Source organism: Enterobacter cloacae complex sp. IR5412 (assembly GCF_049237385.1).
GTDB classification, from domain to species: domain Bacteria; phylum Pseudomonadota; class Gammaproteobacteria; order Enterobacterales; family Enterobacteriaceae; genus Enterobacter; species Enterobacter intestinihominis.
Map to the genome: position 1 here is coordinate 162,770 of NZ_JBMKHQ010000002.1, position 45,557 is coordinate 208,326.

Here is a 45,557-nt window from a genome sequence, read left to right on the forward strand (position 1 = left end):
TCCTGTCCGGCAGGCAGCGGAGGAATGTTGAACTTCACCAGCGACAATGTTTCGCTGTTTTTCGTGCGTCCACCGTTCTTCCAGTTATCCTGCACCAGTAAGACCTGGGGATCGGGTTGTGAAAGTGCGGGTTCCATGCTGCTGAGCCAGACGTTGGCCTTCGCTTTTGAATAACCATACGGCACGGTGGTGCCGCAATCCATTCCGCGGTTCATGCACAGGTCGGTCATAAAGCGCGCGGCATCTTCCGTCCAGCCGTTCATGAAGTCAGCATGCGCCGTATACAGGCTCCCCCATCGCTCTTCACGTTCACTGCCATGCATGGTGGGGTCGAGGGAAAGCTGGACTTTACTGGTATCCAGAGAGCTAATTGTCGGAAGCACGTACGCAATATTCATGTTCACCGTCGGGATCTTCACCGGGAAGGCGGACGGACACTGTCCTTTCGTATCGTAGGTGGCGTTAGCCAGGCCGTGGGCGGGCTTCAGGTTGACCCCGTCCCAACAGTTCGGGAACTGAATGCCGATATTAAACTGCACGGCATCCTTCGCCTTGCGTAAGCCGCAGACTTCACCCGTTCTGGTGGTGTAGCCCTTGCCGTTGGCGCATAAAAAGGTGATATGTGGATTTGGCGCGGTGCCGTGATGATCGCCCGCCAGCAGCGACAGTCCCGCCGGGAACGGGTGCAGCGGCCAGGCGTCAACGTTCGATGCCTGATAATAGGTTTTTTGATAGGCGGGTTTGACCACCGTTCCGTCCGGTAATTTTAGCGACGGAGCCCAGTAGGCCGAGCTGTCTGCTTTGTTATCGCAGGTGGTCTTTTCCTGGGTACGCAGCGATTCATGGCTGGAGTAAGCATCCGTTTGCACGTTACCAAAAAAATCGTGCAGCATGGCCTCGTTGGGCATGCCGTACATCATAATGGCATCATCGCCGAGGGTATGGGAATAACTGCATACAACATGCGCCTGTGGACCAGCGTGTGCCGCCTGCATGGCAAGCAATAGCACGGTGGCAGAAAGCGCGGGGGTTAATACTGTCCGTTTCATTATCATCTCCATCTGAGAAAGGAGATAGTGGTAACAAAACGGCTATCGTTTACCGAGGATTAGCCAGGGCATTTTTCCCTTCATTCTCACTTTACACGCATCACGCACAGCTCATTCCAGTACATTTCGCGCGTCCGGCGAAGTTCAGCGTGACGTTTTAACATAGAACCACTCCGGGTCGATGTTGGCTACGTCCACGCCATAGAGGCTGGCGACAGGCAGTATTGACTCAAGAACACGTTGCGCGCTGTTCTCCGCATTCGCTGGTCGGGGCGCAAAAAACCGCCGTAACGTGCTTATCCATTTTTTCATCGTCATTACCCTTCTCGCTTAACCTGGACTCAGTTAAACACGCCTTCATCATGAAGAGGAAATAACAATAATGACTGTTGATATGCGGGATCTGAAAAACTCGCGAGACGCTGTCGTCCTAACCGGCCAGCGCTTTAACCACCGTTTCCATCGCTTTGGTGGTCAACTCACTGCGCTTAACGCGCTGGTTCGCCAGCGCGGTACGCAGTACCCCGGCAATCACGATATGCTTGGGCTCCTGCCCTAAGTCACGCATCTCCAGAACGACCTTGCCAACCACCCGACACATCTCCTGGTACAGCGCTTCGTCTTTGGTCACATTGCCCATTGCCATCACTCCGTTGCCCTAAACCGTCAGCTTAAATCATTCGTCGGCTGGATACAAAAAAGAAGCCCGGCGTGTTGTTCGCCGGGCTTCGTCTGGAAAATCAGGCGATTAGTTGTTTACCGGGATGACCGCGCCTTTGTATTTGGTGCGGATCCAGTCCTGAATCTCTTTGGAGTGCAGCACGTTCACCAGCGCGACGATATCCTTCTTCTTCTCATCACCGCGATGAACGGTAATGATGTTGGCGTACGGGTTATTCTCACCGCTTTCAACCGCAATTGGATCGTGGACCGGATCCAGACCAGCATCAATTGCGTAGTTGGCGTTGATCACCACCGCAGCACCTTCGTCGTTGTTGTACATCTGCGGCAGCAGAGATGCCTCGACGTTAGGGGTGAATTGCAGCTTTTTCGGGTTCTCCACAATATCGCTGATGCGCGCGGTCACTTTATCGATGCCTGGCTTCAGTTTGATCACGCCCTCTTTTTCGAAGATGGAGAGAATACGCCCTTCCTCGGAAACCGCATCACGCATGATGATTTTGCCGCCTTCCGGCAGATCCTTCAGCGATTTGTATTTTTTTGAATAGATACCGATCGGCTCAATGTGGATTGCGCCTGCACTGACAAAATCATAATCCTTATCGCCCGCATGATCTTTAAGCACGCTGTTCAGGTAAGGGATGTGCTGGAAATAGTTGGCATCAATGTCATGCCCTGCCAGCGCCGTGTTTGGCAGAATGTAGTCCTGGAACGGTTTAATCTCCAGATCGATCCCCTGCTTCGCCAGAATCGGCTTAGCCTGCTCCAGAATTTCCGCGTGCGGGGTGTTGGACGCCCCCACGGTGAGCGTGTCCGCCCAGGAGGCAAAGCTCAGGGCGCTCAGGGTGGCTGCGGCGATCAGTGTCAGTGTCTTTTTCATGATGTGGTTCCTGTGTGTATTTATTAGCGTTTATCTAACAGTGAAGTAATGGCATCGCCGCAGAACTGGATAATGAACACGATGATCAGAATGGTCACCGTTGCCACCAGCGTGACGTCACCATGGTTGCGCTGGAATCCTTCCAGATAAGCCAGATTTCCCAAACCGCCGGCACCTATCACCCCCGCCATTGCGCTGTAGCTCACCAGCGCAATCAGCGTCACCGTCATACCTGAAACCAGTGCGGGTGAAGATTCCGGCAGTAAAACCCGAAACACTAACGTGCTCAGCCGTGCGCCCATCGAACGCGTGGCTTCAATTACCCCTTTATCCACTTCCCGCAGGGCAATCTCGACCAGACGGGCGTAGAACGGCGCGGCGCCCACAATCAGGGCGGGCAGCGCAGCGTTAGCGCCGAGAATGGTCCCCACAACGGTCTTGGTGAACGGGATCAGCAGAACAATGAGAATGATGAACGGAATCGAGCGGAACACGTTCACCACAATCGACATCACGCTGTAGACCGTGCGGTTGTGGAATAAACCGCCGCGGGCGGTTAAAAACAACGCCAGACCGAGCGCGATCCCCAGAACAAACGTCGCCACGCCGGAAAGCGCGGTCATGTAGAGCGTCTCCTGGGTTGCAGCCCAAAGTTGATCCCACTTCAGGTGCGGAAAGAGTTCTTCAGCCATGCTTGATTACCTCGCCTTCAATATCGCTTTGCTTCAGGTCGGCGAGGATATTGTTCAGTTGTTCATCCGATGCCACCACGTGCACCCAGAGCTGCCCGAAAACACCGTGAGCGGTTTGCGTCATTTTGCCGTGCAGGATGTTAAACGGTAGGCCGTAGCGCAGGGTCAGTTCTCCGACGATCGGCCTGTGCGTGCTGTGCCCGGTGAAGGTGAGCTTGATGACCGCGCCCTCCAGCTCATTTGCCAGTTCGGTATTGAAGGTCTCTTCCTCCGCGTACTGGCTCACCTGGCGGACAAACTGCCGGGTGATCGGCTGCTGAGGATGCGTAAACACGCTCAGCACCTCCCCCTCTTCCACCACCTTGCCGTTCTCCATTACCGCCACACGGTCGCAGATTTTGCGCACCACATGCATCTCATGCGTAATGAGTACGATGGTCAGGTTAAAACGACGGTTAATGTCCAGGAGCAGATCGAGGATCTGATCGGTGGTCTGCGGATCCAGCGCCGAGGTGGCTTCGTCACACAGCAGTACGTCCGGATGATTGGCCAGCGCGCGGGCAATGCCCACACGCTGTTTTTGCCCGCCGCTCAGCTGGGACGGGTAGGCATTCTCGCGCCCCTTCAGGCCGACCAGCTCCACCAGCTCGGCAACGCGAGCCTGAATTTGCGCTTTTGGCACACCGGCAATTTGCATTGAAAAGGCGATGTTTTCCTTCACCGTGCGCGACCAGAGCAGATTAAAGTGCTGGAACACCATGCTGATTTTCAGGCGTGCCTGACGCAGCGCTTCTCCCTTCGCGGCGGAGATATCCTGGCCGTTAATGGTGACGCTGCCGACGCTGGGCTTTTCCAGACCGTTCAGCAGACGGATCAGCGTACTTTTCCCGGCCCCGCTGTAACCAATGATCCCGTAAATCTGTCCCTGCTCTATCGTCAGGTTGACGTTATCAACGGCTGTCAGCGCCTGTTTCCCGTTGTCAAAAACCTTCGAAATATTGCTGAGTACGATCATTCTTATTTGTTATCCGTTTCGCATATAGCGGTTTAGCAGTATGGATGTCCAAAAGATAGTAAACACCCGTTATCAGCTTTTAAATGACCAAAAAAGAATTTCTTATAATTCTGCGGTATAAGCAGCGAACTGGCGGGTGAAAAGCATTTAGATGAATATCAGCAATAATTATCTGCCATTTGCATATCAGGTCTCACTCACCCGACGAAATCGGCTAATTTTGCAGCACTTTATGCGGATATAGCCATCCTCACATCCGGACAACTTTACGTCTTGCTGTCTTTCCATCTGAAAACACAAGGATTATTCCTTTCTGTTCTAAAACCCAGTGAAACGTTCTTTATTGAGAAAATTTCATGGTTCTATCATCCGGTCATCACCTCTTCACAGGACATGACCATGACGCTTTACCACTCCGTCACCGAACTGATTGGCCGTACGCCGCTCATCCAGCTGCACAAGCTGGACACCGGCCCCTGCTCGCTGTTTCTGAAGCTGGAAAACCAGAATCCCGGCGGCTCGATTAAAGACCGCGTCGCGCTGTCGATGATTAACGAAGCCGAGCGTACGGGCCAGCTACGGCCCGGCGGCACCATTATTGAAGCCACGGCGGGGAACACCGGTCTGGGGCTGGCGTTGATTGCGGCGCAGAAGGGCTACTCGCTGATTCTGGTGGTGCCGGACAAAATGAGCCGCGAGAAGATTTTCCACCTGCGGGCGTTAGGGGCGCAGGTCGTGCTGACCCGCTCGGATGTGAATAAAGGGCATCCGGCCTACTACCAGGATTATGCCCGGCGGCTGGCGAATGAACTGCCAGGCGCGTTTTATATCGACCAGTTCAATAACGCAGCCAATCCGCTGGCGCACCGCACCACTACCGCACCGGAACTGTTTGAACAGCTTGACGGCCAGATCGATGCCATCGTCGTCGGCGTAGGGTCCGGCGGTACGCTGGGGGGCTTACAGGCGTGGTTTGCAGAACATTCGCCGCAGACGGAATTTGTGCTTGCCGATCCGGCCGGGTCGGTGCTGGCGGACCAGGTTGAGACCGGACGCCATCAGGATGCCGGATCGTGGCTGGTTGAAGGGATTGGCGAAGACTTTATCCCTCCGCTGGCGCACATCGAAGGGGTTAACCGCGCCTGGCGCATTACCGATCGCGAGGCGTTCACCACCGCCCGCGATCTGCTAAAAACGGAAGGGATCCTGGCAGGCTCCTCCACCGGCACGCTGCTGGCGGCGGCGCTGAAATATTGCCAGGCGCAGACTACGCCAAAACGTGTGGTCACCTTCGCCTGCGACAGCGGAAATAAATACCTCTCGAAGATGTTCAACGACGACTGGATGCGCCAGCAGGGGTTGATTTCGCGTCCGCAGGCAGGCGATCTCTCGGACTATATTGCCCTGCGCCACGATGAAGGCGCGACGGTGACTGCCGCCCCGGACGACACGCTTTCCACCGTGCTGGCCCGCATGCGCCTGTACGACATCTCCCAGCTGCCGGTGCTCGATAACAACAAGGTCGTCGGCATCATCGACGAGTGGGACCTGCTGCGGCACATCGGGGGAGATGCCGATCGCTTCTCCCTCCCCGTGACGGCGGCCATGACGCGTCAGGTCGAATATCTGGATAAGCAGGCCCCGGAGAGCGCCCTGTACGCCGTCTTTAACCGTGGCCTGGTGGCGATTATTTATGACGAAGACCGCTTTCTGGGTCTGATCACACGCAGTGACGTACTCACCACCTGGCGTAACCGCCTGACGAAATAAAAGGAGCAAAAGATGAAAAACCTGGCCACCCTCAGCGTGCACAGCGGTGAGTATCACGACACGCACGGCGCCGTGATGCCGCCAATTTACGCCACGTCGACGTTTGCGCAACCGGCACCGGGTGAACATACCGGCTACGAATACTCCCGGAGCGGCAACCCAACCCGCCATGCGCTGGAGACCGCCATCGCCGAACTGGAAGGCGGCACGCGCGGGTACGCCTTCGCGTCAGGGCTGGCGGCCATTTCCACCGTGCTCGAACTGCTGGATAAAGACAGCCATATCGTTGCCATTGACGACGTGTATGGCGGTACGTATCGCCTGATCGAAAACGTGCGCAAGCGCAGCACCGGGTTACAGGTGAGCTGGGTTAAGCCGGACGATGTAGCCGGACTTGAGGCCGCCATTCGCCCGAACACCCGCATGATCTGGGTGGAAACGCCGACGAACCCGCTGCTGAAACTGGCCGACCTGGAGGCCATCGCAGACATTGCCCGGCGCCATAATGCGATCAGCGTGGCGGATAATACCTTCGCCTCCCCGGTCATTCACCGGCCGCTGGAGGCGGGGTTCGACATTGTGGTTCACTCCGCCACCAAATATCTCAACGGTCATTCAGACGTGGTTGCCGGGCTGGCTGTTGTCGGGGCAAATAAGGATCTCGCGGAGCGTCTGGGCTATCTGCAAAACGCGGTTGGCGGCGTTCTGGATCCGTTCAGCAGCTTCCTGACGCTACGGGGGATTCGCACCCTCTCCCTGCGCGTTGAGAAGCACAGTGCCAACGCGCTGGCGATTGCGCAATGGCTGGAGCAGCATCCGCAGATAGAGAGCGTGCTCTATCCCGGGCTGGAGTCACACCCCCAGTATGCGCTTGCCCGCAGACAAATGGCGCTGCCGGGCGGCATGATCTCCGTTGTGATTAAAGGCGATGCGCAACGCGCGACAGAGGTGATTCGTCATCTTACGCTCTTTACCCTGGCGGAAAGCCTGGGCGGGGTGGAGAGTCTGGTGAGCCAGCCCTACAGCATGACCCACGCCTCCATTCCACTGGCGCAGCGTCTTGCAAACGGCATTGTGCCGCAGCTGATACGCCTGTCGGTGGGGATTGAGGATGCGAAGGATCTGATCGCCGACCTTCAACAGGCGCTGGAAAAGTGAGCAAAAAACGGCGGGCGTTGCGCCTGCCGTCATAAGATGACATTAGGCCTTAACGCCTTGATAACAAACTTATGTGAATCTGCACAGAATGTTTTTGAAACGCTGTTTCCATTTTCCTTTTTACTGTGAATCAGCGTATAATGCGCGCCAAATCCCTGGTGAATGGTTTCAGCGCTTGGAATACAAAAAACAACGTACAACTTCTCCTCTCCTTCGTTGGGCTGGCACTCAGGCACACTTTCTTCTGCACGCTCATTTGATGTCACCTATTCTTAGTGCGTGTCATATACTCTTTCGCAACACAGGTTTGACTCCGCGGCGGTGCGCCCCCGGAGCGAGATTCCCATATCCTTCCCAACTTAAAGACTAAGACTGTCATGAAAAAGACGAAAATTGTTTGTACTATCGGCCCGAAAACCGAATCCGAAGAGATGCTGAGCAAAATGCTGGATGCCGGCATGAACGTGATGCGTCTGAACTTCTCCCACGGCGACTATGCTGAACACGGTCAGCGTATTCAGAACTTGCGCAACGTGATGAGCAAGACCGGGAAAAAAGCGGCAATCCTGCTCGACACCAAAGGTCCTGAAATCCGCACCATCAAACTGGAAGGCGGTAACGACGTTTCCCTGAAAGCGGGCCAGACCTTCACCTTCACCACCGACAAATCCGTTGTAGGTAATAACGAAATCGTTGCCGTGACCTACGAAGGCTTCACCAGCGATCTGTCCGTTGGCAACACCGTGCTGGTAGATGACGGCCTGATCGGCATGGAAGTGACCGCGATTGAAGGTAACAAGGTTATCTGTAAAGTGCTGAACAACGGCGATCTGGGCGAAAACAAAGGCGTTAACCTGCCGGGTGTGTCCATTGCTCTGCCAGCGCTGGCTGAAAAAGACAAACAAGACCTGATCTTCGGCTGCGAACAAGGTGTGGACTTCGTTGCGGCGTCCTTCATCCGTAAACGTTCTGACGTGGTTGAGATCCGTGAGCACCTGAAAGCGCACGGTGGTGAGAACATTCAGATCATCTCCAAGATCGAAAACCAGGAAGGCCTGAACAACTTCGACGAAATCCTTGAAGCGTCTGACGGTATCATGGTAGCGCGTGGCGACCTGGGCGTAGAAATCCCGGTTGAAGAAGTGATCTTCGCGCAGAAGATGATGATCGAGAAATGCGTTCGCGCGCGTAAAGTGGTTATCACCGCAACGCAGATGCTGGACTCCATGATCAAAAACCCACGCCCTACCCGCGCTGAAGCCGGCGACGTGGCAAACGCCATCCTCGACGGTACCGATGCCGTTATGCTGTCTGGCGAATCTGCAAAAGGGAAATACCCTCTGGAAGCGGTCGGCATCATGGCGACCATCTGTGAGCGTACCGACCGCGTGATGAAAAGCCGTCTGGATTACAACAACGACAGCCGTAAACTGCGCATCACCGAAGCCGTATGCCGTGGTGCGGTAGAAACCGCCGAGAAACTGGAAGCCCCACTGATTGTCGTGGCGACCCAGGGCGGTAAATCTGCGCGTGCCGTGCGTAAATACTTCCCGGATGCGACCATTCTGGCGCTGACCACCAACGAAACCACCGCGCGTCAGCTGGTGCTGAGCAAAGGCGTGATCCCACACCTGGTGAAAGAGATTGCCTCTACCGATGATTTCTATCGTCTGGGTAAAGAAGTGGCCCTGGAACTGGTTGATTGTGGCCTGGCTCAGAAAGGCGACGTCGTGGTTATGGTTTCTGGTGCACTGGTACCAAGCGGTACAACCAACACTGCATCTGTCCACGTACTGTAATATTTCACGAACAAATTATTGTTTTGTTAAAAAGCGTCCTTCGGGGCGCTTTTTTTATTCCCGCCATTAACCAGAACTATTCAAAAAGCAAATCGGGTTTTTCTATTTAATCGCGATTTATCTAAGATGAATCCGATGAAAAATGCCTTTTTTAACATAGCTTTTTCGTCAAAATTGCCGATTTCGTTGCTTCTTTGAGCGAACGATCAAAAATAGGCGTAATCCCATCAAAAAAATATTCTCAACCCAAAAAACTTTGTGTAATACTTGTAACGCTACATGGAGATTAACTCAATCTAGAGGGTATTAATAATGAATCGTACTAAACTGGTACTGGGCGCGGTAATCCTGGGTTCTACTCTGCTGGCAGGTTGCTCCAGCAACGCTAAAATCGATCAGCTGTCTTCTGACGTTCAGACTCTGAACGCTAAAGTTGACCAGCTGAGCAACGACGTGAACGCAATGCGTTCCGACGTTCAGGCTGCTAAAGACGACGCAGCTCGCGCTAACCAGCGTCTGGACAACCAGGCTACTAAATACCGTAAGTAATAGTACCTGTTAATAAAATGGCGCACATTGTGCGCCATTTTTTTTGCCTTCGTCAAACCTCTACTGAAGCGCTTTCTCTCCCTCGCCTTCCGTCACCGCCGCTGAGACACGACTGTTCTGAACCGACAGGACAGAATTGCTGGCTGACGAACCATTGCCTGCTGAAACGGCAACCGGGATCCCGGCTCTGCGCGCCAGAGCTTTGTCGATTAGCGTTTTATCGCTACCAGATTCCGCTGCGAAGGCGGTAAATGCCGCCGAGTGCGTGAACGGCACCGTCTGTGGGTTTTCGCCCTCAGCCTGCGCCAGCGGCCTGTGCACCTCGATATAACGTTTGCCGTCCGGCTCGACGGAGAACTTAACCGGCTCATTGATAATCTGCACCCGCGTGCCGACGCGCACTTGTTCAAACAACGCTTTGATATCCGGCGCGTTCATTCGCATACAGCCCGAGCTGACCCGCAGCCCTACGCTGTCCGGCGCGCTGGTGCCATGAATAAGATATTCCCCATTCCCGATGCCCAGACGCAGCGCAAAGCGCCCCAGCGGGTTATTTGGCCCTGCGGGTACCACAGGCGGCAGTTTAATGCCCTGCGCCAGTGAGCGCGCTCTGATGCCCGCTGTGGGGGTCCAGGTAGGGTTAGGGATTTTCTGACTCACACGGGTGGTGCTGACCGGTGTTTCCAGCCCAAGCTGACCAATACCCAGCGGATAGACCTGCACGATATTTTCGCCAGGCGGATAGAAGTAAAGACGCAGCTCCGCCAGATTCACCACAATGCCCTCACGCTCGGTGTCCGGGAGCAGCATCTGGGAAGGAATGGTAATAACCGTTCCTGGCGCAGGGTTAACCGGTGCAATGGTATTATTGGTTTCAAGGATAAGCTGTGCGGCGGTATTAAACCGACGAGCGATAGCCTGGAGCTTATTGTCGCCTTCCTGAATGGTGTATGTCTGATTTTGCCCAATCAGGCGGCTGCCTGCGGGCGGTAAAGGATAATCAACCGCCCTGGCTGAATTAACAGCACTGAGCGAACCAAGGAGTAATAGAGTTATTAGAGACGCGCGCTTCATGCTGAGATTCCTTATTCACTGACCAAACGTCAGAAAGCTGAAAAACCAGCGAGGTGGAAACCACCCCGCGAAACAGAATGAATGCTGTTCTGTCAGTTTAGCTAAGGATTGTGGCTTTGGCGCGTATGGCGCGGATCATCGCTTCCAGTCCCTGGGAGCGGGACGGGGTGAGGTGTTGGGTTAAGGCCATTTTTTCAAACCACGAGCGAACGTCAAAGGCGACAATATCCTGCGCCGACATCTGGTGATAAAGAATAAATACGACGGCAATAAGCCCCTTCACAATGGCGGCATCGCTGTCACCCTGTAAATCGATTACGCCATCCTCCATCTGCTGCATCTGGATCCAGACCTGGCTCTGGCAGCCCTGAATGATGTTGTCCCGGTTATGCGCCTCTTCGCTGAGCGGCGGCAGGCGCTGACCTAGCTCGATAATATAAAGGTATTTCTCTTCCCAGTTTGCGCAACGCCCAAAGTTACGCAGCAATTTATCTCTGTCCGGCAAATCTGCCATCTCTCGCCTCTCCGTTAGCCAAGCAGCTGGTGAATACGTTTTAGTCCCGCCACCAGTCTGTCGACCTCTTCCGTTGTGTTGTACATCACCAGCGATGCGCGGCACATGGCCGGTACCTGATAATACGCCATCAGTGGCATCGCGCAGTGATGCCCGGTACGTACGGCGACGCCGTAATTATCCAGGAAACTGCCCACATCATAAGCGTGATGCTTGCCGAGGTTGAAGGCTATCACACCCAGACGGTCAGCAGGGCCATATAAGGTCAGATCCGGGACGCCGGCAAGCTCCTGCAAGGCATATTGCATCAGCAGCTGTTCGTACTCCTGAATCGCCGCCAGCCCCGTTTCAGAGACGTAGCTAATGGCCGCGCCCAGCCCGATGATCCCGCCTGTGTTTGGCGTGCCCGCCTCGAAGCGCCAGGGCGCCCGGGCGTAGGTTGTGCCTTCCGTCAGGCTGACGGTGGCAATCATTGACCCGCCCCCTTCCCACGGCGGCATGGCCTGGAGAATATCCTCCTTCACATACAACACGCCGATGCCCGTCGGACCATACAGCTTGTGCCCGGAGAAGACGTAGAAATCGCAGTCCAGAGTCTGTACGTCAACCGCATGGTGCATCACCGCCTGGGCGCCATCAATCAACACTTTCGCACCGGTCTGATGGGCTTTGTCGACGATCAGCGCCACCGGATTTTCCGTCCCCAGCACGTTTGAAACGTGGGTCACCGCTACCAGCCGCGTTCTGTCGTCAAGCAGGGCGTCCAGCTGTTCAAGCTGAAGCGTACCGTCTTCGTTTAGCGGGATCACCCGCAGTTGCGCCCCCATACGCTCACAGAGCATCTGCCAGGGCACGATGTTAGCGTGGTGCTCCATCTGGGTGATGATGATGTTATCCCCCGCGTGCACCTGCGCATTGCCCCAGCTGTTAGCCACCAGGTTGATCCCTTCGGTGGTGCCACGCACGAACACCAGCTCTTCCGGCGAACGCGCGTTGAGAAACGCCGCAACCTGCGTGCGCACGTTTTCCATGCGCTGGGTCGCCTCGGCGCTCAGAGTGTGGATCCCGCGATGGACCGCCGCATAACCGTGGCGGTAAAACTCGGCTTCCGCATCCACCACCTGATTCGGTTTTTGCGCGCTGGCCGCACTGTCGAGATAGGCCAGCGGCAGACCGTTCACTTCACGGGTCAGTACCGGAAAATCTGCCCGGACTTTCTCTACGGGAAATGTCATGCTTCGCCTCCAGGCAGCCGCTGACCGATACGGGCCAGCACCTGCTGTTTAAGTCCGCCATCGGGCAGCGCTTCCGTCAGCTCAGCCGCAAAGGCGTAAATAATCATCTTTTGCGCGGCCTGCTGGTCTATCCCGCGAGAGCGCAGGTAGAACATCTGCTCATCGTCAATACGCCCGACCGTTGCGCCGTGGCTGCATTTCACGTCGTCCGCATAAATTTCCAGCTGTGGTTTGGTGTCCACCTCTGCCAGACGTCCCAGCAAGAGGTTGTTGTTGGTCATCTGCCCGTCAGTTTTGATGGCGTGCTGCGCCACGTTGATCAGGCCGTTAAACACCGCACGTCCTTTGTCGCTGACGATGGTTTTGTGCAGCTGACGGCTGTTGCAGTAGCCTTTGTTATGCTCAAGCCAGGTGCGCGTGTCGCATACTTCTGACTTCACCGGCATCGCCAGGCTGTTAATGCGCAGCGTAGTGTTCTCACCGTTCAGCTGGGTGCTGGTATTGTGTCGCAGCACCGCGCCGCCAAGCAGGAAGCTGTGGCTGTACGCCGCGGCATCCTGGCCCAGCAGAATATCGTTGTGGGCGAAGTGGTGGCTGAGCGGATTCTCAAACGCCAGCTTGATATGGTGCAGCTGGGCGTTGGCCGCCACGTTCATCGTCAGACGCGAGCCGGTAAAATGGCGGGTGTCGTTCAGACTAACGTAATGCTCAATTACCGTCGCTTCTGCCCCTTCTGCCAGCTCGAGATGGTGGCGATAGTGGGCGGTGTTGATCTCGCCGCCCTCAACACCCTGGGTGATATGCATCAGCAGCAGCGGTTTCGCCGGGCGCTGGTTACGCTTAACGTGAATATGGGTGACAGACTGAGACAGGCTCTCTGTGAGGTGCAGAAAGACGTCAGGCTGGACCGGTGCACTCAACGACTGGCGCTCGTCGTTAATGGCGATATCGAACCCGCTCTCCTGTACGCTGTCGCTGAGTTCCTCACGAAACTGCCCGTCTACAAACACCAGACGCACGGCATCCACGCTCAGCGCCAGCATATCGCGCTGGCCGGGGCTAACCTGCGCCAGACGGGTGACAAACTCGCCGTTCAGCAGGCCGTCCAGCGGGGTATATTTCCAGTTCTCATGCTTACGCGTCGGTAAACCGAGACGCAGCATCTGCTGGAGATGGTGCTGAGCCTGTTCAGAGCGCGCTCCACCCTGCGCTTCAAACAGCCGGTGCCACTGCTGGAGTGCATTACTGCTGTTCGGTAAGCCAGCCATAACCCTGCTCCTCCAGTTGTTTAACCAGCGTAAAGTCACCGGATTTCACAATGCGCCCCTGATAAAGCACGTGGACATAGTCCGGTTTGATGTAGTCCAGAATACGCTGGTAGTGAGTCACGATAATAAATGAGCGGTTACCGTCACGCAGAGAGTTTACGCCGTCGGCAACGATCTTCAGGGCATCAATATCCAGCCCTGAATCGGTTTCATCGAGAATGCACAGCTCCGGCTCAAGAACCGCCATTTGCAGAATATCGTTACGTTTTTTCTCACCGCCAGAAAAACCCACGTTCACCGAGCGGGTGAGCAGATCTTCGGGCATTTTCAGCAGCTTGATTTTCTCTTCCATCAGATCCTGGAAGTCAAAGCGATCCAGCGCCTCAAGTCCGCGATACTTGCGCACCGCGTTCAGCGCGGTTTGCAGGAAGAACTGGTTGCTGACGCCCGGGATTTCCACCGGATACTGGAAGGCCATAAAGATGCCCTCACCGGCACGCTCTTCAGGCGACATCTCCAGCAGATCCTTGCCGTTAAACTCAACGGAGCCGCTGGTGACCTCATAATCTTCGCGTCCTGCCAGCGTCGCTGAAAGCGTACTTTTCCCGGAGCCGTTTGGCCCCATGATGGCGTGAACTTCACCCGGTTTGACGTCAAAATTGAGCCCACGCAGGATCTCTTTCTCTTCCACGCTAACCTGTAAATCTTTAATGCTTAACATGTGCTTTCCTTAACCGACGCTGTGTTCAAGACTAATGGCGAGGAGTTTCTGGGCTTCAACGGCAAATTCCAGCGGCAGTTCAGAGAACACGTCCTTACAGAAGCCGTTAACAATCATTGAAATCGCATCTTCTTCACTGATCCCGCGTTGCAGGCAGTAGAACAGCTGATCTTCACCAATACGTGACGTAGTCGCCTCATGCTCGAGCTGGGCGCTGTTATTGCGGCATTCGACATAGGGGAAGGTATGCGCCCCGCAGTCCGCACCAATCAACATGGAGTCGCACTGGGTAAAGTTACGTGCGTTGGTGGCTGTCGGCATGATTTTCACCAGCCCGCGATAGCTGTTCTGGCTGTGACCGGCAGAGATCCCTTTGGAGATGATGGTCGATTTGGTGTTTTTACCGATGTGGATCATCTTGGTGCCGGTATCGGCCTGCTGATGACCGCTGGTCAGCGCCACGGAGTAAAACTCACCGATGGAGTTGTCGCCGCGCAGAATACAGCTCGGGTATTTCCAGGTAATGGCGGAGCCGGTTTCTGACTGCGTCCAGGACATCTTACTGTTTTCACCTTCGCACAGCGCACGCTTGGTGACGAAGTTCAGAATACCACCGGTGTTGCCATCGCCCGGGAACCAGTTCTGTACCGTAGAGTATTTCACTTCCGCGTCTTTATGGATGATCACCTCTACCACCGCCGCGTGCAGCTGGTAGCTGTCGCGCACCGGCGCCGAACAGCCTTCGATATAGCTGACGTAGCTGCCTTCATCGGCCACCAGGATGGTGCGTTCAAACTGGCCGGTTTTTTCCGCGTTAATGCGGAAATAGGTTGAGAGCTCCATCGGGCAGCGCACACCTTTAGGCACGTAGATAAAGGTGCCGTCTGACGCCACCGCCGCATTCAGTGCCGCGAAGAAGTTATCGTTACTGGGTACCACGGTGCCAATGTACTTTTTCACCAGCTCCGGGTGATCGTGAATGGCTTCCCCAAAGGAGCAGAAAATTATCCCCTGCTCCGCCAGCTTTTCACGGTAGGTGGTTGCCACCGAGACGGAGTCAAAAATGGCGTCCACCGCCACCTCTTTACCTTCGCGCACGGGCACGCCGAGCTGATTGAAGGCCTCTTCCACCTCTTTACTCAGGAAGCTGTTCTCGGCACCGGTTTGCTGTACCGCGCCGGGCTGCGAGGCACAGGTATCATCGCAGCTGCCGCATGAGGGCGCGGAGTAGTAGCTGTAATCCTGATAGTTCAGCTTATCGTAATGCGCTTTCAGCCAATGGGGTTCTTCCATCTCCAGCCACGCGCGGAATGCGCTCAGGCGAAACTCCAGCATCCACTCCGGCTCGTTACGTTTCGCCGAAATGGCGCGCACGACCTCTTCGTTGATGCCTTTCGCCAGCTCATCGGTTTGCAGCTGCGTGAAGAAACCCTCTTTATAGTTGAGGTGTCCGCCGCTCCAGGTGTTTACATCACTCGTTGCTTCAGTATTACGAGACATAGTACCGCCTATACCCCAAAGCTTTCGCCGCAGCCGCATTCGTTCTGGGCTTTCGGGTTATGAAATTTGAATAACTGGTTTAAACCTTCCCGAACGTAGTCGACTTCGGTTCCATCAATAAACGGCATAGCCTGTAGCGCGACGTATAACTTTGCACCGTCGGTTTCAAAGACCAGATCGTCCTTTTTGGGTTCGGTTACGGTATCCAGCACGTAGCCAAATCCCGCGCAGCCCGTCTGCTTAACGCCTAAGCGTACGCCGAGGATGTCGGGATTTTTTGCCACCAGCTCATGAATATGCGCCGCCGCCGCGGGCGTCAGCGTTAAGCCACGCCAGGCAAAATCGGCCGGATTGAAGGTTTCTGAATGCAGTTCCATAGGTCCACCTCATCTGATAAGCCACCAGGGCATAACACCATGTTAGTGATAACGATTATCACTTCAACCCCCTGCGAGCAGGGGCTTTGGGCTAAACCGCCCTTTTTGGCTACTTTCATTAAGCATAGACCCTGTGACGGGATGCGGATGGGTGGGTTAGTTTTGTTCAATGCATTGATAAATAATGCATTTCATAAGAAAGGCGGTAAGGTGGCGGGCAATAATAAAAATTGTATTGAAAATACCTATTTTTAAGATAGCTATCTTCCAATAAGAAAGCGGACTCGAAAAGACAAAAAGGCCCTGACGGACCCCTTAACATCAGTGATGGAACGAGACGGCGAAACCCTGTTCACGCCAGTGGTCGAGCTGCTCCTGTTGACGAGGCGTAGGTGCTTTACCGGTCCAGACGAAAATTTTTTGTCCAGGGAAAAGTTCCGGACGTGGAGAATCAATCGGCTCAGCCAGCACGTCAATATGCCAGCCCTTATAGGCAAGACGGGCAGCTTCCAGCCATAAATGCGTACGGTCGTCGCACTCCCACCCAATCAGCAGCGCATCCTTACCTGCTTTTTTTCGCGACTCACCCAGGCTTGTAACGGCAAACTCAATCAGGACACCGTCGAGCAGGCTCGCCATGTGACGCACCGTATTCTGGTCCTGGTTCATTCGCTGACGCACAGGGGTGATGATGTTATCTATCAGAACATCCATCGCATGGTCGCGGCGGAACTCGCCGATTTTGGCGCGCAGTTTTGCCGGGCTGGCATAGCGCAGAACGGTTAACATCTCTTCCTGAAACGATGCCCAGTTCCCCTGAGTCATCACTTCTGTATTTTCAAGAAGCGCTTTTACTTTACCGACCGAAACACCCGTTTTCATCAGGCGTTTGATCTCTTCGATACGCAGGATATCTTCATCGTCAAACTGACGATGACCCCCTTCACTTCGCTGCGGCTTCAACAATCCATAACGGCGCTGCCAGGCACGCAGCGTAACGGGGTTGATACCGCATCGTTCGGCCACTTCGCCGATACTGTAATAGGCCATTAACTCCCTCACGCACAATACTTCCATACCTAACCAAACCAACCTTATCAGATTGTACAAATCATTTGTATAACTAACTCCTCGTTCTGAGACAAGTGAATGGCTCAAAGAACCACTCACTCGTTAATATATTGTTGTATAAATTTAGCCGTACGTACAGGTCACTTTTAACAGTTACGTACAGGTTTTTTATAAATCGTACTTTTTCTCGGGCCAGGCAATCGCCGGAATGCCCCCCAGACGCGGGCTGGCGAAAAGGTGACCCTGGAACTGAGAAATCCCGGCAGATTCCAGCCACATCCACTCTTCAGCCAGCTCTACGCCTACCGCACAGAACAGAATTTCCAGGGACGCGCAGCATTTAATAATTGACTGAATGATCGCCTGACGCGGGCCGCTCTTGTGCACGTTGGCAATCAAATCACGGTTGATCTTGATTCTGTCCGGCTGGAACTGGGCCAGCAGTTGCAGACCGGCGAATCCCGCGCCAAAGTGATCGATGGCCACGCTGATCCCGGCGCTTTTAAGCTGTCTGACCGCGCTGGTGAACTCTTCAAAGCGCGAGATGGCCTCGCTCTCGGTGAACTCGACTACAATTTGCTCCGGCACAAAACCGTTCGCCTCAATTGCCGTCAGTAAAAAATCGACGGCGCCAGGAACATTGACCAGCGTCATCGGCAGCAGATTAATGGACAATGTTTGAGTCTGTAGGCCCAGCGCGCTGGCCATCGACAAAGCCACCTGTTTACTCTTCAGATCCGATTCGTACAGCGCCTCACGCGACAGGTTGGCAAAATAGCTTTCCGGGGACTCACCGGACGGCGTGCGGATCAGGGCTTCCCAGGAAACAACCTGCTGCATAAACGGATCGACGATAGGTTGAAACGCGAAACTACAGTCCGCTCCCTTTGCCACTACCGTCGGCTGGGAGGATAACGGCGTGTTTTCGGTGATAAACTCCCAGGCGTCAGCAGGAGGCAGCTCAAAGTAGTTGGCTTTTTCAGTGGCCTCAACGAAGGTGCGGAAAAATTGCAGGGCGCGATCGTTATAGGTTAGCTGATAGCGGCTTGTGCCTTTATCAAGAACCTGTTGCAGCACTTCGTTGGTGTCGTACTGACGAAGGTCGAAGAGCTCCATACCCACATTGCCAAAACGTCTTGAAGGCCCGTGATCGCTCAACAATTCGACCACGTTGTGATGCCGTGGGTCACGGCAGATGAGCTCATAGATCTCCTTAACGTTATCAGCGGGCCCTTCAAGTAACTGAAAAAAGTGTGTGCCGTTAAACAGCAAAATCCCCGTCACATCGAACTGGCGATTTCTACAATTTGCAGCAGCGACCATGTCTTCCAGCGCTTTCACTGGAACGTCCTCGCAGATATGACTGCGGTAAATGATGGTTGTGAGCATGCTAATCCTGAAGATTGAGGGGGTGACCACGAAAACACGTGGGGAAAACTCTGTTATAGCACATTAATTGCCCAACAAATAATTTACATCTCAACGATTTACACGGCTTTTTTGCGTCATTTACGGGCTTGTACAACTCTGCGACGCCGCTTCGGATTGTACAATATATCTTGTGAATACCGCAGTAAATCGTATAAGAATAAGCATCTGATAAATAATGATTTTATAAAATATATTATAAAATATTTAAAAAATTGTACATTTTAAATGTACAGATTTGAAAATTATGTATACCTTAAATGTAACGTTACTGATTACAGAATTTTACAGGAGCGAAACATGCAGCAGAACGGATACGTCGCAGACTCAGCAACAGCGATTGCGCAGTACTTCGATAAAGCCGCGCTTCCAACCCAACAGGAAACCCTGGGTCAGGTTGTTGTTGAAATCCTTAGCGATGGGCGGAATCTGAATCGCAAATCGCTCTGCACAAAACTGTTGAGTCGCCTTGAAAGGGCCAATGGTCCGGAAGAGGAACATCATTATCACCTGCTTCTTGGTCTGCTCTTCGAACGTTAATGTTATGAATAGCAGTGATGCGGACAGACTGATCGACCAGCTCATTGGAGAAGCCGCTCTTTCACTTTTGAAGGAGCGAGGTCCCGTGACGACCGAGGGATTGGTTCAGCGTCTGCGTAACATGCAAGCCTGTGAGACGGATCCCCAGCGGCGGGAGACATTAGCGAGGGTGATAGCTGAAATCAGCACAGGCACGGTCGCTTTTAAAGGTCGCAGAACCGCACAAGGACGAATACAGAGAGAGGGATCTCTCAAAAATAATCGAGAAAATGTAGTGCCGTTATTTGGAAATGGAAAACCGTCCGATCCCAAAAAGATGCATTGACTACAACTTTACAGCAACGGTGAGAACAAATGAGACAAAATATTCAGCTTCAACCCGAATACCACTCCGCCTTTTTAGATAGCGCGTTGTCGGAGTATTTCCGTCACGCAGGCGATCGCTTTGCTGAAGAGTCTGCCATTTTTTCGACTGCGGTTCGTTGTGTTCTCGCTTCTGAAGGTCATCTGACCAACAAAGCGATCATTCTCTGGCTGATCCAGACGCTGGAAACCACCGACGATGTCGTTAAGGCGGATGTGATCCGCAAGACGCTGGAAATTGTTGTCGGTTATACCATGGACGATCTTTAACGCCTCTCCCTTCCCATCCCTACGGATAGCGTGTCATCGTCAATACTGACGAACAGACTGACGATGACACATCCTCTCTTCCCTGACGCCCTGTTAATCAAGCACGCTGAATGTGGCATGGATCCTGCTTAGTCCGCTAAGGGACTGGGCTTTCCAGTAAACATTGCTTCATTTCTTAACAGGTCTGTTATTGATGAAAAAAATCGCCAGCGTCTGCCCTTACTGCGGTGCAGGCTGCAAACTAAACCTCGTCGTGAAAAATAACCGGATTATCCGTGCCGAAGCCGCTGATGGCGTAACCAATCAGGGCACGCTTTGCCTGAAAGGATTCTACGGCTGGGACTTTCTTAACGACACACGGCTGCTTACCCCCCGTCTGACGCAGCCCATGATCCGCTACAGCAAAGGCGAGTCCTTTATCCCTGTTACCTGGGAAGAGGCCATTCGCTATACTGCTCACAGGATTAAAAGCATCAAAGATCAGTACGGCCCTCGATCCATTATGACCACGGGGTCCTCGCGGGGAACGGGCAATGAGACCAACTATGTGATGCAAAAATTTGCCCGTGCGGTGCTGAACACTAACAACGTCGACTGCTGCGCCCGCGTCTGTCACGGTCCGTCCGTTGCCGGTTTACAGGAGACCCTCGGCAACGGTGCCATGAGCAATTCCATTAACGATATTGAAAACTCAAAATGCCTGCTGGTGTTCGGCTATAACTGCGCCGACTCTCACCCCATCGTCGCCCGACGCGTGCTTAAAGCACGTGAAAATGGCGCAAAAATCATCGTCTGCGATCCGCGTCATATTGAAACGGCACGCATTGCCGATCTTCATCTTCAGTTGAAAAACGGCAGTAACATGGCGCTGGTCAATGCCTTTGGCTATGTCCTGCTTGAAGAGGAACTGTACGACAAAAACTACGTTGCCCGCTTCACAGAAGGGCTTGAGGCTTACCGACTGACGGTAAAAGATTACGCACCCGAGCAGGTTGAACATCTGACGGGCATTCCCGCGCGGGATGTTCGTCAGGCAATGCGCATGTTCGCGGCGGCGCCTTCAGCAACGGTAATGTGGGGAATGGGCGTTACGCAGTTTGGTCAGGCGGTTGATGTGGTGAAAGGTCTCTCCAGCCTGGCGCTGCTCACCGGCAACCTGGGCCGCCCTGCCGTCGGCGTAGGTCCGGTTCGCGGGCAAAATAACGTTCAGGGTGCCTGCGATATGGGCGTTTTGCCCAATATGTTCCCCGGCTACCAGGATGTCACTGACCCGGCAGTCAGACTGAAATTTGCCGATGCGTGGAAAATCAATGTCAGCCGGATGGACGATCGCGTCGGGACGCGTATCACCGAAGTGCCGCATCTCGCGCTGGAAGGTAAGATCAAAGCCTATTACATCATGGGGGAAGATCCGCTTCAGACAGAAGCCGATCTGGGCCTGGTCCGCCGCGGCTTTGAGTCCCTCGATTTTGTGGTGGTTCAGGACATCTTTATGACCAAAACGGCAGAGGTGGCTGACGTACTGCTCCCTGCCACGTCATGGGGAGAACATGCTGGCGTGTTCACCTGTGCCGATCGCGGCTTCCAGCGTTTTGGCAAGGCCATTGAGGCCAGCGGCAACGTCAAGCGCGACTGGGAGATCATCAGCCTGCTGGCCACGGAGATGGGCTATCCCATGCATTACGAGAATAACCAGCAGATCTGGGACGAAATGCGCGAGCTGTGCCCCCTCTTCTACGGCGTGACCTACGAAAAAATGGGCGAGATGGGCCATGTCCAGTGGCCCTGCCCAACCCTTGATCATCCCGGCACACCCTATCTGTACAGTGATAATCAGTTCGACACACCCACTGGCAAAGGCCAGCTGTTTGCTGCCCCCTGGCGCGCTCCGGCCGAGACACCGGATACGGATTACCCGCTGGTACTTTGCACGGTGCGCGAAGTCGGTCACTACTCCTGTCGCTCAATGACCGGGAACTGCGCGGCGCTGCAAAGCCTGGCCGACGAGCCAGGCCGGGTGCAAATGAACCCGGCCGACGCGGATGAGCGTGGAATCGCCGACGGCCAATTGGTCTGGGTACGTTCACGCCGGGGTAAAGTGATCACGCGCGCCAGCATCAGCGAGCGCATCAATGCGGGAGCAATCTATATGACCTACCAGTGGTGGATTGGCGCCTGTAATGAGCTGACGCAGGATAATCTAGACCCGATCTCCAGAACGCCTGAAACGAAATATTGCGCCGTGCAGATGGAGGCGATCGAGGACCAGCGCTGGGCGGAGGATTTTGCGGCTTCTGCGTACCAGACCATGAAGACGCGATTGATCGCTGCGGTTAACGTTTAAATGCATTGCCGGGTGGTGGCTATCACTGCCCGGCCAGCTATCCGCTGGCGTTTTACGCTATCTGTTCTGCATAATTATTTTCAAGGTAATCGCGAAGCAGGTTCGGACGGTTCTTTTTCTCCATCAGCCTTCTCAACAGTACGATCAGCTCGTAATCGCTTCGCAGATTAAATTTTTGCATCAGCATATATTTATGGGTAAAGACCGTTTTCTGGCTCATCTCCAGCGCCTGAGCGGTCTGCACTACCGACAGCCCTCGGTAAAAATTGACCAGAATACGAATTTGTTGCCGGGATAACCCTTTATGCTGGCATTCGAAGCAGTTATGTTTAGTCCATGTATAACCCGGTAATTGCGTCCTGAACCACGCGATAAACAGTACGCCACTGATACGATCAAGCGATGCACGGCGAGGGAGAAAAATAATGTCCTGAAAGCAGGAGGGCAACGCCGAAAAGCGCAGTTCATCGTCGACAAACCCTAGCACAATCCCTTTTTGCCGGGCGAGTAACTCGGGAAAACAGGTCAGTGTTTCACCCTGGCATAATGACAGGACAATAATATCGGCCTGACTGACGTTTTCATGGGTCAGCGCCAGGTTAAATGTGATGGCACGATGAAAGTTATGTTTAAAAAAACCCTCGAAAAATTCATGTAGCCCAGCCTGAAAAAATAGATCGGTTTCCTGAATCAGAATATTTAACATAGCTCATACCAACGTCTTTAAAAAAGGCATATCACCGGCGCTCAGTTGTACTGCATCGTCATCACCACAACTGCACTGATGCTTCCCGGCGTGACGCCACCCGTCACGGATTTAACCGAGGCCTGCATAGCCATTGTCGCGGTTCTGTCAGCACCAATAGTTTGAGTCATGCCAGAGCCTGTTCCTTTAAGCGTACCCGTTTGGGCATCGCGCATGGCTATCGCCACGTGCGTGGCCGAACCGCTGTTCATAAAATAGTCCGCGCCCGCCGCGGGATCGGGGCTGCCGGTAAAAGAGACGGTCACACTCTGCGTTCCCGTTGGGCACTGGGTGAACAGCAGACTAAATGGCACCGGATCCGATGTTGAGCCCGGCGTCGCCATATTGGTTGCCTGAATATTGCCCAGATTGACATCGAGGCTGTTACTCCCGCCATTAAATATGCACGGCGACGCAACGATATTTCCCGTCACACCGATGTTGACGCTATCAGCGGTGAAAGCCTTCCCGCTGAGTAAAGCCAGTAACAGCAGTGTCCCGTATATTATTTTCATCTTCGTACCTGCTACTGATAGGTCAAATTAAGGGTGGCGGAGGCATTTGCTGAACCTGACTCCACGCGGTTCAACGTCTGGTAATATCGGGCCGTTAACGGCAATGTCTCTTGCCCGCCGGCAGACTGCCGCAAGAATAGTCGGCTGTTCATCACCAGCGGCACACCGTTATAGATAAGCTGCACCCCAACCCCTTTTGCGGTGCCGGCATTTCCCTGCCCGGTTAAGGCCATCACGCTGGTATTGGCGCTGTCCGGATTCTGTATTCCACTGAGCGAGACCGTAATATTGGTTCCGGCGGCGCAGGTTAAGCCCAGGTTTTGCGTGTTCTGTGCTCCCGCTGGCGTGGTGCCCACCACGGTGCCGAACGCCGAGGCGGGGATATCCCCGATCGGAAACGTCAGCTGTGACGTATTCACCGTGCACGCCATGGCATTAATGGTTCCGGCGGTGAGCTGCGTGGTCAGGCCGTCTCGATAGATGCCGTCGCTCCCCTGAAGCGTCACGACGCCGATCGCCCCCGGGGTTAACGCCCCCGATGAGACCGGGCCAGTCACCACCAGCTCAATCCTCCCGCCATACCAGTCGACATAGGAGGTCTGCGCATTGTACGAGAACGTATTGCTGGGGTTTTCAAAATAGGCGTTGGAGGAAAAGCGTATGCCTATCCCGCTGACGTTAGTGTTGTACACATGATTGCCGTAGCTGCTCAACGTGGCGCTGTTGTAGCGCATGCTGAATCCCAGCATCAGCGGATTAGCACATCCAGTAAGATAGGAACCGGTGGCTGTCGCCGCGCCGGAAAAGACCACCGTGCCGACAGGCGCATCACGCTGCACGTTAATCGTCCCCACGGACAGGGTTGACAGCTGCGGCGTGATGGTGGTGCACGTACCGGCACGGGCGAGGTTTCCCGCCGCGAGCAAACAGAGAAGCAAAATCACGATAAGCCATTTCATGTTAACGTTCCTGACGGCAGGAGGCGCGCATGTCAGCGATCCCACCGAATGTTGAGTGTGTCGGCAGGCTGAAATCAGCGCGGCATTGCTGGCTGGGCTGACTCCCCCATGTCGCGACTAACGTCCCCTCCTCGCGCATACCGGTTAAATAAACCTGACCGCGATCGCCCACAATAAAACTGCTGCTCTCATCACCGACAAGGGTGACCACCGCCCCAAACGGAACGGCGCGTTCGTTGTCGGTCAAGGTCATCAGCACCCGGCGACCTGACTTCGGCAAATAATCGGCTCTCACCACCGCTCCCCGCGTCGGCGTCACCGTGCGGGTGTTGATCTCCAGTTCGACATCCTCCGGCATATTTTCCGGATCGAGAGTGAGATCGTTTTTTCGGTAGACCGAAAGGTTGCTCACGACCGTATAACCGCGAACATCTGTCCGTACCCCGGGCTGATTGCGGATATCCACGCCGTGGGCGCCAGGCGCTTTAATTAAGGCGTTGGTCTCCCCCAGCGGCTGAGAAAGCGTGATGCCATCAGCATGGGCGAGAATGCCGCCTTGTAGCCCGTAATTCAGGCGTTCACTGTTTTTGTCATAACCATACCCCGCCGTGGCTTCGCCATAGGTGCCTCTGTAGTCCGCGTTAACGCTGCCGGTATAGCCCACGCCCTCTGTGCCGTATCCCTGCTGCACGTTCCAGTTCAGGGCTCGGTTTTCGAGAGCCACCCCGTTCAGACCGATGCTGTGTGTCATCCCGTTATTCCTGCTGGCGTTCATGCCATAGTTCGCCCATGTCTGCGGCAAAAATTTATCCAGCGGAATGCTGATGTTGAACGCCAGAAGCTGGTCGTGATCAGCGTTTTTTTGGTTGTCGCGGGTTTCTGACGCTGAGCGGACATTTTTGCTGTTGGTCCATGTCAGGCCATAGCTGATGTTGTGCCAGTAGTTGCTATAGCCGACGCTCCACGAAGCCATCGACTTACCGTCATTCCAGTAATCTTCCTGCGCCGCACTGAGGGTAAGCGCGCCCAGGTTGTCCCCCAGCGTCTGGCTCATCGTCAGCTCGGCACGGTTACGTCGCCTGTCCTGAAGCGCGCTGCTGTCGCCGTACGAATCGAGGACCTCCTGCATCCCGTAATAGCCGCGGGTCGAGTAGCGATACCCGGCAATCGAAAAGTTCGTCCCGGTATTAATAAAATTCTTGCTGTATCGGGCCCGCCACGACTGACCGCTTGTTTTCGCGGCATGCTCCGGCGTTGACCAGCCCTGGGTGAGGTCTGCGGATATCGCCCCGAAATCGCCCATGTTCTTGCCCACCCCCAGAGCCGCCGACTGGTACTTATCTGCCCCCTGAACGCCGCCATAGAGCGTGAGGCCGTAAGGGAGGCCGTAGATTCCGGTCAGTTGCCCGAAGGGGGTTTTCTCCACGCTACGGTTATACGATCGATACTGCCCGGCGGTAAGGGCATATTTCAGGCGCCCCTCCCGTTGCAGGACCGGCAGCGAAGCGTACGGCAGGGTGAAATGTTGCTCACTGCCATCGGCTTCGACGATCGTGACATCAAGATCGCCCGCGCCGCCGGTGGGATACATATCCGCGATCTCAAACGCGCCCGGCGCCACATAGCTTTGGTAGATTTGATAGCCATTCTGACGCACCACGACCTGCGCGTTAGTTCGCGCAATACCGCGCACCACCGGCGCATAGCCTTTCAGGGAATCCGGTAGCATGTCGTCGTCGGACGCCAGCTGGACGCCGCGAAAAGGCATGCTGTCAAAGACATCGGCAGGGGCGGAACTGTCTCCGAGCGTAAGCTGGGCTTGCAGGGGAATAATCGCGCGCTGCATCAAGGTATAGACATTGTCCCACTTATCCTGGCCGGACGCATCGCGGGACCAGGTGGTGTAGTTGCGTAACCGCCAGGGACCGACGTTGATCCCCGGTCGCAGGTTTGCATACTGACTGTCGCTGCGGGTGCCTGCCCCGCTTCTTGCCCGGCTGTTCGCGCCGCTCAGGCTGTAGTTGAGCATGGCCGCGGTAATGCCTTCATCCCACATCTCCGGCGGAACGTAACCTCTCGCTGGCAGATCTATGGCCGCCTGTGGGATGCTGATTGCCAGACGCTGGGCGCCAAACTGGAAGTCCGCGCTGGCCTGTGGAATCGCCTTGAGATCGGCGCATTCTCCTTGCCCGGCGTCGAGCTGCGGGAAAAGCGCCGTTTTCACGCCCCACGCTTTTAACTGCCTGATACTCAGGCACGGCTGCAACGTTTCACTGCCGTTAGCATCCTTCACTGCCATGAAACGAATATCCCGCGTTTCCAGCAGCCGCTCGTCAAGAATAATATCCACGTGGTACGTCCCGGGTGCCTGCGAGCCGGATTCAAAGGCAGATAAATCCGCTTTTCCCATTCCGGGATTATCCAGTTCTACCAGTTCCGTATTAAACGTCTCACTGGCCCACAGTGTGGGAGAGAAACCCGCAAGCGCGAGGGCAATGAATATTGCCAGGCGCGCAGGCTGCACTGTATTAAATGCCGTTGTCATGACGAGCACCCGATTAATGCAAAGGGATCACAAACTGGCCCGGTGTAATTCGCCAGGATTGCCATAATCGTTAATGACTTTAAACGTCAGCGTATTGCCATTGGTCCCATTCGGTAACGGGAAACGAACTGAGCCTGAAGGCATTACGTACGTGACATCGTCAAGTTTTTTACCCCCGACCGTTATTTCATTGAAATTGATAACGTACGGCGTAGGGTTATTTACCTGCAGAGCATTCCCCGCACGACGCCAGGTTAATTTGTTGGTTTGTTCCTCAGGGGTAGACGCACGAAGGCTCTCTGGCCGATAAATAAGTTTAATCCGCGTTTTGACGGCAATTTGCAGCGAGTTCATCTGCTTTGAGGCTGATGGAATAGCTTTAATGTTCAGCCAGAATAAACTCTCCTGCCCCTGAGGCAGCGAGCCTGTCATGACAATACGCTCAAGGTTTTTTTGCCCGCCATCCAGCCGATACAGCGGAGGCGTAATAATAAAAGGCGCTTTACCGGATTGCCCATCCTGAACATCAATCCACGACTGGATTAAATAAGGAACGTCATCAGGATTGGTGATACTTATTGACGCTTCTTTTTTTGCCCCATCGAAAATAATGCGGGTGCCGCCAATAACTACTCCAGCACTGGCGGATGTTAACGTCAGCGATAACAGCGCCATCGCCAGGCCAGTTGTCGTTATAAAACGCATTTCAATACCTCATAAAACAAGGGGCCGGGAAGCCCCCTGCTAATTACTGCCAATGACTTAGTTGTAAACCACTGAGAAGTTCGCGACCGAGTTAGCCGGGCCCGCGGTCACGGATGCTGCGGTGGAGATATACTGCGCGTAGAAGTTCAGTGTATTATCAGCCGTACTGCTGAGCGCGTAGGTATAGCTGTTGCTGCCGTACAGCGGCAGATCGGCTTTATCTGCAGTCATCAGGTTAATCGCTACCCCTGTGGCCGCCCCCGCCACGGACGTATCAATCGCCAGCAGGCTGGCGTTGGTTAAATCCGGCGTACCGTCAAAACGGACTTTTGCATTGGTGACCGTCACAGGACAGTTTTTCAAAATAATATTAAACTGCGTCGCAGCCGTTCTGGCTCCCGCCGTCGGGAATTCCGTTTTATAATAATCGCCCAATACCACCACCTGGTTCTGAGATGCCACATCTACGTCGCAGGCAGAATCCAGAATATTTCCGTTAAAATTAACGGTACCTGCCGCTGCAAATGCATTGGTCATGGTGAGTACAGAACCTGCCGCTAACATTGCCATCATCAATTTTTTATTCATAATTCTCTTTCCTGTATTACTTTATTTATTACCGATATTCAGTTGCAGAAATAAAACCCCTTTCGACGAATCAAAATTTATACAACTCCTTTTCTACGCACAATCGATTTTAGGGTCTAGCTGTAGACTCTCTTTTAACAAAAACAAAACAAATTATTTTGGAAATATCTTAACAATAAAGTCCCCGGTCTACTTTTAGACCTAAGTCAAAAATGTTTCAAATTCAACCAATTAACTCTCATTAATAGGCAAGTCTATAATTAGACTCGACGAAAATATTCCCTGACTAACTGTTTTTTAAGATAATTCTTTATGTCGATCAAAAAATGATCGCATCAGTGTATGAGGCCTCTTATGAACACCCGTATTGCGCCCGTTTCAGGCAATGAAATAACAACTGTGCTTGGCGCTAAGCCTCTTAAGCACATTGAAAAAATAATCGATAATGTTTTGCCGCATACCGAAAGATGCATCATGGCTAAAGGTGAAGTCATCCATTATTATTCCGGTGATATCCGCCAGTGCTTTTTACTGTTACATGGCAGCGTGGCATTGCATCGCCGAGGTGACGGTATCGTCTTAAATTCCGAATCCGCACCTTTTATACTCGGCGTGAGCAGCCAGTTTTCTTCTGAGCACCTCTACGTCAGAGCGCTGGAAACTTCAGAGGTGGCTAGCGTTACGCTGGAGCGTTTTAATCACGTAGTCGCACAACAGAATTTATGGGAGTCCTTCTCGAACCTGCTGATCTATACCGCATCGCGCGTTTACGAACATTGTGCCCAGATATCGCAGATGTCGGCTTACGACATTATCCGCTTTCAGCTGGTAGAACTGATGCAGGAGCCGGAAGCCATAAGACAAAGCATTACCGCCGCAGCCTATATCAAAAGCCGCACCTATCTTTCACGCAGCGGCATTATGCGGATCCTGGCGGAGTTGCGGACGGGGAAATACATCACTATGGAGCGCGGCGTGCTAATCGAGATCCATCACTTACCCCGCAAGTACTGAGGCTGTTTTTATCTCTGGAGAAGGTGGAAAATAAGAGCGACACTATAGAAAGTACAGTCTCTTTCCAGGTTAACGCTATGTCTTCTGACAAACCATCGCATCGCGGCTCTCCCTATGCCCAGGAACTGATTTCCCACTTACAGCCGCACTGCGCCACGTATAAAACCGATCCCGGTGAGCAACTTGATCTCCAGGTTAACGGGCAGAGTATGTGTTATTTAATTCTCGAGGGCACAATCGCGATATACAGAAGAAGCGACGACATGATGCTTACCACCGCGCGCAGTCCCGCCCTGTTTGGCCTCGCTAACCTGACGGACATATATTTTAACGATTATCTCAAAACGGTGACGCCATGCCTGATCGGCGTGCTACCAACCGATCGGGTGGCAGAAGTTATCAAAGAGAAGGCGTTATGGGGGCTGCTTTCTAATCATCTGATGTTTGTCTATAACCGCCTTTATCATAACGTCATGCCGAAAGGTGCGCCAACGGCTTACGAGATGATTCGTCAGCAGCTCATGATGCTGATGCAGGAAGATGACAACTACCGACGCAGCGTGACGGCGGAAAGGTACATCCGGGATAAAACCCGGCTTTCCCGCAGCGGCGTAATGCGGATACTGGCTGACCTGAAAACGGGCGGGTTCATCGAAATGGAAGAAGGCCGGCTCATTAAAATTAACAAGCTGCCTGCCAAATACTGATTTTCAGACACAAAAAAGGCCGCGCGGGCGGCCTTTTCTTCACTGCTCAATGGACGTGAACGCCCAACCGCCAGGCAAAGTAGATCTCTTCTTTCAGCTCGTTTGAAGAGAGCGCCAGCAAATCCGTAAATTCCAGCTCAAGTTGTTTCAGCTTTTTCAGGTACTGCGCCGGAGACAGATTGCTTTTATCGCGACGTAAATATTCAATTGCCAGCTGTGTTGGGGTTATTTCAGTATCCATGATGTCCTCGCTTATGTTCAAAACGTGACCAGTATATCACAATCAGACGGCTAATTTTTGACCAAAAGCAAGACATTCGGAAACTTTACACAACGGCCGTCGTCAGTCTGGATGAACAACACAGGCGATCCTGCTCGTCCAGAATATCAATCTGCCACACCTGATGACGACTTCCGGCGTGCAGTGCGCGGCAAACACCGCGCACGCGCCCGCTGCGAACGGAGCGGATGTGGTTGGCATTGACCTCCAGCCCGACCACCTTCTGCTCCCCTTCCGTACACAGGTAACCCGCGACCGACCCCAGCGTTTCGGCCAGCACGACGGACGCACCGCCGTGCAGCAGGCCAAACGGTTGATGAGTACGACTGTCTACTGGCATCGTCGCTTCAAGTTCGGTATCGCCAATGCGCGTAAACTGGATATCCAGCAAACCGACCATGTTTTCCGCACCCATGGCATTTAAGGCCTGCAGAGTGACCGCACGTTTCCAGATCATCCGATAATCTCCAGTAAAGCCTGCAAGGGATGGCGAACGCCGTTACCTTCCACCCGTTTCACCTGGCTGCGGCAGGAGTAGCCCGTCGCCAGACAGCGGTTACGCGGCAGGCGCTGCATTGCCTGGTGCCACGACAGCTCGTAAATGCCGAGCGAGTTAGCGTGGTTTTTGACTTCATGACCGTAGGTTCCGGCCATACCGCAGCAGCCCACGCTGACGCTTTCCAGCTTCGCGCCAAAGCGCGCGAAGATAGAAGCCCATTGGGCAGGCGCCGTCGGCAGCGCGGTCACTTCGGTACAGTGCCCAAACAGGTACCAGGATTCTCCGCTGACCTCCTGAGGGGCCGTTTGCTTCAGCACCGCAGGCAGCCACTCATGCACCAGTAAGACCTGAAAATCACCACGCTTATCGCCGAGCGTCTGCTTATATTCATCCCGGTAACAGAGCACCAGCGCCGGATCGACGCCCACCATTGGCATATCGAGCTGCGCCACGCGATTCAGGAAATCTGAAGTTTTCTGCGCGGTTTTCGCGAAGCGGGTCAGGAAACCTTTAATGTGCTGCGCCTTGCCGTTCGGCGAGAACGGCAGTACCACCGGCTGGTAGCCAATTTTCTCTGCCAGACGGACAAAATCAGCCACCACCTGCGCATCGTAATAGCTGGTAAACGGATCCTGCACCACCAGCACCACCTTCGCTTTCTGCTCAGGGCTTAATGCTTCCAGTTGTTCCAGGGTCATGTTCGCCGAGCGGTGCCCCACCAGCCGACGCTGGAGCGATGGCACCGACAGCAGCGGCAGATCCACCATGCCGATATGTTTTTCAGACAGTTTGCGCACCAGCGGCTGATTGATAAAGAAGTTAAAGGTTTTTGGCGCACGAGCCATTAGCGGCGCGTAACTCTCCACCGTTGCCACCAGATGATCGCGCATCGGGCGCAGATAACGCGTGTGGTACAGCTGGAGGAAGCGGGAACGGAATTCCGGCACGTCAATTTTAATCGGGCACTGGGTTGAACACGCCTTGCACGCCAGGCAGCCGGACATCGCCTCTTTCACCTCATGCGAGAAATCGTATTCGCCTTTATTCGCATGCCAGCTGTTGCGGGTCCGTTCGATGAGCCCGCGCAGGCTGGCGCATTTTTCCGGCAGCTCCTGTTCCAGCTTGAGCGGGTCAATGCCGCGGTCGGCCAGCAGGCGCAGCCATTCGCGCACCAGCGTCGCACGTCCTTTTGGGGAGTGGATGCGGTTGCTGGTGATTTTCATCGACGGACACATCGGGCTTTTCACATCGAAGTTGAAGCACAGCCCGTTGCCGTTGCACTCCATCGCGCCGCGCCAGGAAGCGCGTACCGCAATCGGAATTTGTCGGTCATAGGTGCCGCGCTTGACGGCGTCTACCTGCAACATCGGCGCATCAACGCCCTCTGGCGGGCAGATTTTACCCGGGTTAAGACGGTTATCAGGATCAAAAGCGGCTTTCACCTTACGCAGCTCGGCGTAGAGTTGTTCGCCAAAAAACGCCGGGCTGTACTCGGCGCGGAATCCTTTGCCATGCTCTCCCCATAACAAACCGCCATATTTGGCCGTAAGGGCCACGACCTCGTCGGAGATCTCCTTCATCAGGAGCTCCTGCTGCGGATCGCACATGTCCAGCGCCGGGCGCACGTGTAGCACACCCGCGTCAACGTGCCCGAACATGCCATAGCTCAGACCATGGCTGTCGAGCAGCGCACGAAACTCCACAATATAATCCGCCAGATGCTCCGGCGGCACGCAGGTATCTTCCGCAAATGGAATCGGCTTCGCCGCCCCTTTCGCGTTACCGAGCAGCCCCACCGCCTTTTTACGCATCGCGTAGATTCGCTCGATGCCGGAGAGGTCGTTACACAGCTGCCAGCCAATGACGCCGCCTTCCCCCTGTGCAATCAGCTCATCCAGACGCTGGCAGAGCGTGCTCACCTGGCTCTCAATCAGCTCTGCGTCATCCCCGGCGAACTCGACGATGTTCAGACCGAGCATCTCTTTATCCGGCACGTCGGTAATCAGTTCGCTCACCGAATGCCAGACAATATCTTCCCGGGCCAGGTTCAGTACTTTTGAATCAACGGTTTCCACCGACAGCGCCCGCGCCTCCACCATAAACGGGGCATTACGCAGCGCGGAGTCAAAGGAGTTGTATTTGACGTTCACCAGACGGCGCACCTTCGGCAGCGGGGTGATATCCAGACGCGCTTCGGTGATAAAGGCCAGCGTACCTTCTGACCCGGTCAGTACGCGGGTAAGATCGAACTGGCTCAGATCGTCATTAAAGACATGGCGCAGATCGTAGCCCGTCAGGAAGCGATTGAGCTTCGGGAATTTGTCGAGGATCAGTTCGCGATTTTCGCGGCAGCGCTCCAGCACGGTGCGATAAATCCGTCCGCTGGTGGTGCTCTCTTTTGCCAGCGTTTCAGCCAGTTCGACCGGCAACGGCTGGGTATCGAGAATATCGCCCCCCAGCAGCACCGCCCGCACACCCATGACGTGATCGGAGGTTTTGCCGTAGACCAGCGAGCCCTGCCCTGAGGCATCGGTGTTGATCATCCCGCCAAGGGTTGCGCGGTTACTGGTGGAAAGCTCGGGCGCAAAAAAATAGCCATACGGTTTTAAAAACTGATTCAGTTGATCTTTGATTACCCCCGCTTCCACACGCACCCACCCCTCTTCCGGGTTGATCTCAATGATGCGATTCATATAGCGGGACATATCAACGATGATGCCCTGGTTCAGCGCCTGCCCATTGGTGCCCGTCCCGCCCCCGCGCGGGGTAAAGACCAGGGAGCTGAAACGCTCCTGCGACGCCAGACGGGCGATGAGGGCCACATCGGCGGTAGAGCGCGGGAAAACGACGGCATCGGGAAGAAGCTGGTAAATACTGTTATCGGTTGCCATCGTCAGCCTGTCGGCATAATCGGTGGCGGTATCACCTGTAAAACCCTGTTGCTCCAGTGCCTGCAAAAAATTAAGCACCAATTGAACGACGCCCGGTGCCTGAGAAATCTGTGGGATCATTGCTGTCGACCCTAATGAGAATAGTGTGAAATCGTTTGCGTTGTGTCTGGAAAGTTTTATCACATTTTTTTCTTATGTGCTTCGTAGAATTACGGGCAAAATCCGCCTGTCAAAAATCGCTGAAATCACTAATGATTAGAGAGATGCGGTTTATATTCCCATCAGCCTTGCTGGTGTTCATTTAAGGAAAGTTTCGTTTATGGTCAATCTTCGTCAGCCCAGGGATGTCGCACAGATACTGCTGTCGGTGCTGTTCTTAGCCATTATGATTATTGCGTGTCTGTGGATTGTTCGTCCTTTCGTGCTCGGATTTGCCTGGGCCGCGACCGTCGTGGTCGCAACCTGGCCTTTACTCTTACGTTTGCAGAAACTGCTGTTTGGTCGCCGCGGCCTTGCCGTGCTGGTGATGACGCTGCTGCTGTTCCTGCTGTTTATTATTCCCATTGCGCTGCTGGTTAACAGCCTGGTTGACAGCAGCGGCCCGGTTATTCGCGCGGTCACCAGCGGTGACATGACGCTGCCGGATCTCGCGTGGCTGAACAGCATTCCTGTTGTGGGCGCAAAACTATACAGCGGCTGGCACAGCCTGCTGGAGATGGGCGGTAGCGCCCTGATGGCCAAAGTGCGCCCGTACATCGGCACAACCACCACCTGGTTTGTCGGGCAGGCTGCGCATATTGGTCGCTTCATGATGCACTGTACGTTGATGCTGGTCTTCAGCGCCCTGCTGTACTGGCGCGGCGAGCAGGTTGCGCTGGGGGTACGCCATTTCGCCACCCGGCTGGCAGGTAAACGCGGCGATGCGGCCGTGCTGCTGGCAGCCCAGGCCGTTCGCGCGGTAGCGCTCGGCGTGGTGGTCACAGCGCTGGTGCAGGCTGTGCTTGGCGGCATCGGGCTGGCGGTTTCCGGCGTACCTTATGCCACCATTTTCACCGTTGTCATGCTGATGACCTGTCTGGCACAGCTTGGTCCGCTGCTGGTGCTGGTTCCCTGCATTATCTGGCTTTACTGGACGGGGGACACGACCTGGGGCACGGTGCTGCTGGTCTGGAGTTGCGTGGTGGGCACCATGGATAACGTGATTCGTCCTCTCCTCATCCGCATGGGCGCTGATCTGCCGCTGATTCTAATCCTGTCCGGGGTGATCGGGGGGTTGATTGCCTTCGGCATGATTGGCCTGTTTATCGGTCCGGTGCTGCTTGCGGTAACCTGGCGTCTCTTCTCTGCCTGGGTGCATGAAGTGCCGCCACCCGGAACCGATCCGGACCTCATCTTAAGCGAACTTGAAGAGCTGGAAGATAAGAACGCGCAGTAATAACCTTTGCCGGGTGGCGCTAACGCTTACCCGGCCTACACTCTTCGCAGGAATACTTAAACGTTGCTAAACTATTTATTCTCTGCGCACTGGTCAGACCCGCCTTTTCATGCCTAAAACCGTCATTCTCTTCAAGAAATCTTTACCTCCCTTTAACTATTGAGACGAATCCGATCGACTCATAAAGTTGGCATGCCTACTATTAAGACACGGTTATAAATCAACACCTTGATTTATAAGCATGGAAATCCCCTGAGTGAAACAACGAATTGCTGTGTGTAGTCTTTGCCCATCTCCCACGATGGGCTTTTTTTTTATTTACCTTATGCTGAGCGCAAAGGATTTAGGCGTGTTTTAAACGAAAAAACCGTTCATTACAGACGGATGAATAGCGATGAAAGAGTTTTACTGTTTAGTTCCATACGTCATAAGCATATGCCATTTCACTATCTACTGAATATCTTTCTCGTACCGCCAGGTGTTCCTTTTACTCTGAATTATTAGTAGCCTCTGCCCGTTCATCAGCGCGAGCACGTTCACGTTGTAATGAGCATCACCACGTATAACGCGGCTGACCACTGCAGGAGCAGCGCCTGCACCTTTTTCTTCTGTCAATAATAGTTATGTGGGTTATTTTCCCGCCATAAGAAAAAAGATAAACGTCAAGGCAAGCACAGTAAATGATATAACAGCCAAACTGGCGTTCCTAAAAACGCCATCATTTAGCTTTATCTTTTATACTTTTTTCAACCTGAGCATGAAGATTCATGCAGTTTATATACCCTTCTCTACGCGCTGCGTTGACTTCCGTAGCGTGTCTTAACTCCATTGCTAACAACTTATCTTCCATGACAGAAAGGCGATAAATCAGGGCGCACACAATCATTAAAAGAATAATGAATAACACCGAAATATCTACAACCACTTAACCTCTCCAGTTACTTATTGAATCCTGAGTTCTGACGCTATGCACTGTAGTTCTTCGTTTTCCCTGCATTGCGTTGTCATGTAGCCGTTGCACAGGGAACTTAAATCAGACAGAGTCCGTATATTCATTTAAATTTCATCTTTTATAGCTCATCAAACCTATCAGGCTATCTGGCGCAGTCCTGCAACCAGCAGACGGTGAGGAGTAGCTATATCAGTTCCAGGCTCAGAGCAAGGCGGCTAAGACTATTCTTATGCGAACTATTTTTTTAAGTTATTAGTGCTTTGTAAGTTCATTTTCCTCATTTGATTGCTTGAAAGAGGACTCGCCTTTGTGGCCAGGCGAGTCCTGAATATTAATTTTTACAAATTTCACTCCTACTCAACATCTGCCATTCCCCCTCCAGCACCCGCGTCTCCCCGGTCACCTGCACGTTCACCACCTCGCGAATATCCGCCGAGGACGCGCCAACCTGTAGCTCAAATTCACCTGGCTCGACAATCCGCTTCCCGTCCCGGCGGGTGAAATTAAACATCTCCACCGGCAAGGTAAAGGTCAGGGTGGCGGTTTCTCCCGGTGAAAGCGTAACGCGTTGAAACGCTTTCAGCTCCTGAAGCGGACGAACCTGCGTCGCGACTTTGTCATGCACGTACACCTGTATTACTTCGCTGCCGCTGCGCTCCCCGATGTTGCTGACATCGACGCTTAACACCACCTCTCCGTCGACCGGGACGTGGCTTTCAGCGAGACGCGCCGCACTCCAGTGAAACTGCGTCCAGCCAAGACCGTAACCGAACGGGTAAAGTGCGCCGAAATGGAACGCAAACGGCGTGCCGCCGCTTTTCAGCTTGTGGTTATAGTAGTACGGCATCGCCCCGGCGTTTTTCGGCACGCTGACTACCAGCCTGCCCTGCGGCTCCGCGCGGCCGGTTAAGATATCGGCAATCGCCCAGCCCCCTTCCTGCCCCGGCGCCCAGGCCATCATCAGCGCGGCCACCTTCTCTTCCAGCCCCTGAAGGTTATAAGGACGCCCGCCCGTCATGACGACAATTACCGGCTTGCCGGTTGCCACCAGCTCCTCCAGCAGCTGTTGCTGCACGCCCGGCAGATTCAGCGAATCGGTATCCGATCCTTCCCCCACGGTGCCGCTCTGGAATAGCCCGGCGAGGTCGCCCACGCAGGCCACCACCACGTCACTCTCTTTTGCCGCGCTCACGGCTTCGGGGATCAAATCCGTGCGTTGTGAAACCGGCGATTGCTGCATCGGTTTACCGCCGCTGTCGCCCGGGAACACCGGCGCACCCGCCATCCGTTTTTCGATAATGTGGCACCCTTTGGCGTAACGTATCTGCGATGCACCAAGGTACTGTTCCAGCGCCGCGCGCGGGGTTGTCACCTGCGAGGTCTCTTCAACCATATCGCTGATGATCAGGTGAACCGGGAAGCTGTAGCCGCTCAGCAACGCCAGCGGATCGTCCGCCGTCGGCCCCACTACCGCTACACGGGGTTTTCCGCCGAGGGGCAAAATGCCGTTATTTTCCAGCAGCGTGATCGATTTTGTTGCCACCTCGCGCGCCACCTGCCGGGTCGCCTCATTCTGCAAATCGATACCTTTTTCGTCGGCGTACGGTTTTTCAAACAGCCCGAGACGGAATTTTTCACTTAGCACGCGCGCCACAATCTCATCCACTATCGCCATTGAGATAAGCCCACGCTCTACCGCTTCCGCCAGATGACGCGCGCAGTCATCCTTCGGCAATTCCACGTCCAGCCCGGCGTTAAACGCCAGCGCCGCCGATTCTGCTGGATCGTGAGAAATCCCGTGGTGCTGGTGCAGCAGGCTTACGCCGCCGTAATCCGCGACAATAATGCCGTCGAAGCCCCACTGTTCACGCAGCACGGTGGTGAGCAGGAAATGGTCGCTGTGCCCTGGCTGATTATCGATGTCATGATAGGCTGGCATCACCGAACCGGCGTTGGCCAGCTTCACCGCCATCTCAAACGGCAGCAGGAAGGTATCGTTTAGCTCGCTGAAACCCAGATGGACCGGCGCATGGTTGCGCGCCCCTTCGCTGAAGGAGTGCCCCACGTAATGTTTCAGGGTCGCCAGCAGATCGCGCTTATCGCCCTGCAACCCCTTCACGTACGCCGTCGCCATCACCCCTACCAGCCACGGATCTTCCCCAAAGGTCTCTTCCGTCCGTCCCCAGCGCACATCGCGCGAGACATCCAGCACCGGGGCCAGCCCCTGCTGGCACCCGACAGACCGGGCCTCATTGCCAATCTGCTCCGCCGCGCGCTGCACCAGCGCCGGGTCCCAGGTGGAACCGTAGTTCAGCGACGACGGGAACAGGGTTGCATCTTTGCACAGCAGCCCCACCAGACACTCCTCATGAAACAGCGCCGGAATGCCGAGCCGGGTCTCCTCCATCATCATACGTTGCAGGCGGTTAGCGGCACGCACGCCGGTTTTTGCATCAACAATGTGCGTGCCGAGCGGACGGGTGATCTGCCCGACGCCCAGCTTCAGCCTTTCGCTGAGGGACGCCTGTTCGCTCACGCCGGCGAACTCATCGCTCAAATCGCTACGCTCGCGGTGGTTGCCGTGTTCATCGAGGATCAGCCAGTACGCGTGCATCTGGGCAAATTTCTCTTCCGGCGTCATACGCGCCAGTAAATCAGCGACACGCTCGTGTACGGGACGTCCCGCGTCCTTGTAGATCACAGTCATGGTTTACTCCTGTAGTGCGGATTGGGTTACCGGGCTGAGCTGCCCCGCATCGTTTCGAATGTCTCGCTTGCTGGCCAGCTCACGGGCAATGGAATCCACCAGTCGGCTGTTGAGTTTGTAGATAGCAAGGAGCGCCACCATGCAGAGGAACAGCGCGCAGGGGATCAGGGTGAACAGGGCATTGATGGTTGCGAGAACGTGAGGCGCCTGGTTTGCCTGTCCGGGCGCGTAATCCACCATGCCCAGCACCCAACCGACCACCGCCCCACCCAGCGCCAGCCCAAACTTGATGGCAAACAGGGCGGTAGAAAAGACCAGCCCGTCCAGACGGCGGCCGCTGCGGTGTTCTTCGTAGTCCACCACATCGGAGAACATGGTCCATTGCAGCGGCGTGGTCAGGTTCTGAATAAAACTAAACACAATATTCAGACCGAATATCAGCCACACCTGCGAAGGCGGAATGAAGAAAATCAGCGCGCCAAAAATAACGAAAGAAATAATGGTCCACTGATAGGCACGTACGCGATCAAATTTCCCCAGCAGGCGTTCAGATAATAATGCGCCGCTTAAGGATGCCACCATGCCGGAAACAATAAAGGCAAAGACCAGTTCAGGACGTAACAGAACATAGTTAACGTAATACATGGTCGCAGAGCCACGCGTCACGACGGCGGTTAACAGTAAAATATTAAACAGAAAAACAATTCGCCACTGGCTGTTGGCGGCCAGCAGTTTTAAATCCGTCAGCATCGAGCCGGATGTGTCATTGCGCGGCGAGTAACGCTCCCGGGTCATAAAGAAGCAGCAGAAGAATAAAATAATACCCAGCAGCCCCATCAGGCTCATGGCATAGAAATAACCTTTTTGCACATTCCCCTGACCTAATAATGAGACCAGCGGCAGCGCGATGACCGTTACAATCAACCCGCCGATAAACGACAGGCCAAAGCGCCAGGATTGCAGCGAGTGGCGCTCGCGCGGGTCGAGCGTCAGCGCGCCGGGCATGGCGCAGTATGGGACGTTAATCGCGGAGTAGATCAGGCTCAGGATGGCATAGGTTACGCAGGCATAGACAATTTTCGCCGTCTGCCCGGCATCCGGTACGTAGAAGGTAATCAGGCAGCTCACGCCAAACGGAATGGCAAACCAGAGCAGCCAGGGACGAAAACGACCGTGGCGGGTCTGAGTGCGGTCCACCAGAGCGCCAATGCACGGATCGACAAACGCATCGATCACGCGCACCACTAAAAACATGGTGCCCATAATGGCCGCCGGCAAACCGAATACGTCCGTATAGAAATACGCGAGAAATAACGTTGCCGTTTGCCAGACCAGCGCGCTGGCCATATCACCGAGGCCATAACCTATTTTATCTTTGGTACGTAATACAGAGGAGATTGTCATTGTTATTTGCCTTTTTATCAGGTTAAAACGTATTTCAACCAGTCGCGCATCATCCCGACGGATGTACGCGGTAAGGCTCAAGTATTAGCAACGCCCTGCCCACTAACAATTGTCTAAATTAACAGATAAATTATGATATTTGGTTTTTTGCTTTATTTGTGATGGTGAGCATATTCGCAGGAAAATAAAAAAGGCGAGGACAGATATCCTCGCCTTTTTCAGGTTATGCATGTTTTACTTGTTCAGCTCTGCCAGGCTCAGCCAGGTTTGCACCACGGTGTCCGGGTTCAGGGAGAGGCTATCAATCCCCTCATCCATCAGCCAGGCCGCAAAGTCTTCATGGTCAGAAGGACCCTGCCCGCAGATCCCGACATATTTACCCTGTTTCTTCGCCGCACGGATGGCCATGGAGAGCAGCGCCTTCACCGCCTCGTTACGCTCATCAAACAGCTCAGAGACGACGCCGGAGTCGCGGTCCAGGCCGAGCGCCAGCTGCGTCATATCATTCGAACCAATGGAGAAGCCGTCGAAGTGCTCCAGGAACTGCTCGGCCAGCAGGGCGTTGGACGGAATTTCACACATCATGATGATCTTCAGCCCGTTCTCGCCGCGCTTCAGCCCCTGACGCGCCAGCTCATCCACCACCGCTTTCGCCTGATCCACGGTACGGACGAACGGGATCATGATTTCCACGTTGGTCAGCCCCATGTCGTTGCGCACGCGTTTTACCGCTTCGCACTCCAGCGCGAAGCAGTCGCGGAAGCTTTCCGACACGTAGCGTCCGGCGCCGCGGAAGCCCAGCATCGGGTTCTCTTCTTCCGGCTCGTAGCGTTCGCCGCCCACCAGGTTGGCATATTCGTTGGACTTAAAGTCCGACAGACGCACGATCACGCGTTTCGGGTAGAAGGCCGCGCCGAGCGTGGCGATGCCTTCCGTCAGACGACCGACATAGAACTCTCTCGGCGAGTCGTAACCCTTCATCATCTCGCGGATTTCGTTTTGCAGCTTCGCGTCCTGGTCGTCAAACTCCAGCAGCGCGCGCGGGTGCACCCCGATCATGCGGTTGATGATGAATTCCAGACGCGCCAGGCCCACGCCTTCGTTCGGCAGGCAGGCGAAGTCAAACGCGCGATCCGGGTTACCGACGTTCATCATGATTTTCAGCGGCAGGTCCGGCATGGTATCCACGCTGGAGCTCTTCACGCTGAAGTCGAGGATATCGGCATACACGTAACCGGTATCGCCTTCGGCACAGGAGACCGTCACGTTCTGGTCGTCCTTCATGCGTTCGGTCGCGTCACCGCAGCCGACTACCGCCGGGATCCCCAGCTCACGGGCAATGATAGCCGCGTGACAGGTACGGCCACCGCGGTTGGTGACGATAGCAGCCGCTTTCTTCATGATCGGCTCCCAGTCCGGGTCGGTCATGTCGGTCACCAGCACGTCGCCAGGCTGAATGCGATTCATCTCGCTGATGTCGTGGATCACTTTCACCGGACCGGCACCGATGCGGTGACCAATCGCACGACCTTCCGCGACAATTTTGCCCTGCGCGTGCAGGGTGTAGCGCTCCATGACCTGACCGCGCGAACGGACGGTTTCCGGACGCGCCTGCACGATAAACAGCTTGCCGGTGTGTCCGTCTTTGGCCCACTCGATGTCCATCGGACGGCCATAGTGTTTTTCAATCTGCACCGCCTGCTTCGCCAGCTCTTCCACTTCGGCGTCGGTGAGCGAGAAGCGATCCCGCTGCTCCTGCGGCACATCTTCAATGGTGACCTGCTTGCCATGCTCTTGCGTCGGGGCATAGATCATGCGGATTTTTTTCGAGCCCATGGTGCGGCGTACCACTGCCGGACGGTTAGCCGCCAGCGTAGGCTTGTGCACATAGAATTCGTCAGGGTTCACCGCCCCCTGCACCACCATCTCGCCCAGACCCCATGCGGAGGTGATAAACACCACCTGGTCGAAGCCGGATTCCGTGTCGATAGAGAACATCACGCCGGAAGAGCCCACGTCGGAGCGCACCATGCGCTGTACGCCTGCGGAGAGCGCGACGCCGCGGTGGTCATAGCCCTGATGCACGCGATAGGAGATGGCGCGGTCGTTGAACAGGGAAGCAAACACATGCTTCACCGCCACCAGTACCGCCTCGTAACCCTGAACGTTGAGGAAGGTTTCCTGCTGTCCGGCGAAAGAGGCATCCGGCATATCTTCCGCGGTAGCGGAAGAGCGCACGGCAAAGGAGGCCTGCGCGTCGTCAGCGGAGAGCTGGTTGTAGGCGTCATGGATGGCTTTTTCCAGTTCCGGCTGGAAAGGTGTGTCGATAATCCACTGGCGGATTTGCGCCCCGGCTTTGGCAAGCTCGGTGACATCATCAATATCCGTTTTATCCAGCAGGTCGTAAATGCGCTGGTTTACACCGCTCTGGTCTAAAAACAGGTTAAACGCATCGGCGGTTGTGGCAAACCCGTTTGGTACGGAGACACCCATACCGGACAGATTTGTAATCATTTCACCCAGGGAGGCATTTTTGCCCCCAACTCTGTCTACATCATTCATGCCGAGTTGGTTATACCAAAGCACCAGCGGTGACGAGCCATTGTTGGACATCGAAACAATCCTTTTGTGATATTTGATCGGAGTAAGAAACACCTGACTACGTATTTATACTGGCATATTTATTTCCGCTAAAAAAACGGTGAATCGTGTAAGCAATTTAAATTTTCAACTTTTCGGACAGTTTCCCCGCACTCGCTAACCCGATGATTCCTATAGATTCCGGCAAAAGCCATAGAAATAACGCCGCTAATCAGAAAATGAAATCCACTTTTCAGGAAAATCAAAAACACCATTTCATTTTAAATTCAGATAAGTTCTTTGCTGTGCAATTAACTTTTTTAATTTATGCTTTCAGGCAATTACGTACGCTATTCAGGGTGGATAAAATGGATAATGCTGTCGATCGCCACGTTTTTTATATTTCTGATGGGACGGCGATTACCGCCGAGGTGCTGGGACACGCGGTGATGTCGCAGTTTCCCGTGTCGATAAACAGCATCACGCTGCCGTTCGTGGAAAACGAGAGCCGGGCCAAAGCGGTCAAGGACCAGATCGACGCCATTTACCAGCAGACCGGTGTTCGTCCGCTGGTGTTCTATTCCATTGTGATCCCTGAGATCCGCAACATCATTCTGCAAAGCGAGGGCTTCTGTCAGGATATCGTGCAGGCGCTGGTTGCACCCTTGCAAAGCGAGCTGAAGCTCGACCCGACGCCGATCGCTCACCGTACCCACGGGCTGAACCCCGGCAACCTGACCAAATACGATGCGCGTATTGCCGCCATTGACTACACTCTGGCGCACGACGACGGGATCTCGCTGCGCAATCTGGACCAGGCGCAGGTCATTTTGCTAGGCGTGTCGCGCTGCGGTAAAACCCCCACCAGCCTTTACCTGGCAATGCAGTTTGGCATTCGCGCCGCTAACTACCCCTTTATTGCCGATGATATGGACAACCTGGTGCTGCCTGCCGCGCTCAAGCCGCTTCAGCATAAGCTGTTTGGGCTGACCATCAACCCGGAACGACTGGCGGCGATCCGCGAAGAACGTCGCGAGAACAGCCGCTACGCCTCAATGCGCCAGTGCCGAATGGAAGTCTCCGAAGTCGAAGCGCTGTACCGGAAAAATCAGATCCCCTGGCTGAACAGTACCAACTATTCAGTAGAAGAAATTGCCACCAAGATCCTCGATATCATGGGACTGAATCGCCGCATGTACTAATATGCTAGTACATTAATCCAGTTTCAGTTATTATCATGCCATCCTCGGGGCGACGTGCCCCGAACTTGAAATCAGCAGGGATTGGTTTAAGGTGATGCCCATCACTTCCCGGTAGTCTGCCGATGAAGCAAAAAATTTCTGAGACATTCCATGAACAAAACCGACGAACTGCGCACCGCGCGCATTGATAGCCTGGTCACCCCGGCTGAACTTGCCCGGCTGCACCCCGTTTCCGCCGAGGTGGCGGACCATGTGACGGCCTCCCGTCGCCGCATCGAAAAAATTCTCAATGGTGAAGACAAACGTCTTCTGGTAGTAATTGGCCCCTGCTCCATCCACGACCTGGACGCGGCGATGGATTATGCACAACGCCTTCAGACGCTGCGCGGCACGTATCAGGATCGCCTGGAGATCGTGATGCGTACCTACTTTGAAAAACCGCGTACCGTCGTGGGCTGGAAAGGATTGATATCCGATCCCGATCTGAACGGTAGTTACCGGGTGAATCACGGCATTGCGCTGGCGCGTAAGCTGCTGCTACAGGTTAACGAGCTGGGCGTGCCGACCGCTACCGAATTTCTGGATATGGTGACCGGACAGTTTATTGCCGACCTCATTAGCTGGGGCGCGATTGGCGCGCGTACCACCGAAAGCCAGATCCACCGTGAAATGGCGTCGGCGCTCTCCTGTCCGGTGGGCTTCAAAAACGGTACGGACGGCAATACCCGCATCGCCGTTGATGCCATCCGCGCGTCACGCGCCAGCCATATGTTCCTCTCCCCGGATAAAAACGGCCAGATGACCATCTACCAGACCAGCGGCAACCCGTTCGGACATATCATTATGCGTGGCGGTAAAAAACCGAATCACCATGCAGAAGATATTGCCGCCGCCTGCGAAACGCTGGCGGAATTTGACCTGCCGGAGCATCTGGTGGTGGATTTCAGCCACGGCAACTGCCAGAAACAGCACCGCCGCCAGCTGGACGTCTGCGATGAAGTCTGCCAGCAGATCCGCAGCGGCTCGACCGCCATTGCAGGAATTATGGCGGAGAGCTTTATCAAAGAAGGCACGCAGAAGATCGTCGCCGGACAGCAAATGGTGTACGGCCAGTCGATTACCGACCCGTGCCTGAGCTGGGAAGACAGCGAACGGCTGCTGGAGAAGCTGGCTTCAGCCGTGGACACGCGCTTTTAAAATCCTGCCGGGTGACGCTGTGCTTACCCGGCCTACGGTACGTGCCCTTCTCCCTCTCCCCATGGGCTGAGGGTTCCCCACAAATTAATGCGAGCACTGAGCAATCCCCTCGCCCCTCCGGGGAGAGGGTTAGGGTGAGGGGAATATACGGCGGTGGTGGTCATTCCGTTCACTTTATGTTCCTTGCTACTCTGTAACGACATGACCGGTGAACGTGCCAGGGTGGTTCAGTCGCCACCACCCTGGCGACCCGGGCTCCCGGCGGTAAATCGCCGCTTCGCGGTGCCCTCGGCTTATTCCTTCCGGCTTATCGGGTACGGGCGGAGGCAACGTC

The 45,557-nt window shown here is 54.5% G+C and carries 42 protein-coding genes and 1 other RNA gene (1 of these 43 cut by a window edge); 15 read left to right on the forward strand and 28 right to left on the reverse strand.

Features of this window, described 5'->3' with window-relative positions; all coding sequences use genetic code 11:
- From ACOTX2_RS04285 to ACOTX2_RS04310, 6 genes are all read right to left on the reverse strand, one after another.
- Positions 1-1,049, reverse strand: the 5' portion of a protein-coding gene (locus ACOTX2_RS04285; protein WP_063148161.1) for a DUF1996 domain-containing protein. The gene continues 358 nt to the left of window position 1, outside the view; 1,049 of the gene's 1,407 nt are visible here — the first part of the coding sequence; it begins with the start codon at positions 1,047-1,049; its stop codon lies beyond the left edge, outside the window.
- A 144-nt stretch (positions 1,050-1,193) separates the two neighbouring features.
- Positions 1,194-1,361, reverse strand: coding sequence for a hypothetical protein (locus ACOTX2_RS04290; protein WP_022647883.1), 168 nt, complete (start codon positions 1,359-1,361; stop codon positions 1,194-1,196).
- Positions 1,362-1,479: 118 nt separating this feature from the next.
- Positions 1,480-1,689: a fumarate hydratase FumD gene (gene fumD, locus ACOTX2_RS04295; protein WP_003857676.1), complete on the reverse strand. Its 210-nt coding sequence runs from the start codon at positions 1,687-1,689 to the stop codon at positions 1,480-1,482.
- Positions 1,690-1,797: 108 nt separating this feature from the next.
- Positions 1,798-2,610 (reverse strand): MetQ/NlpA family ABC transporter substrate-binding protein, encoded by an 813-nt coding sequence (locus ACOTX2_RS04300; RefSeq protein WP_003857677.1) that lies wholly within the window; start codon positions 2,608-2,610, stop codon positions 1,798-1,800.
- Between the two features lie 23 nt (positions 2,611-2,633).
- Positions 2,634-3,302: a methionine ABC transporter permease gene (locus ACOTX2_RS04305; protein ID WP_017384621.1), complete on the reverse strand. Its 669-nt coding sequence runs from the start codon at positions 3,300-3,302 to the stop codon at positions 2,634-2,636.
- A complete protein-coding gene (locus ACOTX2_RS04310) occupies positions 3,295-4,317 on the reverse strand; it encodes a methionine ABC transporter ATP-binding protein (RefSeq protein WP_063148162.1) in 1,023 nt (340 codons plus the stop codon). The genes ACOTX2_RS04305 and ACOTX2_RS04310 overlap by 8 nt, the downstream gene beginning before the upstream one ends.
- Positions 4,318-4,716: 399 nt before the next feature.
- Between ACOTX2_RS04310 and ACOTX2_RS04315 the strand changes: the two genes are divergently transcribed.
- The 5 genes from ACOTX2_RS04315 (at position 4,717) to lpp (ending at position 9,593) form a co-directional block, all read left to right on the forward strand.
- Positions 4,717-6,087, forward strand: coding sequence for a pyridoxal-phosphate dependent enzyme (locus tag ACOTX2_RS04315; RefSeq protein ID WP_063148163.1), 1,371 nt, complete (start codon positions 4,717-4,719; stop codon positions 6,085-6,087).
- Between the two features lie 12 nt (positions 6,088-6,099).
- Positions 6,100-7,245: a trans-sulfuration enzyme family protein gene (locus ACOTX2_RS04320; protein ID WP_022647879.1), complete on the forward strand. Its 1,146-nt coding sequence runs from the start codon at positions 6,100-6,102 to the stop codon at positions 7,243-7,245.
- A gap of 88 nt (positions 7,246-7,333) precedes the next feature.
- Positions 7,334-7,615 carry a hypothetical protein gene (locus ACOTX2_RS04325; protein ID WP_418517247.1) on the forward strand — a complete coding sequence of 94 codons (282 nt, stop codon included), beginning with the start codon at positions 7,334-7,336 and terminating at the stop codon, positions 7,613-7,615.
- Between the two features lie 7 nt (positions 7,616-7,622).
- Positions 7,623-9,044 (forward strand): pyruvate kinase PykF, encoded by a 1,422-nt coding sequence (gene pykF / locus ACOTX2_RS04330; protein ID WP_015570703.1) that lies wholly within the window; start codon positions 7,623-7,625, stop codon positions 9,042-9,044.
- Positions 9,045-9,356: 312 nt separating this feature from the next.
- Positions 9,357-9,593: a murein lipoprotein Lpp gene (gene lpp / locus ACOTX2_RS04335; protein WP_001082307.1), complete on the forward strand. Its 237-nt coding sequence runs from the start codon at positions 9,357-9,359 to the stop codon at positions 9,591-9,593.
- A 60-nt stretch (positions 9,594-9,653) separates the two neighbouring features.
- On the opposite strand, the gene ldtE is transcribed toward lpp, so the two are convergent.
- From ldtE to ACOTX2_RS04380, 9 genes are all read right to left on the reverse strand, one after another.
- The gene (ldtE, locus tag ACOTX2_RS04340) at positions 9,654-10,667 is read right to left on the reverse strand and encodes a L,D-transpeptidase LdtE (protein ID WP_038415919.1); all 1,014 of its coding nucleotides are present in this window, start codon (positions 10,665-10,667) and stop codon (positions 9,654-9,656) included.
- Between the two features lie 97 nt (positions 10,668-10,764).
- Positions 10,765-11,181, reverse strand: coding sequence for a cysteine desulfuration protein SufE (gene sufE / locus ACOTX2_RS04345; protein ID WP_063148164.1), 417 nt, complete (start codon positions 11,179-11,181; stop codon positions 10,765-10,767).
- Positions 11,182-11,195: 14 nt separating this feature from the next.
- Entirely contained in the window at positions 11,196-12,416 is a 1,221-nt protein-coding gene (gene sufS / locus ACOTX2_RS04350; RefSeq protein ID WP_045309080.1) for a cysteine desulfurase SufS, read from the reverse strand.
- Positions 12,413-13,684: a Fe-S cluster assembly protein SufD gene (gene sufD / locus ACOTX2_RS04355; RefSeq protein WP_063148165.1), complete on the reverse strand. Its 1,272-nt coding sequence runs from the start codon at positions 13,682-13,684 to the stop codon at positions 12,413-12,415. The genes sufS and sufD overlap by 4 nt, the downstream gene beginning before the upstream one ends.
- Complete coding sequence (gene sufC, locus ACOTX2_RS04360; protein WP_022647874.1) at positions 13,659-14,405, reverse strand: Fe-S cluster assembly ATPase SufC; 747 nt, start codon at positions 14,403-14,405, stop codon at positions 13,659-13,661. Before sufC ends, sufD begins: the two co-directional genes overlap by 26 nt.
- Before the next feature lie 9 nt (positions 14,406-14,414).
- Entirely contained in the window at positions 14,415-15,905 is a 1,491-nt protein-coding gene (sufB, locus tag ACOTX2_RS04365; RefSeq protein ID WP_003857739.1) for a Fe-S cluster assembly protein SufB, read from the reverse strand.
- 8 nt (positions 15,906-15,913) lie between these two features.
- Complete coding sequence (sufA, locus tag ACOTX2_RS04370; RefSeq protein ID WP_022647873.1) at positions 15,914-16,282, reverse strand: Fe-S cluster assembly scaffold SufA; 369 nt, start codon at positions 16,280-16,282, stop codon at positions 15,914-15,916.
- Between the two features lie 321 nt (positions 16,283-16,603).
- Positions 16,604-17,332 carry a MerR family transcriptional regulator gene (locus ACOTX2_RS04375; RefSeq protein ID WP_038415914.1) on the reverse strand — a complete coding sequence of 243 codons (729 nt, stop codon included), beginning with the start codon at positions 17,330-17,332 and terminating at the stop codon, positions 16,604-16,606.
- Between the two features lie 189 nt (positions 17,333-17,521).
- Entirely contained in the window at positions 17,522-18,742 is a 1,221-nt protein-coding gene (locus tag ACOTX2_RS04380) for a diguanylate phosphodiesterase (protein WP_063148166.1), read from the reverse strand.
- A 339-nt stretch (positions 18,743-19,081) separates the two neighbouring features.
- Here ACOTX2_RS04380 and ycgZ point away from each other — a divergent pair, with 339 nt between their 5' ends.
- From ycgZ to fdhF, 4 genes are all read left to right on the forward strand, one after another.
- Positions 19,082-19,321 (forward strand): regulatory protein YcgZ, encoded by a 240-nt coding sequence (ycgZ, locus tag ACOTX2_RS04385; protein WP_046620268.1) that lies wholly within the window; start codon positions 19,082-19,084, stop codon positions 19,319-19,321.
- A gap of 4 nt (positions 19,322-19,325) precedes the next feature.
- Positions 19,326-19,646 carry a hypothetical protein gene (locus ACOTX2_RS04390; protein WP_063148167.1) on the forward strand — a complete coding sequence of 107 codons (321 nt, stop codon included), beginning with the start codon at positions 19,326-19,328 and terminating at the stop codon, positions 19,644-19,646.
- 29 nt (positions 19,647-19,675) lie between these two features.
- The gene (locus ACOTX2_RS04395; protein WP_022647868.1) at positions 19,676-19,954 is read left to right on the forward strand and encodes a biofilm/acid-resistance regulator YmgB/AriR; all 279 of its coding nucleotides are present in this window, start codon (positions 19,676-19,678) and stop codon (positions 19,952-19,954) included.
- Between the two features lie 193 nt (positions 19,955-20,147).
- Positions 20,148-22,298: a formate dehydrogenase subunit alpha gene (fdhF, locus tag ACOTX2_RS04400; protein ID WP_063148168.1), complete on the forward strand. Its 2,151-nt coding sequence runs from the start codon at positions 20,148-20,150 to the stop codon at positions 22,296-22,298.
- Positions 22,299-22,350: 52 nt separating this feature from the next.
- Here the strand turns inward: fdhF and ACOTX2_RS04405 are convergent, their stop codons facing one another.
- The 6 genes from ACOTX2_RS04405 to ACOTX2_RS04430 are packed head-to-tail and all read right to left on the reverse strand — an operon-like array spanning position 22,351 to position 28,355.
- A complete protein-coding gene (locus tag ACOTX2_RS04405) occupies positions 22,351-23,004 on the reverse strand; it encodes a helix-turn-helix transcriptional regulator (protein WP_063148169.1) in 654 nt (217 codons plus the stop codon).
- 41 nt (positions 23,005-23,045) lie between these two features.
- Positions 23,046-23,558, reverse strand: coding sequence for a fimbrial protein (locus tag ACOTX2_RS04410; RefSeq protein WP_022647865.1), 513 nt, complete (start codon positions 23,556-23,558; stop codon positions 23,046-23,048).
- Between the two features lie 11 nt (positions 23,559-23,569).
- Positions 23,570-24,517 carry a fimbrial protein gene (locus ACOTX2_RS04415; RefSeq protein ID WP_032676314.1) on the reverse strand — a complete coding sequence of 316 codons (948 nt, stop codon included), beginning with the start codon at positions 24,515-24,517 and terminating at the stop codon, positions 23,570-23,572.
- A gap of 1 nt (position 24,518) precedes the next feature.
- On the reverse strand, positions 24,519-27,062 hold the full coding sequence (locus tag ACOTX2_RS04420; protein ID WP_063148170.1) for a fimbria/pilus outer membrane usher protein: 2,544 nt from the start codon (positions 27,060-27,062) through the stop codon (positions 24,519-24,521).
- Between the two features lie 27 nt (positions 27,063-27,089).
- Positions 27,090-27,767, reverse strand: a complete 678-nt coding sequence (locus ACOTX2_RS04425; RefSeq protein WP_058677984.1) for a fimbrial biogenesis chaperone — start codon at positions 27,765-27,767, stop codon at positions 27,090-27,092.
- 57 nt (positions 27,768-27,824) lie between these two features.
- Positions 27,825-28,355 (reverse strand): fimbrial protein, encoded by a 531-nt coding sequence (locus ACOTX2_RS04430; protein WP_022647861.1) that lies wholly within the window; start codon positions 28,353-28,355, stop codon positions 27,825-27,827.
- 354 nt (positions 28,356-28,709) lie between these two features.
- Here ACOTX2_RS04430 and ACOTX2_RS04435 point away from each other — a divergent pair, with 354 nt between their 5' ends.
- Together ACOTX2_RS04435 and ACOTX2_RS04440 are read left to right on the forward strand one after the other, a co-directional pair.
- Positions 28,710-29,369 (forward strand): winged helix-turn-helix transcriptional regulator, encoded by a 660-nt coding sequence (locus ACOTX2_RS04435; RefSeq protein WP_022647860.1) that lies wholly within the window; start codon positions 28,710-28,712, stop codon positions 29,367-29,369.
- A gap of 77 nt (positions 29,370-29,446) precedes the next feature.
- Entirely contained in the window at positions 29,447-30,076 is a 630-nt protein-coding gene (locus ACOTX2_RS04440; protein ID WP_063148172.1) for a helix-turn-helix domain-containing protein, read from the forward strand.
- A gap of 46 nt (positions 30,077-30,122) precedes the next feature.
- On the opposite strand, the gene ACOTX2_RS04445 is transcribed toward ACOTX2_RS04440, so the two are convergent.
- From ACOTX2_RS04445 to ydiJ, 3 genes are all read right to left on the reverse strand, one after another.
- Positions 30,123-30,317, reverse strand: coding sequence for a YdiH family protein (locus tag ACOTX2_RS04445; RefSeq protein WP_003857766.1), 195 nt, complete (start codon positions 30,315-30,317; stop codon positions 30,123-30,125).
- Positions 30,318-30,402: 85 nt separating this feature from the next.
- The gene (menI, locus tag ACOTX2_RS04450; RefSeq protein ID WP_022647858.1) at positions 30,403-30,813 is read right to left on the reverse strand and encodes a 1,4-dihydroxy-2-naphthoyl-CoA hydrolase; all 411 of its coding nucleotides are present in this window, start codon (positions 30,811-30,813) and stop codon (positions 30,403-30,405) included.
- Positions 30,810-33,866: a D-2-hydroxyglutarate dehydrogenase YdiJ gene (gene ydiJ, locus ACOTX2_RS04455; protein ID WP_063148173.1), complete on the reverse strand. Its 3,057-nt coding sequence runs from the start codon at positions 33,864-33,866 to the stop codon at positions 30,810-30,812. Before ydiJ ends, menI begins: the two co-directional genes overlap by 4 nt.
- Positions 33,867-34,065: 199 nt before the next feature.
- Here ydiJ and ydiK point away from each other — a divergent pair, with 199 nt between their 5' ends.
- Positions 34,066-35,181, forward strand: coding sequence for an AI-2E family transporter YdiK (gene ydiK, locus ACOTX2_RS04460; RefSeq protein ID WP_022647856.1), 1,116 nt, complete (start codon positions 34,066-34,068; stop codon positions 35,179-35,181).
- Between the two features lie 209 nt (positions 35,182-35,390).
- Positions 35,391-35,498, forward strand: an RNA gene (gene rprA, locus ACOTX2_RS04465) — antisense sRNA RprA.
- A 401-nt stretch (positions 35,499-35,899) separates the two neighbouring features.
- Here rprA and ACOTX2_RS04470 read toward each other — a convergent pair.
- From ACOTX2_RS04470 to ppsA, 4 genes are all read right to left on the reverse strand, one after another.
- The gene (locus ACOTX2_RS04470) at positions 35,900-36,106 is read right to left on the reverse strand and encodes a hypothetical protein (protein WP_022647855.1); all 207 of its coding nucleotides are present in this window, start codon (positions 36,104-36,106) and stop codon (positions 35,900-35,902) included.
- A gap of 358 nt (positions 36,107-36,464) precedes the next feature.
- Positions 36,465-38,840, reverse strand: a complete 2,376-nt coding sequence (locus tag ACOTX2_RS04475; RefSeq protein ID WP_063148174.1) for a glycoside hydrolase family 3 N-terminal domain-containing protein — start codon at positions 38,838-38,840, stop codon at positions 36,465-36,467.
- A gap of 3 nt (positions 38,841-38,843) precedes the next feature.
- Positions 38,844-40,244, reverse strand: coding sequence for an MFS transporter (locus tag ACOTX2_RS04480; protein ID WP_038415905.1), 1,401 nt, complete (start codon positions 40,242-40,244; stop codon positions 38,844-38,846).
- A 234-nt stretch (positions 40,245-40,478) separates the two neighbouring features.
- Positions 40,479-42,857 (reverse strand): phosphoenolpyruvate synthase, encoded by a 2,379-nt coding sequence (ppsA, locus tag ACOTX2_RS04485; RefSeq protein WP_023305974.1) that lies wholly within the window; start codon positions 42,855-42,857, stop codon positions 40,479-40,481.
- A 335-nt stretch (positions 42,858-43,192) separates the two neighbouring features.
- Here ppsA and ppsR point away from each other — a divergent pair, with 335 nt between their 5' ends.
- Positions 43,193-44,026: a posphoenolpyruvate synthetase regulatory kinase/phosphorylase PpsR gene (gene ppsR, locus ACOTX2_RS04490; protein WP_017384644.1), complete on the forward strand. Its 834-nt coding sequence runs from the start codon at positions 43,193-43,195 to the stop codon at positions 44,024-44,026.
- A gap of 150 nt (positions 44,027-44,176) precedes the next feature.
- Positions 44,177-45,223 (forward strand): 3-deoxy-7-phosphoheptulonate synthase AroH, encoded by a 1,047-nt coding sequence (aroH, locus tag ACOTX2_RS04495; protein ID WP_063148175.1) that lies wholly within the window; start codon positions 44,177-44,179, stop codon positions 45,221-45,223.
- Positions 45,224-45,557 lie beyond the last annotated feature (334 nt).

What these genes read in the sequence shown, in the direction of transcription:
- ACOTX2_RS04290 (WP_022647883.1), bottom strand. Translation starts at nt 1,361, where the DNA reads ATGAAAAAATGGATAAGCACGTTACGGCGGTTTTTTGCGCCCCGACCA.
- fumD (WP_003857676.1), bottom strand. Translation starts at nt 1,689, where the DNA reads ATGGGCAATGTGACCAAAGACGAAGCGCTGTACCAGGAGATGTGTCGG.
- ACOTX2_RS04300 (WP_003857677.1), bottom strand. Translation starts at nt 2,610, where the DNA reads ATGAAAAAGACACTGACACTGATCGCCGCAGCCACCCTGAGCGCCCTG.
- ACOTX2_RS04305 (WP_017384621.1), bottom strand. Translation starts at nt 3,302, where the DNA reads ATGGCTGAAGAACTCTTTCCGCACCTGAAGTGGGATCAACTTTGGGCT.
- ACOTX2_RS04310 (WP_063148162.1), bottom strand. Translation starts at nt 4,317, where the DNA reads ATGATCGTACTCAGCAATATTTCGAAGGTTTTTGACAACGGGAAACAG.
- ACOTX2_RS04315 (WP_063148163.1), top strand. Translation starts at nt 4,717, where the DNA reads ATGACGCTTTACCACTCCGTCACCGAACTGATTGGCCGTACGCCGCTC.
- ACOTX2_RS04320 (WP_022647879.1), top strand. Translation starts at nt 6,100, where the DNA reads ATGAAAAACCTGGCCACCCTCAGCGTGCACAGCGGTGAGTATCACGAC.
- ACOTX2_RS04325 (WP_418517247.1), top strand. Translation starts at nt 7,334, where the DNA reads ATGTTTTTGAAACGCTGTTTCCATTTTCCTTTTTACTGTGAATCAGCG.
- pykF (WP_015570703.1), top strand. Translation starts at nt 7,623, where the DNA reads ATGAAAAAGACGAAAATTGTTTGTACTATCGGCCCGAAAACCGAATCC.
- lpp (WP_001082307.1), top strand. Translation starts at nt 9,357, where the DNA reads ATGAATCGTACTAAACTGGTACTGGGCGCGGTAATCCTGGGTTCTACT.
- ldtE (WP_038415919.1), bottom strand. Translation starts at nt 10,667, where the DNA reads ATGAAGCGCGCGTCTCTAATAACTCTATTACTCCTTGGTTCGCTCAGT.
- sufE (WP_063148164.1), bottom strand. Translation starts at nt 11,181, where the DNA reads ATGGCAGATTTGCCGGACAGAGATAAATTGCTGCGTAACTTTGGGCGT.
- sufS (WP_045309080.1), bottom strand. Translation starts at nt 12,416, where the DNA reads ATGACATTTCCCGTAGAGAAAGTCCGGGCAGATTTTCCGGTACTGACC.
- sufD (WP_063148165.1), bottom strand. Translation starts at nt 13,684, where the DNA reads ATGGCTGGCTTACCGAACAGCAGTAATGCACTCCAGCAGTGGCACCGG.
- sufC (WP_022647874.1), bottom strand. Translation starts at nt 14,405, where the DNA reads ATGTTAAGCATTAAAGATTTACAGGTTAGCGTGGAAGAGAAAGAGATC.
- sufB (WP_003857739.1), bottom strand. Translation starts at nt 15,905, where the DNA reads ATGTCTCGTAATACTGAAGCAACGAGTGATGTAAACACCTGGAGCGGC.
- sufA (WP_022647873.1), bottom strand. Translation starts at nt 16,282, where the DNA reads ATGGAACTGCATTCAGAAACCTTCAATCCGGCCGATTTTGCCTGGCGT.
- ACOTX2_RS04375 (WP_038415914.1), bottom strand. Translation starts at nt 17,332, where the DNA reads ATGGCCTATTACAGTATCGGCGAAGTGGCCGAACGATGCGGTATCAAC.
- ACOTX2_RS04380 (WP_063148166.1), bottom strand. Translation starts at nt 18,742, where the DNA reads ATGCTCACAACCATCATTTACCGCAGTCATATCTGCGAGGACGTTCCA.
- ycgZ (WP_046620268.1), top strand. Translation starts at nt 19,082, where the DNA reads ATGCAGCAGAACGGATACGTCGCAGACTCAGCAACAGCGATTGCGCAG.
- ACOTX2_RS04390 (WP_063148167.1), top strand. Translation starts at nt 19,326, where the DNA reads ATGAATAGCAGTGATGCGGACAGACTGATCGACCAGCTCATTGGAGAA.
- ACOTX2_RS04395 (WP_022647868.1), top strand. Translation starts at nt 19,676, where the DNA reads ATGAGACAAAATATTCAGCTTCAACCCGAATACCACTCCGCCTTTTTA.
- fdhF (WP_063148168.1), top strand. Translation starts at nt 20,148, where the DNA reads ATGAAAAAAATCGCCAGCGTCTGCCCTTACTGCGGTGCAGGCTGCAAA.
- ACOTX2_RS04405 (WP_063148169.1), bottom strand. Translation starts at nt 23,004, where the DNA reads ATGTTAAATATTCTGATTCAGGAAACCGATCTATTTTTTCAGGCTGGG.
- ACOTX2_RS04410 (WP_022647865.1), bottom strand. Translation starts at nt 23,558, where the DNA reads ATGAAAATAATATACGGGACACTGCTGTTACTGGCTTTACTCAGCGGG.
- ACOTX2_RS04415 (WP_032676314.1), bottom strand. Translation starts at nt 24,517, where the DNA reads ATGAAATGGCTTATCGTGATTTTGCTTCTCTGTTTGCTCGCGGCGGGA.
- ACOTX2_RS04420 (WP_063148170.1), bottom strand. Translation starts at nt 27,062, where the DNA reads ATGACAACGGCATTTAATACAGTGCAGCCTGCGCGCCTGGCAATATTC.
- ACOTX2_RS04425 (WP_058677984.1), bottom strand. Translation starts at nt 27,767, where the DNA reads ATGCGTTTTATAACGACAACTGGCCTGGCGATGGCGCTGTTATCGCTG.
- ACOTX2_RS04430 (WP_022647861.1), bottom strand. Translation starts at nt 28,355, where the DNA reads ATGAATAAAAAATTGATGATGGCAATGTTAGCGGCAGGTTCTGTACTC.
- ACOTX2_RS04435 (WP_022647860.1), top strand. Translation starts at nt 28,710, where the DNA reads ATGAACACCCGTATTGCGCCCGTTTCAGGCAATGAAATAACAACTGTG.
- ACOTX2_RS04440 (WP_063148172.1), top strand. Translation starts at nt 29,447, where the DNA reads ATGTCTTCTGACAAACCATCGCATCGCGGCTCTCCCTATGCCCAGGAA.
- ACOTX2_RS04445 (WP_003857766.1), bottom strand. Translation starts at nt 30,317, where the DNA reads ATGGATACTGAAATAACCCCAACACAGCTGGCAATTGAATATTTACGT.
- menI (WP_022647858.1), bottom strand. Translation starts at nt 30,813, where the DNA reads ATGATCTGGAAACGTGCGGTCACTCTGCAGGCCTTAAATGCCATGGGT.
- ydiJ (WP_063148173.1), bottom strand. Translation starts at nt 33,866, where the DNA reads ATGATCCCACAGATTTCTCAGGCACCGGGCGTCGTTCAATTGGTGCTT.
- ydiK (WP_022647856.1), top strand. Translation starts at nt 34,066, where the DNA reads ATGGTCAATCTTCGTCAGCCCAGGGATGTCGCACAGATACTGCTGTCG.
- ACOTX2_RS04475 (WP_063148174.1), bottom strand. Translation starts at nt 38,840, where the DNA reads ATGACTGTGATCTACAAGGACGCGGGACGTCCCGTACACGAGCGTGTC.
- ACOTX2_RS04480 (WP_038415905.1), bottom strand. Translation starts at nt 40,244, where the DNA reads ATGACAATCTCCTCTGTATTACGTACCAAAGATAAAATAGGTTATGGC.
- ppsA (WP_023305974.1), bottom strand. Translation starts at nt 42,857, where the DNA reads ATGTCCAACAATGGCTCGTCACCGCTGGTGCTTTGGTATAACCAACTC.
- ppsR (WP_017384644.1), top strand. Translation starts at nt 43,193, where the DNA reads ATGGATAATGCTGTCGATCGCCACGTTTTTTATATTTCTGATGGGACG.
- aroH (WP_063148175.1), top strand. Translation starts at nt 44,177, where the DNA reads ATGAACAAAACCGACGAACTGCGCACCGCGCGCATTGATAGCCTGGTC.